The organism is Streptomyces sp. NPDC020884 (assembly GCF_044333935.1).
In the GTDB taxonomy this organism is placed as follows: domain Bacteria; phylum Actinomycetota; class Actinomycetes; order Streptomycetales; family Streptomycetaceae; genus Streptomyces.
The window spans coordinates 1-57,671 of the sequence record NZ_JBIRRY010000002.1 but is presented as its reverse complement, the minus strand read 5'-3'; the positions used below and the strand labels follow the sequence as shown (position 1 = coordinate 57,671).

At 71.5% G+C, this 57,671-nt stretch carries 48 protein-coding genes (1 of these 48 running past the window's edge); 31 read left to right on the top strand and 17 right to left on the bottom strand.

Going from position 1 to position 57,671, the window contains the following annotated elements:
• From ispG to ACH4UK_RS07095, 4 genes are all read left to right on the top strand, one after another.
• A protein-coding gene (gene ispG / locus ACH4UK_RS07110) for a flavodoxin-dependent (E)-4-hydroxy-3-methylbut-2-enyl-diphosphate synthase (protein ID WP_398354995.1) crosses the window boundary here: on the top strand, positions 1 to 10 show its 3' end. The gene continues 1,148 nt to the left of window position 1, outside the view; only the last 10 of its 1,158 coding nucleotides appear in the window; the start codon falls outside the window, past its left edge; its stop codon occupies positions 8 to 10.
• Positions 11 to 161: 151 nt separating this feature from the next.
• Complete coding sequence (locus tag ACH4UK_RS07105; RefSeq protein ID WP_398354994.1) at positions 162 to 1,007, top strand: GNAT family N-acetyltransferase; 846 nt, start codon at positions 162 to 164, stop codon at positions 1,005 to 1,007.
• Between the two features lie 68 nt (positions 1,008 to 1,075).
• Positions 1,076 to 1,654 carry a GNAT family N-acetyltransferase gene (locus tag ACH4UK_RS07100; protein WP_398354993.1) on the top strand — a complete coding sequence of 193 codons (579 nt, stop codon included), beginning with the start codon at positions 1,076 to 1,078 and terminating at the stop codon, positions 1,652 to 1,654.
• Positions 1,655 to 1,723: 69 nt separating this feature from the next.
• A complete protein-coding gene (locus ACH4UK_RS07095) occupies positions 1,724 to 3,427 on the top strand; it encodes a proline--tRNA ligase (protein WP_398354992.1) in 1,704 nt (567 codons plus the stop codon).
• 60 nt (positions 3,428 to 3,487) lie between these two features.
• On the opposite strand, the gene ACH4UK_RS07090 is transcribed toward ACH4UK_RS07095, so the two are convergent.
• From ACH4UK_RS07090 to ACH4UK_RS07080, 3 genes are read right to left on the bottom strand one after another with little or no spacing between them, the layout of a single operon-like run.
• Positions 3,488 to 4,402 (bottom strand): aminoglycoside phosphotransferase family protein, encoded by a 915-nt coding sequence (locus tag ACH4UK_RS07090; protein WP_398354991.1) that lies wholly within the window; start codon positions 4,400 to 4,402, stop codon positions 3,488 to 3,490.
• Positions 4,403 to 4,433: 31 nt separating this feature from the next.
• Positions 4,434 to 4,952: a ferritin-like domain-containing protein gene (locus ACH4UK_RS07085; RefSeq protein WP_398354990.1), complete on the bottom strand. Its 519-nt coding sequence runs from the start codon at positions 4,950 to 4,952 to the stop codon at positions 4,434 to 4,436.
• A complete protein-coding gene (locus ACH4UK_RS07080) occupies positions 4,949 to 5,485 on the bottom strand; it encodes a hypothetical protein (RefSeq protein WP_398354989.1) in 537 nt (178 codons plus the stop codon). The genes ACH4UK_RS07085 and ACH4UK_RS07080 overlap by 4 nt, the downstream gene beginning before the upstream one ends.
• 176 nt (positions 5,486 to 5,661) lie before the next feature.
• On the opposite strand from ACH4UK_RS07080, the gene rimP reads away from it, so the two are divergent.
• From rimP to ACH4UK_RS07030, 10 genes are all read left to right on the top strand, one after another.
• The gene (rimP, locus tag ACH4UK_RS07075) at positions 5,662 to 6,165 is read left to right on the top strand and encodes a ribosome maturation factor RimP (RefSeq protein ID WP_398354987.1); all 504 of its coding nucleotides are present in this window, start codon (positions 5,662 to 5,664) and stop codon (positions 6,163 to 6,165) included.
• 2 nt (positions 6,166 to 6,167) lie between these two features.
• Positions 6,168 to 7,208 (top strand): transcription termination factor NusA, encoded by a 1,041-nt coding sequence (gene nusA / locus ACH4UK_RS07070; protein WP_398354986.1) that lies wholly within the window; start codon positions 6,168 to 6,170, stop codon positions 7,206 to 7,208.
• 113 nt (positions 7,209 to 7,321) lie between these two features.
• Positions 7,322 to 7,609, top strand: a complete 288-nt coding sequence (locus ACH4UK_RS07065) for a YlxR family protein (protein WP_398354985.1) — start codon at positions 7,322 to 7,324, stop codon at positions 7,607 to 7,609.
• Positions 7,610 to 7,749: 140 nt separating this feature from the next.
• The gene (gene infB, locus ACH4UK_RS07060) at positions 7,750 to 10,905 is read left to right on the top strand and encodes a translation initiation factor IF-2 (RefSeq protein ID WP_398354984.1); all 3,156 of its coding nucleotides are present in this window, start codon (positions 7,750 to 7,752) and stop codon (positions 10,903 to 10,905) included.
• Between the two features lie 187 nt (positions 10,906 to 11,092).
• Complete coding sequence (locus ACH4UK_RS07055) at positions 11,093 to 11,386, top strand: DUF503 domain-containing protein (RefSeq protein ID WP_398354982.1); 294 nt, start codon at positions 11,093 to 11,095, stop codon at positions 11,384 to 11,386.
• Between the two features lie 36 nt (positions 11,387 to 11,422).
• The gene (gene rbfA, locus ACH4UK_RS07050) at positions 11,423 to 11,926 is read left to right on the top strand and encodes a 30S ribosome-binding factor RbfA (RefSeq protein WP_398354981.1); all 504 of its coding nucleotides are present in this window, start codon (positions 11,423 to 11,425) and stop codon (positions 11,924 to 11,926) included.
• The gene (gene truB / locus ACH4UK_RS07045; protein ID WP_398354980.1) at positions 11,923 to 12,822 is read left to right on the top strand and encodes a tRNA pseudouridine(55) synthase TruB; all 900 of its coding nucleotides are present in this window, start codon (positions 11,923 to 11,925) and stop codon (positions 12,820 to 12,822) included. Before rbfA ends, truB begins: the two co-directional genes overlap by 4 nt.
• Before the next feature lie 225 nt (positions 12,823 to 13,047).
• Positions 13,048 to 16,599, top strand: a complete 3,552-nt coding sequence (locus ACH4UK_RS07040) for a trypsin-like peptidase domain-containing protein (RefSeq protein WP_398354979.1) — start codon at positions 13,048 to 13,050, stop codon at positions 16,597 to 16,599.
• A gap of 42 nt (positions 16,600 to 16,641) precedes the next feature.
• Positions 16,642 to 17,598 (top strand): bifunctional riboflavin kinase/FAD synthetase, encoded by a 957-nt coding sequence (locus tag ACH4UK_RS07035; protein WP_398354978.1) that lies wholly within the window; start codon positions 16,642 to 16,644, stop codon positions 17,596 to 17,598.
• A 73-nt stretch (positions 17,599 to 17,671) separates the two neighbouring features.
• Positions 17,672 to 18,814, top strand: coding sequence for an XdhC family protein (locus ACH4UK_RS07030; protein ID WP_398354977.1), 1,143 nt, complete (start codon positions 17,672 to 17,674; stop codon positions 18,812 to 18,814).
• Between the two features lie 3 nt (positions 18,815 to 18,817).
• On the opposite strand, the gene ACH4UK_RS07025 is transcribed toward ACH4UK_RS07030, so the two are convergent.
• Together ACH4UK_RS07025 and ACH4UK_RS07020 are read right to left on the bottom strand one after the other, a co-directional pair.
• Positions 18,818 to 20,158: an MFS transporter gene (locus tag ACH4UK_RS07025; RefSeq protein ID WP_398354976.1), complete on the bottom strand. Its 1,341-nt coding sequence runs from the start codon at positions 20,156 to 20,158 to the stop codon at positions 18,818 to 18,820.
• Positions 20,155 to 20,790 carry an ArsR/SmtB family transcription factor gene (locus tag ACH4UK_RS07020; RefSeq protein WP_398354975.1) on the bottom strand — a complete coding sequence of 212 codons (636 nt, stop codon included), beginning with the start codon at positions 20,788 to 20,790 and terminating at the stop codon, positions 20,155 to 20,157. Before ACH4UK_RS07020 ends, ACH4UK_RS07025 begins: the two co-directional genes overlap by 4 nt.
• A gap of 201 nt (positions 20,791 to 20,991) precedes the next feature.
• Between ACH4UK_RS07020 and ACH4UK_RS07015 the strand changes: the two genes are divergently transcribed.
• Positions 20,992 to 21,549: a dihydrofolate reductase family protein gene (locus ACH4UK_RS07015; protein ID WP_398354974.1), complete on the top strand. Its 558-nt coding sequence runs from the start codon at positions 20,992 to 20,994 to the stop codon at positions 21,547 to 21,549.
• Positions 21,550 to 21,561: 12 nt separating this feature from the next.
• Here ACH4UK_RS07015 and ACH4UK_RS07010 read toward each other — a convergent pair whose 3' ends face one another.
• The 9 genes from ACH4UK_RS07010 to eccE all read right to left on the bottom strand — a co-directional run bounded on the left by ACH4UK_RS07010 (position 21,562) and on the right by eccE (position 33,670).
• Positions 21,562 to 22,629 (bottom strand): oligopeptide/dipeptide ABC transporter ATP-binding protein, encoded by a 1,068-nt coding sequence (locus ACH4UK_RS07010; protein ID WP_398354973.1) that lies wholly within the window; start codon positions 22,627 to 22,629, stop codon positions 21,562 to 21,564.
• Positions 22,626 to 23,705: an ABC transporter ATP-binding protein gene (locus tag ACH4UK_RS07005; RefSeq protein WP_398354972.1), complete on the bottom strand. Its 1,080-nt coding sequence runs from the start codon at positions 23,703 to 23,705 to the stop codon at positions 22,626 to 22,628. The genes ACH4UK_RS07010 and ACH4UK_RS07005 overlap by 4 nt, the downstream gene beginning before the upstream one ends.
• Positions 23,702 to 24,676 carry an ABC transporter permease gene (locus ACH4UK_RS07000; protein WP_398354971.1) on the bottom strand — a complete coding sequence of 325 codons (975 nt, stop codon included), beginning with the start codon at positions 24,674 to 24,676 and terminating at the stop codon, positions 23,702 to 23,704. Before ACH4UK_RS07000 ends, ACH4UK_RS07005 begins: the two co-directional genes overlap by 4 nt.
• Positions 24,673 to 25,764 carry an ABC transporter permease gene (locus tag ACH4UK_RS06995; RefSeq protein WP_398354970.1) on the bottom strand — a complete coding sequence of 364 codons (1,092 nt, stop codon included), beginning with the start codon at positions 25,762 to 25,764 and terminating at the stop codon, positions 24,673 to 24,675. Before ACH4UK_RS06995 ends, ACH4UK_RS07000 begins: the two co-directional genes overlap by 4 nt.
• Positions 25,765 to 25,767: 3 nt before the next feature.
• A complete protein-coding gene (locus ACH4UK_RS06990; protein ID WP_398354969.1) occupies positions 25,768 to 27,639 on the bottom strand; it encodes an ABC transporter substrate-binding protein in 1,872 nt (623 codons plus the stop codon).
• 197 nt (positions 27,640 to 27,836) lie between these two features.
• The gene (locus ACH4UK_RS06985; protein WP_398354968.1) at positions 27,837 to 30,926 is read right to left on the bottom strand and encodes an SCO5717 family growth-regulating ATPase; all 3,090 of its coding nucleotides are present in this window, start codon (positions 30,924 to 30,926) and stop codon (positions 27,837 to 27,839) included.
• Between the two features lie 361 nt (positions 30,927 to 31,287).
• Positions 31,288 to 31,521 carry a DUF397 domain-containing protein gene (locus ACH4UK_RS06980; RefSeq protein WP_398354967.1) on the bottom strand — a complete coding sequence of 78 codons (234 nt, stop codon included), beginning with the start codon at positions 31,519 to 31,521 and terminating at the stop codon, positions 31,288 to 31,290.
• 86 nt (positions 31,522 to 31,607) lie between these two features.
• Positions 31,608 to 32,318, bottom strand: coding sequence for a hypothetical protein (locus tag ACH4UK_RS06975; RefSeq protein WP_398354966.1), 711 nt, complete (start codon positions 32,316 to 32,318; stop codon positions 31,608 to 31,610).
• Positions 32,315 to 33,670 carry a type VII secretion protein EccE gene (eccE, locus tag ACH4UK_RS06970; RefSeq protein WP_398354965.1) on the bottom strand — a complete coding sequence of 452 codons (1,356 nt, stop codon included), beginning with the start codon at positions 33,668 to 33,670 and terminating at the stop codon, positions 32,315 to 32,317. Before eccE ends, ACH4UK_RS06975 begins: the two co-directional genes overlap by 4 nt.
• A gap of 184 nt (positions 33,671 to 33,854) precedes the next feature.
• Between eccE and eccB the strand changes: the two genes are divergently transcribed.
• The 7 genes from eccB to ACH4UK_RS06935 all read left to right on the top strand — a co-directional run bounded on the left by eccB (position 33,855) and on the right by ACH4UK_RS06935 (position 40,972).
• Positions 33,855 to 35,390: a type VII secretion protein EccB gene (gene eccB, locus ACH4UK_RS06965; protein WP_398354964.1), complete on the top strand. Its 1,536-nt coding sequence runs from the start codon at positions 33,855 to 33,857 to the stop codon at positions 35,388 to 35,390.
• A gap of 14 nt (positions 35,391 to 35,404) precedes the next feature.
• A complete protein-coding gene (mycP, locus tag ACH4UK_RS06960; protein WP_398354963.1) occupies positions 35,405 to 36,664 on the top strand; it encodes a type VII secretion-associated serine protease mycosin in 1,260 nt (419 codons plus the stop codon).
• 177 nt (positions 36,665 to 36,841) lie between these two features.
• A complete protein-coding gene (locus ACH4UK_RS06955) occupies positions 36,842 to 37,285 on the top strand; it encodes a hypothetical protein (protein ID WP_398354962.1) in 444 nt (147 codons plus the stop codon).
• Entirely contained in the window at positions 37,282 to 38,955 is a 1,674-nt protein-coding gene (locus tag ACH4UK_RS06950; protein WP_398354961.1) for a WXG100 family type VII secretion target, read from the top strand. The genes ACH4UK_RS06955 and ACH4UK_RS06950 overlap by 4 nt, the downstream gene beginning before the upstream one ends.
• A 28-nt stretch (positions 38,956 to 38,983) precedes the next feature.
• Positions 38,984 to 40,213 carry a S8 family serine peptidase gene (locus ACH4UK_RS06945; protein WP_398354960.1) on the top strand — a complete coding sequence of 410 codons (1,230 nt, stop codon included), beginning with the start codon at positions 38,984 to 38,986 and terminating at the stop codon, positions 40,211 to 40,213.
• Positions 40,214 to 40,285: 72 nt separating this feature from the next.
• A complete protein-coding gene (locus tag ACH4UK_RS06940; protein WP_398354959.1) occupies positions 40,286 to 40,639 on the top strand; it encodes a WXG100 family type VII secretion target in 354 nt (117 codons plus the stop codon).
• Between the two features lie 36 nt (positions 40,640 to 40,675).
• A complete protein-coding gene (locus ACH4UK_RS06935; RefSeq protein WP_398354958.1) occupies positions 40,676 to 40,972 on the top strand; it encodes a WXG100 family type VII secretion target in 297 nt (98 codons plus the stop codon).
• A gap of 215 nt (positions 40,973 to 41,187) precedes the next feature.
• On the opposite strand, the gene eccCa is transcribed toward ACH4UK_RS06935, so the two are convergent.
• A complete protein-coding gene (eccCa, locus tag ACH4UK_RS06930; RefSeq protein ID WP_398354957.1) occupies positions 41,188 to 45,162 on the bottom strand; it encodes a type VII secretion protein EccCa in 3,975 nt (1,324 codons plus the stop codon).
• 215 nt (positions 45,163 to 45,377) lie between these two features.
• Between eccCa and eccD the strand changes: the two genes are divergently transcribed.
• The 6 genes from eccD (at position 45,378) to ACH4UK_RS06900 (ending at position 52,613) form a co-directional block, all read left to right on the top strand.
• The gene (gene eccD / locus ACH4UK_RS06925; RefSeq protein ID WP_398354956.1) at positions 45,378 to 46,886 is read left to right on the top strand and encodes a type VII secretion integral membrane protein EccD; all 1,509 of its coding nucleotides are present in this window, start codon (positions 45,378 to 45,380) and stop codon (positions 46,884 to 46,886) included.
• A gap of 250 nt (positions 46,887 to 47,136) precedes the next feature.
• Positions 47,137 to 47,427, top strand: coding sequence for a 30S ribosomal protein S15 (gene rpsO / locus ACH4UK_RS06920; protein ID WP_015611843.1), 291 nt, complete (start codon positions 47,137 to 47,139; stop codon positions 47,425 to 47,427).
• A 344-nt stretch (positions 47,428 to 47,771) separates the two neighbouring features.
• On the top strand, positions 47,772 to 49,985 hold the full coding sequence (locus ACH4UK_RS06915) for a polyribonucleotide nucleotidyltransferase (protein ID WP_398355692.1): 2,214 nt from the start codon (positions 47,772 to 47,774) through the stop codon (positions 49,983 to 49,985).
• Positions 49,982 to 51,361 carry a M16 family metallopeptidase gene (locus tag ACH4UK_RS06910; protein ID WP_398354955.1) on the top strand — a complete coding sequence of 460 codons (1,380 nt, stop codon included), beginning with the start codon at positions 49,982 to 49,984 and terminating at the stop codon, positions 51,359 to 51,361. Before ACH4UK_RS06915 ends, ACH4UK_RS06910 begins: the two co-directional genes overlap by 4 nt.
• Positions 51,362 to 51,378: 17 nt before the next feature.
• Positions 51,379 to 52,131 carry a 4-hydroxy-tetrahydrodipicolinate reductase gene (dapB, locus tag ACH4UK_RS06905; protein ID WP_398354954.1) on the top strand — a complete coding sequence of 251 codons (753 nt, stop codon included), beginning with the start codon at positions 51,379 to 51,381 and terminating at the stop codon, positions 52,129 to 52,131.
• A gap of 11 nt (positions 52,132 to 52,142) precedes the next feature.
• Positions 52,143 to 52,613, top strand: a complete 471-nt coding sequence (locus ACH4UK_RS06900; protein WP_398354953.1) for a hypothetical protein — start codon at positions 52,143 to 52,145, stop codon at positions 52,611 to 52,613.
• A gap of 78 nt (positions 52,614 to 52,691) precedes the next feature.
• On the opposite strand, the gene ACH4UK_RS06895 is transcribed toward ACH4UK_RS06900, so the two are convergent.
• Together ACH4UK_RS06895 and ACH4UK_RS06890 are read right to left on the bottom strand one after the other, a co-directional pair.
• Positions 52,692 to 53,243 carry a hypothetical protein gene (locus tag ACH4UK_RS06895; RefSeq protein WP_398354952.1) on the bottom strand — a complete coding sequence of 184 codons (552 nt, stop codon included), beginning with the start codon at positions 53,241 to 53,243 and terminating at the stop codon, positions 52,692 to 52,694.
• 94 nt (positions 53,244 to 53,337) lie between these two features.
• Positions 53,338 to 53,577 carry a hypothetical protein gene (locus ACH4UK_RS06890; RefSeq protein ID WP_398354951.1) on the bottom strand — a complete coding sequence of 80 codons (240 nt, stop codon included), beginning with the start codon at positions 53,575 to 53,577 and terminating at the stop codon, positions 53,338 to 53,340.
• A 198-nt stretch (positions 53,578 to 53,775) separates the two neighbouring features.
• Between ACH4UK_RS06890 and thyX the strand changes: the two genes are divergently transcribed.
• The 3 genes from thyX (at position 53,776) to ACH4UK_RS06875 (ending at position 57,380) form a co-directional block, all read left to right on the top strand.
• A complete protein-coding gene (gene thyX, locus ACH4UK_RS06885; protein ID WP_398354950.1) occupies positions 53,776 to 54,513 on the top strand; it encodes an FAD-dependent thymidylate synthase in 738 nt (245 codons plus the stop codon).
• 152 nt (positions 54,514 to 54,665) lie between these two features.
• The gene (gene dapA / locus ACH4UK_RS06880; protein WP_398354949.1) at positions 54,666 to 55,565 is read left to right on the top strand and encodes a 4-hydroxy-tetrahydrodipicolinate synthase; all 900 of its coding nucleotides are present in this window, start codon (positions 54,666 to 54,668) and stop codon (positions 55,563 to 55,565) included.
• 129 nt (positions 55,566 to 55,694) lie between these two features.
• Positions 55,695 to 57,380, top strand: a complete 1,686-nt coding sequence (locus ACH4UK_RS06875; RefSeq protein WP_398354948.1) for a ribonuclease J — start codon at positions 55,695 to 55,697, stop codon at positions 57,378 to 57,380.
• Positions 57,381 to 57,671: the final 291 nt, after the last annotated feature.

Below are 57,671 nucleotides of genomic sequence, written 5' to 3'. Positions count from 1 at the left end.
CAGCGGCTGACCCGCTCCCTCCGGACCATCGCCGCCCCGCCGAGCCCCGCGCCCGGCGGGGCGGCGGCGTATCCGGAAGCCGGCTCCCGGACTCGAGCGGCGTTCGAGGGCCTTGTTGGGTACAGTGCGGAAATCAGCAGACCGCATGGTGAGGCCCCCTCGTGTTGACGCAGACCACCACCCGGGTCCTCGAACCCAGCGACCTCGGCGCCGCACTCGCCATCCTCGAGAGCGAGCCGGTGGCCAACGCCTTTGTGACGTCCCGCGTGCAGGTCGCCGGGCTCGACCCCTGGCGCCTCGGCGGCGAGATGTGGGGCTGGTACGCCGACGGCAGGCTCCGCTCCCTGTGCTACTCCGGCGCCAACCTCGTCCCCATCTGCGCCGGACCCGAGGCCGTCCGCGCCTTCGCCGACCGCGCCCGCCGGGCCGGCCGCCGCTGCTCCTCCATCGTCGGGCCCGCCGAACCCACCACCCGGCTCTGGCGGCTCCTCGAACCGACCTGGGGACCCGCCCGCGAGGTCCGCGCCAACCAGCCCCTCATGGTCACCGAGAGCCCGGCCGCCGACGTCACGCCCGACCCGCTCGTCCGCCGCATCCGCAAGGACGAGACCGAGATCCTCATGCCGGCCTGCGTGGCGATGTTCACCGAAGAGGTCGGCATCTCCCCGCTCGCCGGCGACGGCGGACTCCTCTACCAGGCCCGGGTCGCCGAACTCATCGGCACCGGCCGCTCCTTCGCCCGCATCGACGACGGGAAGGTCGTCTTCAAGGCGGAGATCGGCGCCGCCACCCCCCAGGCCTGCCAGATCCAGGGCGTCTGGGTCGCCCCCGAACACCGCGGCAAGGGCCTCTCCGAAACGGGCATGGCCGCCGTCCTGCGCTACGCCCTGGCCGACGTCGCCCCCGTCGTCAGCCTGTACGTGAACGACTACAACACCGCCGCCCGCAAGGCCTACCGCCGCGTCGGCTTCCGCGAGGTCGGCGCGTTCATGAGCGTCCTGTTCTGAGCCCTCGCGCGCACACGCGCCCGGAACTCGCGGTTCTGACCGCCCGCCCCGGCCAGTAGGGTTCCCGCATGGCAGCAGTCCCCGCGCACGGCCCCGCAGCACCCGACGCCGAGATCGGCCCCGTCGACCTGGCCGCCCGCGTCGACGAAGCCCTGCTCGTCCAGGCGGCGGCCTTCGGACTGAGCCAGGACGAGATCGACGTACGCCGCCACATCGTCCTGCGGCACCTGGAACACCCCCACGCCCGCGCGCTGGGCGCCATCACCCCCGACGGCCGGCTCGTCGGCTTCGTCTACGGACTGCCCAACGACCGCGCCCAGTGGTGGTCCACCGTCGTCGAGCCCTATCTGCGGGCCACCGGGTCCGAGGGCTGGCTCGACGACTCCTTCGTCATCACCGAACTCCACGTCCACCCGGACCACCAGCAGCGCGGCATCGGCCGCACCCTGATCACCGCCATCACCGACGCCGTCGACCACCCCCGGTCGATCCTCTCGGCGATCGACCAGGACAGCCCGGCCCGCACGCTGTACCGCTCCCTCGGCTACCGCGACCTGGCCCGCCAGGTCGTCTTCCCGAGCGCCCCGCAGCCGTACGCGGTCATGGGAGCGGCCCTGCCGCTGCTGCGCGGGGCTCCCCGGGACTGAATGGATTTCCGCCTGCCCGCACCGCCCGGCTAACCTCGGGCTCACCACCCTTGCGAGCAGGAGTTCATCATGGCCCAGGTCCAGCGCATGTCCCGATTGATGATCAAGACACTGCGCGACGACCCGGCGGACGCCGAGACGCTCAGCCACAAGCTGCTGGTCCGCGCCGGGTACGTCCGCCGCAACGCGGCCGGCATCTGGTCCTGGCTGCCGCTCGGCAAGAAGGTCCTGGACAACATCTCGGGCGTCGTCCGCGAGGAGATGGACGCCATCGGCGCCCAGGAAGTCCTGCTGCCCGCCCTGTTGCCCAAGGAGCCCTACGAGGCATCCGGCCGCTGGGAGGAGTACGGCGACCTGCTCTTCCGCCTCAAGGACCGCAAGGGCGGCGACTACCTTCTCGGCCCCACCCACGAGGAGATCTTCACCCAGACCGTCAAGGACCAGTGCACGTCCTACAAGGACCTGCCGGTGATGCTCTACCAGATCCAGACCAAGTACCGCGACGAGGCCCGCCCCCGTTCCGGCGTGCTCCGCGGCCGTGAGTTCCAGATGAAGGACTCGTACTCCTTCGACACCACCGACGAGGGCCTCGCGCACTCCTACGCCCTGCACCGGGCCGCGTACATCAAGATCTTCGAGCGCCTCGGCCTGGACCACCGCGTCGTCTCCGCCGTCTCCGGCGCGATGGGCGGCTCCGCCTCCGAGGAGTTCCTCGCCCCCGCCGCCGCCGGTGAGGACACCTTCGCCGACTGCCCGAACTGCGACTACGCCGCCAACACCGAGGCCGTGACCTTCGCTCTCGCCCCGGTCGACGGCTCGGCGCACGGCGCGGTCGAGGAGCTGGACACCCCCGACACCCCGACCATCGAGACGCTCGCCGCGCACCTGGGCGTCCCCGCCTCCGCCACCCTGAAGAACCTGCTGGTCAAGGTGGACGGCGAGATCGTGGCCGTCGGCGTCCCCGGCCACCGCGAGGTCGACCTCGGCAAGCTCGGCGAGCACCTCGCCCCCGCCGTCGTCGAGCTGGTCACCGCCGAAGACTTCGTCGGCCGTGACGACCTCGTACGCGGCTACGTCGGCCCCCAGGGCCTGGAGAAGGTCCGCTACCTCGCCGACCCCCGCGTCGCCCCCGGCACCTCCTGGGTCACCGGCGCCAACCAGGAGGGCAAGCACGCTGCGAACGTCGTCGCAGGCCGCGACTTCGAGGTCGACCAGTACCTCGACGTCGTCGTGGTCCAGGAGGGCGACCCCTGCCCCAACTGCGGCACCGGCCTCACCCTGGACCGCGCCATCGAGATCGGCCACATCTTCCAGCTCGGCCGCAAGTACGCCGACACCTTCCAGCTCGACGTGCTCGGCCAGCAGGGCAAGCCCGTCCGCGTGACGATGGGCTCGTACGGCATCGGCGTCTCCCGCGCCGTCGCCGCCCTCGCCGAGCAGACCGCCGACGACAAGGGCCTGTGCTGGCCCCGCGAGATCGCCCCGGCCGACGTCCACGTCGTCGCCGCGGGCAAGGCCCTCCAGACCGAGCTGGCCCTCGACGTCTCGGAGAAGCTCAGCGCGGCGGGCCTGCGGGTCCTGGTCGACGACCGCCCCGGCGTCTCGCCCGGCGTGAAGTTCACCGACTCCGAGCTGCTCGGCGTGCCCCAGATCCTGGTCGCCGGCCGCCGCTCCGCCGACGGCGTCCTGGAGCTGAAGGACCGCCGCACCGGTGAGCGCGAGGAGCTGACCGTCGACGAGGCGATCGCCCGCCTGACGGCCGACCTGGCCTGAGCACCCACGAGGAAGGCCCCCGCGCAGGGTTGCGCGGGGGCCTTCGCCGTACGGGAAGGGCTACAGCCAGCCCGCGAACTCCAGATTGACCTCGCCCATCTGCCGCCGCCCCTCGGCCAGCGCGCGGACGCCCGACTCGACCGCCCGGAACAGCGTCCAGCCGTGCAGCCGCGCCTGCTCCACCTCCAGGGACTCCGCCAGCTTCTTGACCCGCCGACGCGCCGTCACCGGGCCGCCGGGGGAGGCGATGAGATCCTCCACCCGGTCCCGCACCAGCCGCGCCAGGTCGTAGGCGCGCTCCCCGACCAGCGGCTCCGGACCCACCGTCAGCCACGGCGCCCGCTCGCCGGAGAGCACCTTGCTCTGCCGGAAGTTGCCGTGCAGCAGCAGGAGTTCGGGCGATCCCTCGACCAACTCCGCCCGTGCCGCGAGCGCCGCGTCCACCAGCGGCGCCAGCTCCGGATCGGCCTCGGCGGCCGCCCGCATCCCGGCGCTCTGCCGTTCGGTCCGCTCGGCCACGCTCTCGAAGGAGGACCCGGCAGGCGGCTCCACCCACAGCCGCCGCAGCGTGCCCGCCGCCTCCAGCAGGGCCTTCGCCTCCGGCAGTGAGCGCAGCGACACCTCGTGGTGCAGCCGCTCCAGCAGCAGCGTTCCGGACGCTTCGGGCTCCGGGGCGTCCAGCAGCTTCACCGCACCCCAGCCGTTCCAGTGCTCCAGCGCGGCCCGCTCCAGCTCCGGCCCGGCGACCGGCGGGGCGATCTTCAGCGCGGCCGGGGTCCCGTCGGCCCGCCGCACCAGAACCACCAGGGAGCTGCGTCCGCCGGGGGCGGCCGCCCGCTCCGCGGTGAGGCCGTCCCCGGCGGCGAGCGCCCGATCGGTCAGCGAGGGGAGCCCGTCCAGCCAGTCGGCCGCCGCGGTGTCCCCGTACATCTCACCGAGCGCGCGCACCAGGCGCTGCGGCGGTTCGAAACCCATACGTCGTGTGTTCCCTTTCCGGTCCTTCGGATCAGCGCGTCCCGTCCGCGCCGGCGGCCTCCACCGGGCCCGTCGCGGCCGGATCCGCCCCGGCGGCCCGCTCGGCGAGCCCCGGAAAGGCTACGTTGCCGCCCCGCCAGCGGGCCGACCGCACCGCGGCCTCCCGCAGCGCGCCCGCGGCCTCCTTGCGGCGCGGGCCCTCGGTGGCCCGTACGAGATCGGCGTAGACGCCCGCGATCCGGTCCTCCAGCACCGCGGCCAGCCGCACCGCCGAGGGGGAGTCCGCGACGGCGAACGGCAGAGCGTACGCGGCGTCCGAGGCCACCGGCCGCCCGCCCAGGTCCCGCACCGTGCGTGCCAGCGCGTCCCGGCGCGACCGGTGCCCGGCGTGCGCCGCGCCCGCCTCGGTGCGCGGCTTCCCCTCCAGACGGCCGGCCAGCACGCCGTAGCCGTACACCGCGGCGTGCTCGGCGGCCAGGGCCGCCTGGACGGCGGTCAGTTCGGGGGAGTCGGAGTCCTCATCGGACGGCCGGACGGAACGGGTGCTCATGCGGCGGTCTCCTTGGCCAGTCCGGTCAGCAGATACGCGTGTGCGGCCGCGGCCGCCGCCACCGAGGCAAGCAGCCGGGCCAGCTCCGGCCCGGCGCTCAGCAGGGCCTCGGTGTGCGCGTCGGCCCGGCGGCGCTCGGCGGTCGCCAGCTCCCGCACCGCGGCCTTCGGGTCGGCCGACACCGGGCCGGGGGCGGCGGGCGGGGCCTTCTCGGCGCCCCCCTTCGCGCGCGGCGGCGCCAGTGCCTTCCCGTGCTCCGCCACGGCCGCCCGCAGGGGCGCCAGGCCCGCAGCGGTCGCCGGATGGGCCTCGGCCACCAGGTCGTACCGGGCGAGCAGGAGGGCGCCGTCGCGCACCGCCTTCTCGCGCAGGGTCCTCTCGGCCCGCGCGGTGGCGGCCCGCGCGCCGGAGTGCGCGGGCTTTCCGCGTCCCGCCGCCTCGTCGTCGCCCCCGCAGCCGGTCAGCACCGCACCCAGGGCGAGAGCTCCCGTGGCGGTGAGCGCCCCCCTGCGCGTCGTCCCCGTGCGCCGCACGTTTCTCCTTCGGGCCTGGACCGATCCTGACAGGATCTGTCCTGATGTGATCACCGCAGGCGAGCGTACCCGCGGCTGAGCGGCAGGCGGACGGCAACACCCCTGGCGACCGGATACCCTTTGACCTGACGCACGACGATCCCCACAACAGCACACGCGGCCGAGGAGTCACCCGGATGAGCACCACCCAGAGCGAGAGGCTGCGCGGGTTGCTGGAACCGCTCGTCAGCGCACAGCAGCTGGACCTCGAGGAGATCGAGGTGTCCCGGGCCGGCCGCCGAGGAGTGCTGCGGGTCATCGTCGACTCCGAAGAGGGCGTGGAGCTGGACGCCTGCGCGGAGCTGAGCCGCGCGATCTCCGAGAAGCTGGACGAGACCGACGCGATGGGCGAGGGCGAGTACGTCCTCGAAGTCACCTCCCCCGGCGCCGACCGCCCGCTGACCGAGCACCGCCACTACGTACGCGCCATCGGCCGGCTGGCCCGGTTCCACCTGGCCGCCGACGGTTCCGGCGAACTGGTCGCCCGCATCCTCGCCGTGGACGAGGAAGGGCTCGACCTCGAAGTGCCCGGCGTCAAGGGCCGCAAGCCCACCGCGCGCCGCCTCGCCTTCGACGAGATCGCCAAGGCCCGCGTGGAGATCGAATTCAACCGCAAGGACAAGAAGGAAGAGGAGGCGTAGCCGTGGACATCGATGTGAAGCTTCTGAAGGGCTTGGCGCAGGACAAGGAGATCCCCTTCGACGTGCTCGTCGGGGCGATCGAGTCGGCCCTCCTCATCGCGTACCACCGCACCGACGGCAGCCACCGCCGGGCGCGCGTGAAGCTCGACGAGAACGGCCACGTCACCGTGTGGGCCAAGGAGGACCCGGCCGACCTCGAAGAGGGCCAGGAGCCCAAGGAGTTCGACGACACCCCCTCCGGCTTCGGCCGGATCGCCGCGACCACCGCCAAGCAGGTCATCCTGCAGCGGCTGCGCGACGCCGAGGACGACCGCACCTTCGGGGAGTACGCGGGCCACGAGGGCGATGTCGTCACGGGCGTCGTCCAGCAGGGCAAGGACCCCAAGAACGTCCTGGTCGACATCGGCAAGATGGAGGCCATGCTGCCGGTGCAGGAGCAGGTCCCGGGCGAGGAGTACACCCACGGCCTGCGCCTTCGTACGTATGTCGTACGGGTCGCCAAGGGCGTGCGCGGGCCGTCGGTGACGCTCTCGCGCACCCACCCCAACCTGGTGAAGAAGCTCTTCGCGCTGGAGGTCCCGGAGATCGCGGACGGTTCGGTGGTCATCGAGGCCATCGCACGCGAGGCCGGTCACCGCACCAAGATCGCGGTGCGCTCCACCCGTGCGGGCCTGAACCCCAAGGGCGCCTGCATCGGTCCGATGGGCAGCCGGGTGCGCAATGTCATGGCCGAGCTGCACGGCGAGAAGATCGACATCGTGGACTGGTCCGACGACCCGGCCGAGATGGTCGCCAACGCCCTCTCGCCCGCCCGGGTGAGCGAGGTCGAGGTCGTCGACCTCGGCGCCCGCTCCGCCCGCGTCACCGTGCCGGACTACCAGCTGTCGCTGGCGATCGGCAAGGAGGGCCAGAACGCCCGCCTCGCCGCCCGTCTCACCGGCTGGCGCATCGACATCCGCCCCGACACCGAGACGGACGAGGAGCGCGAGAGCGCCGACCGCGAGCGGGCCGAGCGGGCCCGGGAGCGCTCGGAAAGGCGTTGACCCGGGACGGGTCCAGGGAATAGATCTGGGCGGTACGCCGCTGAGATCACGACAACATCCGTTCGATTCTTGCCCCAAAGAGGTGAGGTCGGTACGGGGAGGTAGACTTAAACGTGTCTGGCCGGACGCAAGCCCGCGCTTGCCCCGAGCGAACCTGTGTGGGATGCCGGGAGCGAGCGGCCAAGAGCGAGCTGCTGCGCATCGTGGTGGACGAGGGCGCTTGCGCCCCTGATCCACGCGGTACGCTGCCCGGCCGGGGTGCTTACGTGCACCCCGCCTCTGTCTGTCTCGACCTGGCGGTTCGCCGCCGGGCGTTCCCCCGGGCCTTCAAGGCCAAGGGGCCGTTCGACACCGCGGCACTCACGCGGTTCGTCGAGCGGGTGACACCGCAAGAAAAGTGAACGGCACGGGTCCCCGTGCGGTCAGGTACCTCGCGAGTTGGAAGTAGGTCGAGATTGCGATGAGCACTCGATGAGTACGCGATGAGTACGCCCATGAAGTAGCGACGGTCCGGCGGTAACCCGGACCTAAAAGGAGCGAAGTGGCTAAGGTCCGGGTATACGAACTCGCCAAGGAGTTCGGCGTCGAGAGCAAGGTCGTCATGGCCAAGCTCCAAGAACTCGGTGAATTCGTCCGTTCGGCGTCCTCGACGATCGAGGCGCCGGTTGTACGTAAGTTGACCGATGCACTGCAGGGGCCCGGCGGCAACGCCGGCAAGTCCGCTGCGAAGCCTGGTGCGCCCCGCAAGGCGGCGCCCGTGAAGCCCGCAGCGCCCTCCCCGGCCGCTGCGGCACGTCCCGCTGCCCCCAAGCCCGGCGTCCCGGCTGCCAAGCCGGCCGAGGCCGAGGCCCCGAGCAGCACCCCGGCAGCGCCCTCCGCGCCGTCGGCGGGCCCCCGTCCGGGCCCGAAGCCCGCGCCGAAGGCGGCCCCGGTGACCCCGGTCCCGGCCGCCGAGTTCTCGGCTCCGGCTCCGGCCCAGCCGGCTGCCCCCCAGCAGCCCCAGGCCCCGCGTCCCGCGGGTGCCACCCCCGGCCCCCGTCCCGCACCCGCCCGTCCGGCTCCGGCCGGCGGTCAGCGTGACGGCGGTCAGCGCGACGGCGGCCGTGACGGTGGCCAGCGCGACGGCGGCCGTGGCGGCGAGCGTGGCGGCGACCGCCCCGCACGTCCCGCGGGCCAGGGCGCCCCGCGCCCCGGCGGCGCCCGTCCGGCCGGTCCCCGTCCGGGCAACAACCCCTTCACCTCCGGCGGTTCCACCGGCATGGCGCGCCCCGGGGCGCCCCGTCCCGGCGGTGCCCCGCGCCCCGGTGGCGGCTCGGAGCGCCCCGGCGCCCCGCGTCCCCAGGGCAGTGGCCCCGGCGGCGCTCCGCGCCCGCAGGGTGGTCAGGGTCAGGGCGGCGCCCGTCCCACTCCGGGCGGCATGCCCCGCCCGCAGGCTCCGCGTCCCGGCGGCGGTCCCGCCGGTAACCGTCCGAACCCGGGCATGATGCCGCAGCGTCCCGCCGCGGGCCCGCGTCCCGGCGGTGGCCCCGGCGGTGGCCGTGGTCCCGGCGGCGGTGGCGGTCGTCCCGGCGGTGCCGGTGGCGGCGGCGGTCGTCCCGGTGGCGGCGGCGGCTTCGCCGGTCGTCCCGGTGGCGGCGGTGGCGGCGGCTTCGCCGGCCGTCCGGCCGGTCCCGGTGGCGGCGGCGGTGCCGGTCGTCCCGGTGGCGGCGGCGGCTTCGGCGGTCGTCCCGGCTTCGGTGGCCGTCCCGGCGGCCCCGGTGCCCGTGGTGGCACACAGGGTGCGTTCGGCCGTCCCGGCGGTCCCGCGCGTCGTGGCCGCAAGTCGAAGCGGCAGAGGCGCCAGGAGTACGAGTCCATGCAGGCCCCGTCGGTGGGCGGCGTCATGCTGCCCCGCGGCAACGGGCAGGCTGTGCGGCTCTCCCGCGGCGCCTCCCTCACGGACTTCGCGGAGAAGATCAACGCGAACCCGGCGTCGCTCGTCGGCGTGATGATGAACCTCGGCGAGATGGTCACTGCGACGCAGTCCGTTCCCGACGAGACGCTGCGGATGCTCGCGGACGAGATGAACTTCGTCCTGGAGATCGTCAGCCCCGAGGAGGAGGACCGCGAGCTGCTCGAGTCCTTCGACATCGAGTTCGGCGAGGACGAGGGCGGCGAAGAGGCCCTGGTCTCCCGTCCGCCGGTCGTCACCGTCATGGGTCACGTCGACCACGGTAAGACCCGACTGCTGGACGCGATCCGCAAGACGAACGTCGTCGCGGGCGAGGCCGGTGGCATCACCCAGCACATCGGTGCCTACCAGGTCGGCGCCGAGGTCAACGGCGAGGACCGCCGCATCACCTTCATCGACACCCCGGGTCACGAGGCGTTCACCGCCATGCGTGCCCGTGGTGCGAAGTCCACCGACATCGCGATCCTCGTGGTGGCGGCGAACGACGGTGTGATGCCCCAGACGATCGAGGCGCTGAACCACGCCAAGGCGGCCGAGGTGCCGATCGTGGTCGCGGTCAACAAGATCGACGTCGAGGGCGCCGACCCGACCAAGGTGCGCGGTCAGCTCACCGAGTTCGGGCTGGTGGCCGAGGAGTACGGCGGCGACACGATGTTCGTCGACATCTCCGCCAAGCAGGGCCTCAACATCGAGGCTCTCCTGGAGGCCGTCGTCCTCACCGCCGACGCCTCGCTCGACCTGCGGGCCAACCCGGAGCAGGACGCGCAGGGCATCGCGATCGAGTCCCACCTCGACCGCGGCCGCGGTGCCGTCTCGACCGTCCTGGTCCAGCGCGGAACGCTGCGCATCGGTGACACGGTGGTCGTCGGCGACGCGTACGGCCGAGTCCGGGCGATGCTCGACGACAACGGTCAGAACGTCCAGGAAGCGGGTCCGTCGACCCCCGTCCTGGTCCTGGGTCTCACCAACGTCCCGGGTGCGGGCGACAACCTCCTGGTGGTCGACGAGGACCGTACGGCCCGTCAGATCGCCGAGAAGCGTGCCGCCCGTGAGCGCAACGCCAACTTCGCCCGCAAGGGCGTCCGGTTCTCCCTGGAGAACCTGGACGAGGCGCTCAAGGCCGGTCTGGTCCAGGAGCTCAACCTCATCATCAAGGGCGACGCGTCCGGTTCGGTGGAGGCTCTCGAGTCCTCGCTGCTCCAGCTCGACGTCGGTGAAGAGGTCGACATCCGGATCCTGCACCGCGGTGTGGGTGCGGTCACCGAGTCGGACATCAACCTGGCGACCGGCTCCGACGCCATCGTGATCGGCTTCAACGTGCGCGCCGCAGGGCGTGCCGAGCAGATGGCCGAGCGCGAGGGTGTGGACGTCCGGTACTACTCGGTCATCTACCAGGCGATCGAAGAGATCGAAGCGGCCCTCAAGGGCATGCTCAAGCCGGAGTACGAAGAGGTCGAGCTCGGCACGGCGGAGATCCGCGAGATCTTCCGCTCGTCCAAGCTGGGCAACATCGCCGGTGTGCTGGTCCGCTCCGGCGAGGTCAAGCGCAACACCAAGGCGCGCCTGCTGCGCGATGGCAAGGTCATCGCGGAGAGCCTCAACATCTCCGGTCTGCGCCGCTTCAAGGACGACGTCACCGAGATCCGCGAAGGATACGAGGGCGGTATCAACCTCGGAAACTTCAACGACATCAAGATCGACGACGTCATCGCGACGTACGAGATGCGCGAGAAGCCGCGAGGCTGATCCACCAGGATCCGCAAGGATTCGGAAGGGGTCCGGGAGTTCGCTCCCGGCCCCCCTCCACCACGGTCGGGGCCGGTCGACGGGTCGTATTTCCGTCGATCGGCTCCGGCCGTTCCGGTACGGTTCTGATGTCCCCGGCAAGCTCTGGCGGGGCACGAACCCGAACCGGCGGGACATCCGGACATACATGTATGTGGGGACCCTGTCCTTCGATCTGCTCCTCGGCGACGTACGGTCGTTGAAGGAGAAGCGTTCCGTCGTCCGCCCGATCGTCGCCGAGCTCCAGCGCAAGTACGCGGTGAGCGTGGCCGAGACAGGCGGACAGAATCTCCACCGCAGGGCCGAGATCGGCCTTGCTGTGGTCTCCGGTGACACCGGACACCTCACGGACGTACTGGACGGCTGCGAGCGGCTGGTCGCAGGACGCCCCGAGGTGGAGCTGCTGTCGGTGAGACGGCGGCTGCACAGTGACGAAGACTGACAGTCGAGCGAAATCAGAAGGAAGAGTGACGGACCGGTGACCGACAACGCGCGGGCCCGCAAGCTGGCCGATCGCATCCAGGTCGTGGTCGCGGAGACCCTGGACCGGCGAATCAAGGATCCGCGGCTGGGATTCGTGACGATCACGGACGCCCGGGTCACCGGCGACCTGCGGGAGGCCACGGTCTTCTACACGGTCTACGGCGACGACGAGGAGCGCGCGGCCTCCGCCGCGGCGCTGGAGAGCGCCAAGGGCGTCCTCCGCACCGAGGTCGGCCGGCAGACCGGGGTCCGGTTCACGCCGAGCCTGGCCTTCGTCCCGGACGCCCTCCCGGACAACGCCCGCACCATCGAGGACCTCCTCGACAAGGCGCGGGCCAAGGACGCGGAGGTGCGCCAGGTGTCCACGGGTGCGAGTTACGCCGGCGACGCCGACCCGTACCGCAAGCCCGAGGACGAGGACGAGGAGACCGGGACCGCCGGACCCCCCGAGAAGACCGACGGACCCTCCGAGAAGAACGAGGGCCCGGCCTCCGCATGACCGAGCAGACCACCACGCCGGACGGCCTTGTCATCGTCGACAAGCCGTCCGGCTTCACTTCGCACGACGTCGTCGCCAAGATGCGCGGCATCGCCCGCACCCGGCGGGTCGGCCACGCCGGCACGCTGGACCCGATGGCGACCGGTGTCCTGGTGCTCGGCGTCCAGCGGGCCACCAAACTGCTGGGCCACCTCGCCCTGACCGAGAAGGAGTATCTCGGCACGATCCGGCTCGGCCAGGACACCGTCACCGACGACGCCGAGGGCGAGATCATCTCGTCCACCGACGCCTCCGCCGTGACCCGCGAGTCCATCGACGCCGGGGTGGCCGCGCTGACCGGCCGGATCATGCAGGTCCCGTCCAAGGTCAGCGCCATCAAGATCGACGGCAAGCGGTCCTACGCACGGGTGCGCGGCGGTGAGGAGTTCGAGATCCCGGCCCGCCCGGTGACCGTCTCCTCCTTCCGCGTCTACGACGTCCGCGAGGCCGTCGCCGAGGACGGCACCCCGGTGATGGACCTGGTCGTCTCCGTCGTCTGCTCCTCGGGGACGTACATCCGGGCCATCGCCCGCGACCTCGGCGCCGGGCTCGGCGTCGGCGGCCATCTGACCGCGCTGCGCCGCACCCGGGTCGGCCCGTACGGACTGGACGCGGCCCGCACGCTCGATCAGCACCAGGAGGAGCTGACCGTGATGCCGGTCGCCGAAGCGGCCGCCTCCGCGTTCCCCCGCTGGGACGTGGACGAGAAGCGGGCGAAGCTGCTCCTGAACGGCGTACGGCTGGACATGCCCGCCCACCCGCCGGGGCCGGTCGCGGTCTTCGGGCCCGACGGCGCCTTCCTGGTGCTCGTCGAGGAGGAGAAGGGCAAGGCCAAGAGCCTCGCCGTCTTCGCCTGAGCCGCACCCCGCACCCCGGGCCGGCCCGAAGGCCATCCGTGGAGCGGGCACCCACCCCCCACCCGGTGCCCGCTCCACGTTCCCCTCCCCGGCACCATTCCTGCTCCCCGGGGGACACGATTATTCACCCCATTGGACGGGCGCTCGGAGTGAATACCGGGGGCGCGGGGGGCGCTTTGCCGCTCCGCGCGCTCCAGGGGATCACCGGCGGCCTAACGTCGGACCATGGGCAGTGGGGACCGGTCGAAGCTGGTAAAAATCTGCGATCAGGCCGGCCGGCCGCGGGGGACGGGATTCGTCGCGGACGACCGCGGCACGGTCGTCACCGCCCACCAGGCCGTCACCTCCCCGGGCCCGCTCCTCCTGCACGGCACCGACGGCCGCACCTGCCCCGTCGCCCCCGACGACATCACCGCGCTGCCCGCCCTCGGCCTCGCCCTCCTGCGCACCGGCGGCCCCGAAGCCCTCGACGCGGAGCCCCTGGTCATCGCCGGACGCGACCGCGCCGAGCCCGGCGGGTACGTGGACATCGCCGCCCACGGGCGGCGCGAGGCCCGGGTGCTCGGCACCACCCCCGCCACCTACACCGCACCGGACGGCACCGCCCATCCGGTCCCCGCCGCCCTGGAGCTGGCCCTCGGCACCGACGGACGCGACGCCCTGCGCTCCGGGGGCGCGGCCATCGGCGGACCCGTCACCGACCCGGCCACCGGTGCGGTCGTCGGCATCCTCTGTACCGCCCTCACCGCCCCGCACCAGGCCGCCGGGCTCGCCCTGCCGATCGCCCGGGGCGCGGACGACGCGCTGGACGCCCTGCTGCGGCGCAACGCCACCGCCGTCCCGGGCTACGGCCCCCACCTCAACCTCGCCGGGGCCCTCCAGCTGACCGCCACCTCCGTCGGCTCGGCGGACGGCCCGAAGGCCCGCACCGCGCCGGTCGAGCGCGACGACGTCCACACCGAGCTGGCCGCCTTCGCCGCCGGCACCGGCCTGGTCCTCGGCCTCGTCGGAGCACCCGGCACCGGCCGCACCACCGAACTGGCGGCCCTCGCCGCCCGCCGCGCCGACGGCGGCGCGCCCGCCCCCACGCTCTGGCTGCGCGGCGCGGACCTGCTGGCCGACGACGTCTCGATCGCGGACGCCGCGATGCGCACGCTCACCCGCTCCGCCCGCATCGTCACGGCGGCCGGGGCCCGCGGCGACATGGGCACGGCGACCCCGGAGCGGGTCGCCCGGCTCGCCGCCGACGCCGGGCATCCGCTGCTGGTGGTCCTCGACGGCCCCGAGGAGATGCCGCCGCTGCTGGCCCACCGGCTCGCCGACTGGACGGCCGGCACCGCCGGCTGGCTGCGGGAGAGGGGCGTCCGGCTCGTCGTCGCCTGTCGCCCCGAGCACTGGGAGACCGCGGGCACCCTCTACCCGCCGGGCGCCCTGCACCGCCCGCACCGCCCCGCCCGCCGGCTGCCGCCCGCCCTGCGCCTGGGCGACCTCACCCCCGAACAGGCCGAGCGCGCCAAGGAGGCGTACGGCATCCCGCCCGCCGCCCTGGCCCCCGGCCACGACCGGCACCCGCTCACCCTGCGGCTCCTCGCCGAGGTCCGCGCCGCGCTGCCGCCCGGCGTGCCGGGCCGACCCGACACCGAGGACGTCTTCGGCGCCCACCTCGACCTGCTGTGCGTGCGCGTCGCGGTCCGGATCGCGGCCGCCGCCGACGAGCAGCCCCGCGGCGCGGCCGTGCGCCGGCTCGCCGCCCGGGTGGCGGGCCAGGTCCACGAGGCGGCCCGCCGCTGCCTGGGCCCGGGACAGGGCGAGCTGGACCGGGCGGCCTTCGAGGAGATCTTCCCCTGGCGCACCGGCTGGGCCTCCGCCGTGCTGACCGAGGGCCTCCTGGTCCCCGCCGGGGCGGGGTACCGCTTCGCCCACGAGGAGCTCGGCGACTGGGTGCAGGGCGCCCACCTCGACCTGGACGCGGCGCTGCGCTCCCTCGTGCACCGCTGGCACCGGGGGAGCGCCGAGCCGGACCGGGTGCCGCGGCCCCGCACCGCCGGCGAACCCCGCAGCCTGCCCGTGCCCCGGCACCGCATCGGTCCGGTGATCCAGGCGATGGTGCTCCTGGGCCGCCGTCAGGGCACCGCCGCGCTCGCGCACCGGATGGCCGACCTCATCGAGGCGCTGGACCGGCTGGGGACCGACGAGGGGCCGCGCGACGACGACGCCGCCTGGTGGGCGGCCCACCTCCTGGGCGGCAGTCTCCTGCGGGTGCCCGACGCCCGCCCGTACCTGGGCGTCCTGCGGGTTCTCGCCGGGCGCATCACCCGCCACTCCGCGGCCCCCGAAGGACCCGGGGATCTCGGGGCGTACGGGGAGTTCGGACCCTGGTTCTGGCGGCGGCTGCGGCTGCCCGAGGAGGACCGGATCGATCTGCTCCGCCGCCTCGTGCCCGCCGACGGGCTGCCCCGCACCGACGGCGACGAACGCTATCTGGACGCGGTCGCCCGCCGGCTCGCCCGCGACGCGCCCGCCGTGCAGCCGCTGCTGTGCCGCTGGTTCACCGACGAGCGGCCGCTGCTCGGGGGCCCCGACGCACCGGACGTCCCGCTGCGCCCCACAGTCGCCGCCGCCGCGCAAGCCTTGCTGTACACCCGCCGCGACCTCGCCCTCGACGACCTGGCCGACGCATTGATCGCCACCCCGCACCGGCGGGCCGGGGAACTGCTCGCCGCCCTCGCGGAGGAGGAGACCACCGCGCTCTGCCGGGCCGTCGAGCGCTGGGCCCGCGACGAGGACCGCCCGGCCCGCCGCTCCGCCGCCGCCCGCTACGCCGGACTCCTCCAGCAGCGGGTCACCGCCGAGGGCGACCGGGCCCTGCTGCGCGCCGCGGCCCTCGTGCTGCTGGACCGCCCCGAGGACGCCGAACTGCATGCCGCGGCCCTCACCCTCCTCGTCCGCGACCCGGGGGCCAGGAACCGTCACCTCCCCGCCGCCCTGCGCGCGTTCGCCGCCGGCGACCACCGGATGCCCGTCGAACTGCTCGCCGAGGTGTTCCCGGCCCACCCGGAGCCGGTCCTCGCCGCCCTGCGCGCCCGCCTGGCCCGCCCCGGGGACGGCGGGGGAGCGGTGCTGCGGGCACTGGCCGGACTCGACACGCCCGCGCTCGCGCTGCACGTCGCCGGGCTCGTACGGGAGTACATCGACGCCCACCCCGAGGACGGCACGCACGCCGCCGAGTACGTCGACCTCCGCCTCGAACACGGACCGGCCGCCCGCGCCCTGCTGCTGCCGCTGGTGACCGGGCTGCTGCGGGACCGCCCGGCACCGCCGCCGGTGCGCGCCGCGCTCGCCCGGGTCCTCGCCGGGGCCGGCAGCGCCGCTTCCCGGCCCCAGCGGGCCGAGCTGCTGGAGGTGCTGCTGGAGTTCGAGCAGGTCACCGGCCGGGATCCGGACGTCCTGGAGGCCCTGCTCCGGGCCGCCGCCGAGGGCTCGGAGCGCCGCCCGGAGATCCGTACGCGCGCTCTGGTCCACCGCACCGGGATGCTGCTGGTCCGCACCCCCGAGGGCGCCGCCCGCTTCGACCGGGGCCTGGTCGAACTCGCCCGCGACGTGCCCGGATTCGCGGCCCTCGTCACCCGCTGGCTGGCCGACGCCCCGCCGGAGTGGGCGGCGGTCGTGGGTCCGAGCGCCCGGCGCACGGTCGAGACGTTGGAGACATCACGTCCCCCGATGCCGATGCCGATGCAGGCGGCGGGACGTGAGCATGGCAGTCTTAGACCTGCGTAACGACATACACACGTACACAGGTTCGGGCGAGGAGCGGTCACAGTGCAGCGCTGGCGTGGCTTGGAGGACATCCCCCAGGACTGGGGACGCAGCGTCGTCACCATCGGCTCCTACGACGGCGTGCACCGCGGACACCAGCTGATCATCGGCCGGGCCGTGGAGCGCGCCCGTGAGCTGGGCGTTCCGTCCGTCGTCGTCACCTTCGACCCGCACCCCAGCGAGGTCGTCCGCCCCGGCAGCCACCCGCCGCTGCTCGCCCCGCACCACCGCCGCGCCGAGCTCATGGCGGGGCTGGGTGTGGACGCCCTGCTGATCCTGCCGTTCACCGCCGAGTTCTCCAAGCTGTCGCCCGCCGACTTCATCGCGAAGGTCCTCGTCGACCGGCTGCACGCGAAGGCGGTCATCGAGGGCCCCAACTTCCGCTTCGGCCACCGGGCCGCCGGAAACGTCGCGCTGCTGACCGAGCTGGGCGCCACCTACGACTACACCGTCGAGGTCATCGACCTGTACGTGACCGGGGAGGCGGGCGGCGGACAGCCGTTCTCCTCCACGCTCACCCGCCGGCTGATCGCCGAGGGCGATGTCGCCGGGGCCGCCGAGATCCTCGGCCGCCCGCACCGGGTCGAGGGCATCGTGGTGCGCGGCGCGCAGCGCGGCCGGGAGCTGGGCTTCCCGACGGCCAACGTCGAGACCCTGCCGCACACCGCGATCCCCGCCGACGGCGTCTACGCCGGCTGGCTGGAGGTGGACGGCGAGTCCATGCCCGCCGCGATCTCCGTGGGGACCAACCCGCAGTTCGACGGCACCGAGCGGACCGTCGAGGCGTACGCCATCGACCGGGTCGACCTGGACCTGTACGGGCTGCACGTGGCCGTCGACTTCCTCACGTACGTCCGCGGCATGCTGAAGTTCGACTCGATCGACGAGCTCCTGGTCGCGATGGCCGCCGACGTGAAGCGCTCCAGCGAGCTGACCGCCGCGTACGAACGCGCCCGCTGACGCACTCACCGGCGCACCCACCGACGCACGCGCCGGCCGTGCGCTCCGCCCGGAGACGGCGGATGCTGACAGGGTGCGCGACATCCTGCCCGACCTCCGCTCCCGCTGCGCCGACGGCATCCCCTTCGCCCTGGCGACCGTCGTCGCCGTGCACGGCAGCGCGCCCCGCGACCCCGGCGCGGTGCTGGCCGTCGACGCGGCGGGGACGGTCGTGGGCAGCGTCTCCGGCGGCTGCGTCGAGGGCGATGTGTACGAGGTCGCCCGCGAGGTGCTCGCCGGGGCGGAGCCGCGCGTGGTGTCGTACGGAATCAGCGACGACGAGGCGTTCGGCGTCGGACTGACCTGCGGCGGCACGATCGAGGTCCTGGTGCGCGCCTGTGCGACCGCCGGCGAGCGCGCGGACCTCGCGGCCGTCCTGGACCTGATCGCCGCCGATCTGCCGGTCGCCGAGGCCACGGTCCTGTCCGGCGCGGCGGGGACCGGGGCTCGTCTCATCGTTCGCCCCGCCGGGCACGGGCCCACAACCGGCACACTCGGCGCCGAGGGGCTCGACGCCGCCGTCACCGACGACGCCCGGGGGCTGCTGGCCCAGGGGCTCACCGGCGTCCAGTGGTACGGGGCGTACGGCCAACGCCGGATGCAGGAGGTCGCCGTCTTCGTCCGGACGTACGCCCCACCGCCCCGCATGCTCGTCTTCGGCGCGATCGACCACGCCGCGGCCACCGCCCGCATCGGCTCGTTCCTCGGCTACCGGGTCACCGTCTGCGACGCCCGCCCGGCCTTCGCCACCCGTGAGCGCTTCCCCACGGCGGACGAGGTGGTCCGTGCCTGGCCGCACACCTACCTGGAGTCCACCGAGGTCGACGCCCGCACGGTGATCTGCGTGCTCACCCACGACCCCCGGTTCGACGTGCCCCTGCTCGCCGCGGCCCTGCGCACGCCCGCCGCGTACATCGGGGTGATGGGCAGCCGCCGCACCCACCGCGACCGGCTGGAGCGGCTGCGGGAGGCCGGGGTGGACGACGCGCGCCTCGCACGCCTCGCGTCACCCGTCGGCCTCGACCTCGGAGCCCGTACGCCGGAGGAGACGGCGGTCTCCATCGCCGCCGAGATCATCCAGCACCGCTGGGGCGGCACGGGCCGCCCGCTCGGCGAACTGACGGGGGCGATCCACCACGGGGGCCGGGGCGCTGAAGGAGGCCCCGGCCGACGGTGAGCGTCAGGGGCCGGCCTTCGTACCGTCCGCCACGTCCTGTTCCCCGGTGCGCGGCGGCGGGACGGCCCGACCCCCGGGACGGTCCATCTCGCGCCATTCCGGCCGCAGCCCGGCCAGACCGGTGGTGAGGAGGTACGCGGCCCCGCAGGCGAGCAGCGCCGGGGTCAGTCCGACGACGGTCACCGCCGCCCCGGCGAGCAGCCCGCCGAGCGGGATGCCGGACCAGGACAGCGAGTCGCCGAGGGCGTTGACCCGGCCCAGCATCCGGCGCGGCACCCGTTCGACGAGGACGGCCGCCAGCACGGGGTTGATGAACCCGGCCCCGAACCCGCTGACGGCGAAGACGGCCATGACCACCCCCAGGGGGGCGTCGACGGCGAGGACCAGGAATCTCGGCGCCCCGGCCAGCAGGAAGCCGACGAGGAACACCGTCCTGCGCGGCAGCCGGTGCGCGGCCATCGCGGCGATGAGGCTCCCGGCGACCGCCGCGGCCCCCATCGCGCTGCCGATCAGGCCGATCGCCGCCGGGCCGTTCGCGGACTCCCTGGCCCAGACGGGCAGCAGCAGGGTGGTCATCGCCGCGTCCAGCAGGTTGGTGATCCCGACCATGACGATGACGGCGAGCAGCAGCGGCTCACCCCGCAGGAAGGTGAAGCCCTCGCCGAAGCGGCGCCAGTAGCCCGGTTCCTCCCCGGCGGCCGGCGGCGAGGCGTCCACGGCCGGACGCCCCATACCGCGAGGCAGCGCGACCGCGACGATCACCGAGCCGAGAGCGAAGCAGGCCGCGTTGAGGACCAGGCCGGTCAAGGGGCCCAGCAGCGCCACCAGGGCGCCGCCCGTCACCGGGCCGACGGTGGCGGCCAGCCGCTCGACCACGCCGGACAGACCGGTGGCCCGCTCCAGCGGGATCCCGGCGCGCTCGGCCGCCTCCGGCACCATGACCTCCTTGGCCAGATCGCCCGGACCGCGAGCCGCGCCGATCACCGCGACCAGGCCCAGCAGCACCGGGAAGGACAGCAGGTCCAGGGCGTGGAGCAGCGGGATCGCCGCGGCGGCTGCCGCGCTGGCCAGGTCCGTGGTCCAGGAGACGACCCGCGAGCCGATCTGGTCCACCAGGGGGCCGGTGAACGCCTTGACCACCACGTAGGGGGTCATCTCGCAGAAGGCGACCAGACCGGTCTGGGTCGCGCTGCCGGTCGTGACGAGCACGAACCAGGGGAGGGCCACCAGGGAGATCCGGGTACCGGTCAGGGACACCGCGATGGCCGCCAGAACCCCGGCCAGCGGCCGTAGGGACCGCTCGGCGGATATTCCGCCGGGATCGCCCGGGGCGTCCGCCGTCACGGTGTCTCCGCTCCCGCCGCGGGGGTGTCCAGCTCGGGCAGGATGTGGGTGATGACGCCGACCCGCTCGGCGCCCTCGGGGGCGTTCGCCGCGGCCTCGGGGGTGTCTCGCCGGTAGCGCGTGATGACCTGCGCCAACTCCTCGTAGAGGGCGGCCGTCTCCTCGGGCGTGAGCCGCAGGGCCCAGTCGCTCATGTCGAAGGTGTTCCGCCAGGCGCGGGGCATCGTCCGGAGCCCGTTCAGGGTCTCCTGTGTGCGCAGGGTGTAGATGGCGGCCACGGACTGCTGGTAGACCAGCGCGGCCTCGGGCTCCTGCTCGGTCAGCTCCGGATCGTTGAACCAGATCGTCCGGTGCACCGAACGCCACCAGCGCTCGCGCGCGTTGCCGCGTTCCGTGTCCTCCTCGACGAAGCCCGCCGCGCCGAGCCGGCGCAGGTGGTAGCTGGCCGTCCCGGAGTTCACGCCCAGCCGCTCCGCCAGGCGCGTGGCGGTCGACGGGCCGTCCTTGCGCAGCAGCCCGACCAACCGCACGCGTACCGGATGCGCCAGGGCGCGCAGCCCCTTGGCGTCCAGAACGACCGATCCCTCTTCGGCTGCCGGGGCGCCCGGCCTGTCCGACGCGTCATCTGTCATGGGGCACACCCTAGACCGCGAAGAGTTCTTCGCAAAGAAGTCTTCGCAAAGAAGTCTTCGCAAAGAAATGTTCGCGAAGAAGTATGTGCGAAGAACCCTTCGTGGTCTGTTCCGGCTGTCCGGCCGATGAGTTCCGGGCCGGGCGGGGGTCATCCCCTGCGGGACCGCCCGCAGGCAAGTGTTCGCACCCCAAGGAGAACCGTGGCCAAGCTCATCTACTCCATGATCACCTCGCTCGACGGCTACGCGGAGGCGGCCGAGGGCGGCCTCGGCACCGGGGCCGAGGACCCGGAGGTGCACGCCTTCGTCGGCGACCTCTTCCGCCCCGTCGGCACCTACCTCTACGGCCGGCGGATGTACGAGACGATGGTCTACTGGGAGACCGCCCACGCCGAGCCCGGCCAGCCGCCGCACATCCTGCAGTACGCCCGCGACTGGCAGTCCGCGGAGAAGGTCGTCTACTCCACGACGCTCGACGGGGTGTCCAGCGCGAAGACCCGGATCGAGCGGACCTTCGACCCGGACGCGGTGCGCAGGCTCAAGGCCGAAGCCGAGGCCGACCTCACCGTCGACGGCCCGAACCTCGCGGCCCAGGCCATCGCGGCCGGGCTGGTGGACGAGTACCACCTGTTCATCACCACGAGCGTGGTGGGCGGCGGCAAGCGGTTCTTCCCCGACGGCGTGCGCCTCGACCTCGAACGGGTCGAGGAGCGCGCCTTCGACAGCGGGCTCATCTACGTGCGCTACCGCACCCGCTGAACCGCACCGGCCTCAGACGGGCGGCTCGGCAGACCCGCCCCGGTCCTGCCCGCCGCCCGCCGCCGCCCAGTGGCAGGCCACCTGGGTGTCCCCGCCCCCGTTCAGCACCGGCAGATCCACTGTGCGGCAGGCCTCCGCCACTCCCGCCCGCTCAGCCTCGCCCGAGGCCAGCACCTGGCAGCGGACGTGGAAGCGGCAGCCGGAGGGCACCTTCGAGGGGTCCGGCGGCTCCCCGGCCAGCACGACCGGTTCGCCCTCCGCCTCCGGAAGCACGGACAGCAGGGCCCGGGTGTACGGGTGCTGAGGGGCGGTGAGCAGCTGCTCGACCGGGCCCGTCTCGACGATCCGGCCCAGATACATCACCGCCACCCGGTCCGCGATGTTCCAGGCGAGCCCCAGGTCATGGGTGACCACCAGCGCCGAGAGGCCCAGCTCGTCCCGCAGACGCAGGAGCAGGGCCAGGATCTCGCCCCGTACCGAAGCGTCCAGCGAGGCCACCGGCTCGTCGGCCACGATCAGCTCCGGCTCCAGCACCAGGGCCCCGGCGATCACGACCCGCTGGCGCTGACCGCCCGACAGCTCGTGGGGGAAGCGCAGGAAGAACCGCTCCGGGGGCCGCAGCCCGGCCCGGGACAGGGCCCCGGAGACGGCCGCCCGCTCGTCCCCGGCGTACCCGTGGATGCGCAGCCCCTCGGCCACCGCGTCGTACACCGTGTGCCGGGGGTTGAGCGAGCCGCTGGGGTCCTGGAGAACCAGCTGCACGCGCTTGCGGTACGCCTTGAGCGCCCGGCCCGTGTAGTCGAGCGGTGCGCCGCCGAAGGTGACCCGGCCCGAGGTGGGCGGGACCAGACCGAGCAGGGACCGGGCGAGCGTCGTCTTGCCGCAGCCGGACTCGCCGACCAGCGCGACGATCTCGCCGGGCCGGATGTCGAGGTCGACCCCGTCGACGGCGCGGGCGGTGGCGGCCCCGCGCCGGCCGGGGAAGGCGACCTTCAGCGTCTCGGCGCTGAGCAGGGGAGCGGCGCCGAGAGAGGGGGCGCCGGCCGGAGGAGCGGCGTCGACCGGAGGGGTGGTGCTCATGTCGTGCTCCTTGCTTCTTCGTCCCCGGGCTGTGCGCGGTCCGCGTCCACCAGCACGCAGGCCGCCCGGCGCTCGCCCCCGGCGTCCCGCAGCTCCTGGTCCTCGGTGGCGCAGGAGTCGAGCGCCACCGGGCACCGCGGATGGAAGGTGCAGCCGCCCGGCAGCGCCGCCGGATCCGGCGGATCGCCCGGCAGACCGCGCGGGGCGTGCCGGGAGGAGAGGTCCCCGATCCTCGGGAAGGCCGCGGAGAGCGCCTTGCCGTACGGGTGCCGGGCGTCCGTGTACACCTGCCGGGCGGGGCCCTCCTCGACGACCCGGCCCGCGTACATCACCGAGAGCCGGTCGCAGGTGTCGGCGAGCACCGCGAGGTCGTGGCTGATCATGATCAGCCCGACGTCCTGGTCCGCGACCAGCGCCTCGATCAGCCGCAGGATCTGCGCCTGGATCATCACGTCGAGGGCGGTGGTCGGCTCGTCCGCGACGATCAGGCGCGGATCGCAGGCCAGCGCCATGGCGATCATCACCCGCTGGCGCTGCCCGCCGGACAGCTCGTGCGGATACGCCTGGGCGCGGGCGGCGGGCAGCCCGACCTGTTCCAGCAGCTCACCGGCGCGTTTACGGGCGGCGGCGGGGGTGGCCCTGCTGTGCAGCAGGATCGGCTCGGCGATCTGGTCCCCGACCCGGTGCACGGCGTTCAGCGAGTGCATCGCGCCCTGGAAGACGATCGACGCGCCCGCCCAGCGGACCGCCCGCAGCCGTCCCCACTTCATGGTCAGGATGTCCTCGCCGTCGAGAAGGATCTCGCCGGACAGCGTGGCCGTCGTGGGCAGCAGCCGCAGCAGCGCGAGGGCCAGCGTCGACTTCCCGCAGCCGGACTCCCCGGCGATGCCGAGCTTCTGCCCGGCCTCGACCCGCAGATCGACCCCCCGTACGGCGGGGACGGCGTCGGCCCCGCTCCCGTAGGTGACGGTCAGATTCCGTACCTCCAGGAGCGGCGGGTCGCCCACGGGCCGCTTCGGGTCGGGCGAGCCGGCCGGGTCCGGGTTCGGCGTGCTGGTCGTGGTGGTGGCGGTCAACGGGACACCCCCAGCTTGGGGTTGAGCACGGACTCGATGGCGCGGCCGCACAGGGTGAAGGCGAGGGCGACCACGGCGATGGCGAGTCCGGGCGGAGCGAGGTACCACCAGTTGCCGGAGCTGACCGCGCCGGCCTCGCGGGCGTCCTGGAGCAGTCCGCCCCAGGAGACGATCGTGGGATCGCTGAGCCCGAGGAAGGCGAGGGTGGCTTCGGTGAGGATGGCGGTGGAGATCACGAGGGTGGTCTGGGCGAGCACCAGCGGCATCACGTTGGGCAGCACATGGCGGGACATGATGTGCCCGTGTCCGCCGCCGAGGGCCCGCGAGCGTTCGATGTACGGGCGGGACTCGACGGACAGCGTCTGGGCCCGGACCAGGCGGGCGGTCGTCGGCCAGGTCGTCACGCCGATGGCCAGGATCGTCGTCCAGACCGACCGGGAGAGGACCGTGGCCAGGGCGATGGCCAGAACGAGGGTCGGCATCACCAGGAACCAGTCGGTGACCCGCATGATGACGGTGGCGTACCAGCCCTTGAAGTGGCCCGCGGTGATCCCGATGAGGGTGCCGATCGCCACCGACAGGAACGCGGCGAGCAGCCCGACGGTGAGCGACACCCGCGTTCCCCAGAGCATCAGAGCGAGCAGACTGCGCCCGAACTGGTCGGTCCCGAGAGGGAATTCACCGCTGGGGGCCTCCATCGGGCCACCCGGGGCGTTGGTCACGCTCTGCGAGTCGGCCCCCACGAGCAGGGGTGCGGTCAGCGCGAGCAGGGCGATCACCGCGAGCACGGCGAGTCCGACGAGACCGGCGCGGTGCGTGCGGTACTGCCGCCAGAAGCGGAGCACGGCCTGTCGCCGCCGGGCCCGGGTCAGGGCGCGCGGGCTCGGCGGCGGCACGGCCTTCCCCGGCTGCCCGGACGGCTTCTCGGCCTCCGGCTTCCGCGGGTCGGGCTTCTCCATCGACGTCGTCATCGGCCCACCCGGGGATCGAGCAGCGGATAGATCACATCGGCCAGCGTGTTCATCAGGATCACCGCGGCGGCGAACACGAAGAACAGCGCCTGCACCAACGGCAGGTCGGGCACGCTCAGCGCCTGGTAGAACAGGCCGCCGAGCCCCGGCCACGAGAACACGGTCTCCACCAGGATCGCCCCGGCGACCGTCGTGCCGAGGTTCACGAAGAGCAGCGTCACGGTCGGCAGCATCGCGTTCGGCACGGCGTGCTTGCGGCGCACGAGGTCGTCGCGCAGCCCCTTGGCGCGGGCGGTCGTCAGATAGTCGCTGCCCATCTCGTCCAGCAGCGAGGAGCGCATCACCAGCAGGGTGCGCGCGTACTCCACGGCGACGAGCGTGACGACGGGCAGCACCATGTGGTGGGCGATGTCCAGCACCCGGTCGAAGCCGGCGGTGGAGCCGGACTCCATGCCCCCGGTCGGGAAGAGCCCGGGGATCGGGCCGATGCCCACCGACAGGGTGATGATGAGGAGCAGACCGAGCCAGAACGAGGGCACCGAGTACAGCGTCAGCGCGAACGCGGTGTTGGCGCGGTCCCCGGCGCTGCCGTTGCGCCACGCGGAGCGGGCGCCCAGCCAGATGCCGAGCAGGGTGTAGATCACGAAGGCGGTGCCGGTCAGCAGCAGGGTGGCGGGCAGCGCCTCGGCGATCTTGTCGACGACCGGGGCGCGGAACTGGTACGACGTACCGAAGTCGCCGGTCAGCGCCTTGCCGCAGTACTGGGTGAACTGCTGCCACAGGGGCAGGTCGAGGCCGAACTCACGGCGCATCGCCGCGATCTGTTCGGTCGACACCTGCCGGCCGCCGGTCATCTGCTTGACCGGGTCGCCGGGGATCAGCCGGAAGAGGAAGAAGCTGGTGACGAGGACGGCGAAGAGGGAGACGGCCGCCCCGGCCACCTTGCCCGCCGCGTAGCGGGCATAGGCGGCCGCGGAGCGGGAGCGTGGGGAGCGGGCCGACGGCCCGGCCGGAGCCGGGCCGCCGGACGAGGTGCTCTCCACGCCCGCCGCGCCCTTCAGCAGGGCGGGAGTGCTTTCTGAGCTCATGGACTATTCACGGTCTTCCGCGGTGGAGCGGCGACGCATGGCGAACAGGAGTCCGCCACCGGCGAGGACGACGACGGCGATCCCGACCCCGATGAGCACCCCGGTGGAGCTGCCACCGGAGTCGGAGGAACCGGACGAGGAGGCCCCGGCGGCCGGGACCGCCGACCACCAGCTCCAGTAGCCGTCCTGGCCGTAGATGTTGCCCGCGGCCGACGGCATGGTGGTGATGGACTTGATGTGGTCGGTGCGGTAGGCCTCGACGGCATTCGGGTACGCCATGACGTTCATGTACCCGGTGTCGTACAGCCGCGACTCCAGTTGCTTGACCAGATCCGCCCGCTTGGCGGGGTCGTACTCCGCCAGTTGCTTCTTGTAGAGCTCGTCGTACTGCTTGTCGCAGATGAAGTTGTCGGTCGCGGCCGACTCCTTCGCCTTGGACGGCAGGGCGGCGCAGGTGTGGATGGAGAGGACGAAGTCGGGGTCGGGGTTGACGGACCAGCCGTCGAAGGCGAGGTCGTACTCACCGGCGTACCAGGGGTCGGAGACGTTGTCGAGGCAGTCGACCTTCAGTCCGATGCCCTGCTCGCCCCACCACTCCTGGAGGTACTTGCCGATCGCCTTGTCGTTGGGGTCCGTGGCGTGGCAGAGGATGCGGAAGTCGAGCGGCTTGCCGTCCTTGCCGACGCGCTTGCCCGCGCCGTTCTTCTTGTACCCGGCCTCGTCCAGCAGGTCCGCGGCCTTCGCCGGGTCGTAGGCGAGCTTCTGGTCGGCCGACGGCTTCCAGAAGTAGTCGGCGAAGCGCGGCGGGATGTAGCCCTCGCCCTCGACGGCGTGGCCCTGGAAGACCTTGTCGATGATGGTCTTGCGGTCGACCGCCATGAACAGCGCCTGGCGCACCTTCTGGTCCAGCAGCGCCGGGTGGCCGTCGCCGAACTTCGTCCCGTCCTTGGTACGGGCTCCGGGGTTGACGGCGAGCGCGAAGAAGCGGCGGCCCGGAGCGTCGTTCACCTTGATGTCCGGGGCGCTCTCCAGCGAGGCGGACTGGGCCGGCGTCAGGCTGGGGCTGCCCGCGACGAAGGAGACCTCGCCCTTGCGCAGGGCGGCCACGGCCGCGTCCTGGTCCTTGTAGTAGCGGAAGACCAGCTCGTCGAACTTGGGCGACCCGCGCCAGAAGTCCTTGTTGGCCTTCAGCTTCACAAAACTGTCGACCTTGTAGTCCGTCAGGATGAACGGACCGTTCCCCACGATGGGGAAGTCCTTGTCGTTGTTGAACTTCGAGAAGTCGCCGACCTTGTCCCAGAGATGCTTCGGGACGATCGGGACGTCGAGCGCGGCCATCGTGGCCTGCGGCTCCTTGAGCTTGATGACCAGCTTGTCCTTGCCGGTCGCGGTCACCTTCTCGAAGTTGCCCACGAAGCTGCCGTTGGAGGTCGCGGCCCCCTCGTCGGTCATCATCTTGTTGAACGTCCAGGCCGCGTCCTCGGCGGTGGCCTGCTGCCCGTCGGACCACTTCGAATCCGACCGGATCGTGTACGTCCAGGTCAGCTTGTCCGCCGAGGCCTCCCAGGCGGTGGCGAGACCCGGGATCGCCTTGTTGTCCTTGGCGTCGTAGTTGGTCAGGTAGTCATACATCAGCCGGTGGATGCTCGTGCTGACCAGGCGCTGGGCGAGGAACGGGCTGAGGGAGTCGACGCTCTGCGCGACGGCGACCGTGAGGGTCGTCTTCCCGTCGTCGGCGCGCGCCTCGGAGGGCGCGAGCGGGCTTCCCGGGACGACGGATCCGGCGGCGAGCGCCAGGGCGGCCACGCCGGAGGCCAGCAGGAGGCGCAGGCGCCGGCGTGGCCGGGGGGAGCGGGCGGGAACTCTTGTGACCATGGACGGGACCTCGCGTCATCACTCGCTGAAAGAAGGCGGGGCGGATCTCTGGTTCGCCAGTTGGTGAAGCGAAGGTTTATCAGCGGTGGTCGAGCCTCGTCAACGGTGAGTCAAACCGCGTGTGGGCTGCGGGAATACGGAAGGGCTCGCACCGCGTGAGCGGTGCGAGCCCTCATTGGTCTAAACCTCTTCCCGTCCTACTGCTGAGGCGCGGGCGGCGGCTGCGGAGGCGTCTGCTGCCAGCCGGCCGGAGGCACCGGACCGTGCAGATCGGGCTGGCCTGCCGGGTTGGCCGGTCCGCCCTGCTGCTCCGGCTGTCCCTGCTGCGGCGCGCCGGCCCCGGGCGTGCCCGGCCCGGCCTGCGGGGACGGCGGCTGCTGCCACCCGTTCTGCGGTCCGCCCGGCAGGGCCTGCGGGGGGTAGGGGGACTGCGGCGCCCCCGGCTGACCGGCCGCCTGATGTCCCCCGTACGGCGGCTGTCCCGCGTACGGCGGCTGTCCGCCCTGGGGCTGCCGGCCGTACGGCTGCTGCTGCCCGGGGTGCTGCGACGGATAGGGCTGACCGGGGCCGGGCTGCTGCGGTGCGTACGGCTGCTGACCGGGCATCTGCTGCCCGGGGCCGCCCTGCTGACCCGGCATCGGCTGGCCCGGCATGGGCTGGCCCGGTACCTGCTGGCCCGGTGCCGGGTAGCCCTGCTGGCCGGGCATCGGCGGAGCGTACTGCGGCGGCGGGTTCTGGCCGTCCGCCGTCCACAGCCCCTGCTGCTGCTGGGCCCGCGCGAAGTCCTCGGCCACCAGTGCCGAGAGGTGGAAGTACGCCTCACGGGTCTTCGGGCGCATCATGTCGAGGTCGACCTCGGCGCCCGCCGCCAGGTGCTCGTCGAACGGCACGACGACGACCCCGCGGCAGCGCGTCTCGAAGTGCTGGACGATGTCGTCGACCTTGATCATCTTTCCGGTCTCGCGGACGCCGGAGATGACGGTGAGCGAACGCTGCACCAGATCGGCGTAGCCGTGCGCCGAGAGCCAGTCCAGCGTCGTGGAGGCGCTGGACGCGCCGTCGACCGAGGGCGTCGAGATGATGATCAGCTGGTCGGCGAGGTCCAGCACCCCGCGCATCGCGCTGTAGAGCAGCCCGGTGCCCGAGTCGGTGAGGATGATCGGGTACTGCTTGCCGAGGACCTCGATCGCGCGCCGGTAGTCCTCGTCGTTGAAGGTCGTGGAGACCGCCGGGTCCACGTCGTTGGCGATGATCTCCAGACCGGAGGACGCCTGCGAGGTGAACCGCCGGATGTCCATGTACGAGTTGAGATACGGGATCGCCTGGACCAGGTCGCGGATGGTCGCCCCGGTCTCGCGGCGCACCCGGCGGCCCAGCGTGCCGGCGTCCGGGTTGGCGTCGATGGCGAGGATCTTGTCCTGCCGCTCGGTGGCCAGCGTCGAACCCAGCGCGGTCGTCGTGGTGGTCTTGCCGACACCGCCCTTGAGGCTGATGACGGCGATCCGGTAGCAGGAGAGCACCGGGGTGCGGATCAGCTCCAGCTTGCGCAGCCGCTCGGCCTCCTCCTTCTTGCCGCCCAGCTTGAACCGGGAGGCGGCGGAGGGGTTACGGCTGCTCTTGGCCTTCTGCTTGCCCCGCACGAGCCGGTCGGAGGAGAGCTCGACGGCCGCGGTGTACCCGAGCGGCGCGCCCGGCACCGACCGCTCCCGCTGGTCGTGCGCGACCGGGGTGGGCCAGGCCCCGCCCGTACGCGGGTCGACGGGCGGCTGCGCAGGCGCGCCGGGACCGTGCTGCTGGGGTGCGCCGTGCTGCTGGGCCGGGAGGTGGGGCGGCTGGGGCTGGGCGGCGGGGGGCTGCTGACCGTACGCCTGCGGCTGCTGCGGCTGCTGCGGCTGCGGGGCGATGGGCGCGGGGAGGTTCGGCGTGCCCTGGGCCGGGAAGGGCTGCTGCGGCTGCGGGGCGTTGGGGTGCGGGGCGTTGGGGTGCGGGGCGTTCGGCGTCGGACCCGGCTGGTGGGGGTCCTGCCCCGGCTGCCCCGGCCGGCCGGTCTGCGGGAAGCCGTAACCGCCCTGCGGCGGGAAGCCGTAACCGCCCGCGTCCTGGGGGGCCTGGGGGTGGGCCTGCGGCGGCAGCGGTGCGCCGGGGCCGGGCTGACCGGGGAACTGCTGCTGGTGCGGAGCCTGCGGGGGCTGAAGTGCCTGCGGGGCCTGGGGCGCCTGCGGGGCCTGGGGGAAGCCGTAGCCGCCGGGCGCCTCGTTCCCCGGGGCGGAACCGGGCCACTGCGCCGCGGGCTGCGGTGCGGAGGGCCCGGGAGCGGCCGGCTGGAAGGCGGGCGGCAGCGGCGGCAGCGCGCCGCCCTGCGCGGGAGGCGACCACGGCACCGGTGCGGCGGCGGCCTGCGGGGCGTCGGAGGCGGGCGGTGCCCCATCCTGGGGCGCGGCGTCCTGGGGACCCGCGTCCTGCGGCACGACATCCTGCGGGACCGCGTCGGGCGCGGGGGCGTCATCGGCGTCCGGAGCCTCGTCCGTGCTCGCCCCGGCCGCGCCGCCGTCCTCGGAGTCCGCCGGGCCCGCGTCCGTACGGGAGAGGGCTGCGGAGTCCGGGCCCGTGAGGGAGTCGGGGGAGGGGACGGAGGAAGCGGGGAGGTCGACGGGCGCAGCAGAGGTGAGGGACGCGTCCTCGGAGTCGTTATCCGTGTCCGCGCCCGTGTCCGTGTCCGTGCCGGAGACGGGGGCGTCGGCCCTCGCGTCGTCCTCGGCCCCGGGGGCCGACGCGCCTTCCGCGGAGGATCCGGCGGCTTTCGCGGCTTCCGCCTCCCGCTCCGCGATCTCCTGCTTGAGCGCGGCCGGAGAGAACCGCATCGTCGCGCCGCTCTCCACGTCGCCGCCCCCGAACGGACCGGCATCCCCGGTCTCGGCGGCCGGAGGAGCCGGTGGAGTCTGAGCGGCCGGAGCCTGCGGGTGCGGCGACTCCGGTACGGCGGGGGAGACCGGGGCCTGCGGAACCGCAGGCTCGGCGGGCGCCGGCGGGGCGGGCGACCAGTTGGGGTCGAAGCCGCCGGGAGCCGACAGGCCGGGCGCGGACACGGGCGTCCCGTGCGGCGGCGGAGGGGGCGCCAGGTGCGAGCCCGCTCCCCCCGACGAGTCCCCCGCCGCATTCTGCGTGTACCAGGCGGGAGGGGTGTAGTCGATGGTGAACTCACCCGTCAGCTCGGCGGGATCCGCGTCGGACGACTCGTCGACGGGCAGGTCCCATCCGCCGCGGATCTCGTCCCGATCGCCGTTCACTTTGCCTCCTGGTGTGGTCGAGCACCCTTGTGCCGTGGTGGGTGGGGGCGACCGTTCCCGATGTGCCGGTCCGCCCGGCTCTCCCCCTTGCGACGCGCATTACCTGCTCGCAGGTTTCTTCTGCCGCGCCCCACCCACCCTAATCGCCATCCGGTGAACTCAGGCAGGGCGTAGGGGACGGTGAACCCCGCCCCACGGGCCAGGTGTCACAGCCCGGTGAACCACGTGTGAGGGAAAGGGCACGGAGAGGCGGTCAATCCAGGTCATACACGTACAGGGAGGAAGGGTGGAAGCCCGTTCCGGCCGCCACCCTTCGCTGCGCTCCGCGCCCAGGCAAGGCCGAAGCCGTGTGAGGTCGGACCTACGTGAGGTCGAACTCACCGTCGCGAGCGCCCAGGACGAACGCCGTCCACTCCGCCTCGGTGTACCGCAGGACGGTGCCCGGGTCCAGCGAGGAGCGCATGGCGACCGCGCCGCCCGGCAGATGCGCGATCTCGACCCGCTCCTCGGCGTCCTCGGTGCCGGGGGCGCCGAGCCAGGTCACATCCGAGATGTCGAGAGCGTAGAGCTCGTCCTTTTCCTGCTGGGTGCCCATGACGGCGTCCCTTCGATCGAACGGATTCGGTGCGTGGTCCATGTTCCCCGGCGGGAGGGACGTTCGGGGGCCGAACGGGACAGGAATCAGTCCATCCGGCGAGCTGTGCCCAGCAGACCGGTCTCCGCGTCCGTCGCGTTCGTCATCACCCAATGGTGTTCCCGCCCCGCCACCCAGAGCGTGACCCCGTCCGCCAGCGTGGGCAGCGCCTCGTACTCGGCGCGCGCCAGCCCCAGGATCCGGCCGATCTGCTCGGCCTCGCCGGGCGAGACCCGCTGGACGCCCACCAGGGCCGACGACCGCATCAACCGCGGTGCGACGGGGCTCAGATAGGGAAGCAGCGTCAGCACGGACTGCCACGGCGACGACACCACCCGGCCGCGCGGCGGCCGCATGCCGCAGTCCCGCACCACGACCACGGGGCTGCCCACGGTCGCTCCCGTCGGCGGAACGCGGCCCACGTCGTACAGGGACACGCACTCCAGCCCGGCGCCCGCCGCCTGGGCGAGCGTGGTCCAGGCCTGGACGCGGCCGGTCTCGACCGCCACCCGGGCGCCGGTGCCCGCCGCCCGCAGCGCCAGGACCTGTGCCGTCCACAGGCCGCCGATCAGGGTGACGTCGTAGGGCACGGGGCGGTGGAAGCCGATCAGCTGCGGCCGGTTGTTCGCGTCGTTGCCGATGATCACGCCGTCGTCGCCGACCGGCAGGGACAGCGCGCCGAGGTGGTCCGCGGCCACGGTGTGGCCCGCGTGACGGGGGCCGCGCAGCCCGCGTCGGGGCTCGGTCCGGTTGCTCACTGTGCGCCTCCCAGCGGCAGCGTGGCCAGGACGCCCGGCAGCTGTTCACGGTCCAGCCGCACCAGCCCCACCTTGGCGTGCCGGGCCGCCTGCTCCAACGTCCTTCGCACACCGATCAGTTCGGTGTCCGAACCACCGGTGACCCGCACATGGCCGGCCACACTCGACGATCCCTGGCGCACCCCGCGGCGCACCGTCAGGCTGAACGTCGTCGCGTACGCGGGCACCGACGTCAGCAGCGCGACCAACTGCGGCAGCGGCGTCGCGCCCCGGCCCAGCTCGGGCCAGCGGTCCACCGCGTACGTGGTGTGCCAGCGGTCGTCGCACCGCCAGACCCGTGACGTCTCCATCGTGCGCCGCTGCGCCGCGGCGTCCGGCCGGCCCGCCCGCCCCGACAGAATGGGATTGGCGCACGCGGAGGTGGCCACCGCGGAGTTCAACTCGTCCTGATCGAGCACCACGGCCTGGAAACCGGCGCCCGTGATCCGGCTCGCCACATGGTCCGCGACCCGCACCAGGCAGCGCTGCGCACCGTCCATCCCGCCGCCGCGCGCCTCGATGGCCTCACGGCACAGTTCCGGATCCAGCTTCACCGCCACCCAGGTCATCCGCAGGGCGGGCGCACCGGTCTGGTCCTGCAACGGCGCGTACGAGAGCCGGGCCACCGACTGCTGCGGCAGATGCGGGGCGGGCGCGCACCGCACCTGCTGCACCAACTGCGCCGACTCCAGAACGATGTCGTCCACCTGGAGGGCGTCCCCGAGCAGTGACAGGGGGAGCGACCGGGCGCCGAAGGCGGGTCGCAGCGACTCGCCGCTCGCCTCCACCCGCACCACGGCGGTCAGGAACGTGCCGTCGCCGAGCATGCCCACCGTGCGGTGGGCCCGGTCCACATAGACCTGCGGGCCGAAGCCCGGCACGTTCTCGGCGACCGGGGCCAGCATCGGCTCCGCGTCCGCGGGCGGCGTCGCGGCAGCCCGGCGCCGGGCCCGGAGCCCGAGAGCGCTCGACACCCAGTCCTGGAGCGCGTGCCCCCGTCGGCGTACCACGGCGAGAGCGACCAGCAGACAGAGCAGCACCAGCGAGGGGATCATCCAGGCGCCGCCCAGCGCCGCGCCCACGGCGGCGATCACGAGGGCCACCTCGATGATCACCATCTGCCGCAGCACCGGGCGCACCCGGTCGGTCCGTGAGATGGAGCGCAGCGTCGTCGCGGCGGGCGCGTTCTGCCCGGGGGCGCCGGAGGGCTGGGCGGGGGATGACGCGGGCGACCCGTTGCTGCGTTGCCTCCGGGAAGTCCCCGAGGTCCGACGGCCCGCCCGCCCGGTACGCTCGCGCGTAGCTGCACCCATCGCCGCGTTGCCCCCTCGTGTCCGTATTCACCGCTTTTTACACGGGTGTTGATCGGGTCGTCACCCTACCTGAGCACAGCGAGCGGAACCCCAGCAGGCATAGTAGGTGCGCGGTACGGCAGCGGGGGCCGACGGTGCGTGTGGGACCCTGTTTCGATCACTGGGGAGAAGGGTCAGCGGACACATGGCATCACGGCGGGATGAGCTGAACGCCTATACCTTTGCGAAGCGGAGGTTGATCGCACAGTTCCTGCAACCCAACCCCACCGGTTCCGAGGAAGGCGCCCCCCGACCGCTCCGCGCGGTGCTCCCCGGGGCCATCATCGCCGTCGTGGTTCTCGCCATTTTCGGCGCCTGGGGCATGTTCAAGCCGGTGGCGCCCCAGAAGTGGGACGCCCCCAAGGAACACGTCATCATCGCCAGCAAATCCACCACCCGGTACGTGGTGCTGGAGACCGACGGCAAGAAGCAACTGCACCCCGTTCTGAACATGGCCTCCGCCAAGCTCCTGCTCGCCCCGGACAAGGGCACCGTCGTCAACGTCGACGAGTCCGTCCTGGACAGCGGCAAGATCCCGCACGGCGCCACCCTCGGCATTCCCTACGCCCCCGATCGGCTGCCCGACTCCAAGGAAGCGGGCGCGGCCAAGCGCTGGGCGGTCTGCGAACGCCCCGGCGAGGGCGGCCGGGCCATCCAGAAAGCGACCTTCATCTTCGCCGAGCGCGAGGAGAAGAAGACCGAGGGCAAGAACGCCTTGCGCGGCGGCGAGCTGATGTACGTCGAGGGCCCGGACCTGACCCGCTACATCGTCGACGCGGCTGGCAAGGCCTACCCCGTCCAGAAGGACGAACTGCTCCTGCGCACCCTGGTCGACCAGAACTCCAAGCCCCAGCGGGTCTCGGCCGCCTGGCTGGCCACGCTCCACACCGGGGACCCGATCACCTTCCCGACCGTGGACGGCGTCCCCGGAGCCCCCGCGGGCGCGCCCGGCACCCTGGACGCCCAGACCAACAAGGTCGGCATGGTCCTGGCCGCGACGGCGGGAACCAAGACCCAGCAGTACGTCGTCCTGCCGGGCAGGGTCGCCCCGATCTCCGACTTCACCGCCAAGCTCCTGCTCAGCAGCCGGCAGCTCGTGCCCCTCAAGCAGGCGGGCAACGCCACGCCGGTGAGCGCCGCCGAACTCGAACCGGGCGCCCCGTTCGGCCAGGAGAGGGACTGGCCGGTCAGCAAGCCCGAGCCGGTCAACTCCCCCGACGTCAAGAAGGGCAGCCGCAACACCGTGTGCAACGTTCTGCGCGGCGTCGACGGGGACGGTGGTGCCACCACGCTGAGCACGTGGGTGGGCACGAGCTTCCCCGCGACGCTCCCCACCGGCTCCAGCAGCGCCTACGTCACGCCCGGATCGGGTGAGTTCTTCCGCCAGTTCAAGGGCTCCACGACCAACGCCGGCTTCCTGTTCCTGGTCACCGACACCGGGCTGCGCTACGCGATGCAGTCCAACAGCGACAGCGGCCAGGGCGACTCCGGCATCGGCCAGTCCGGCTCGGCGAAGGAGAAGGAGCGGGCGAAGTCCCAGCAGGAGGAGGCGCAGCAGGCGCAGAACCGGCTCGGCTACAAGGACGTCGACCCGAACCCCGTACCGGCGGTCTGGTCCGCGCTCCTGCCGACCGGACCCCGGCTCTCGACCGGCTCCGCCAGCCAGCCGCAGGGTTCGTGAGAGGGGTTACGGACATGGCGACGACCCACGACCACCGCCCGGCCCGCCGCCTGCTGACGGCCGCGGCCGCCGCGGCCGTCCTCCTCGTCACCCTGCCGGCGCTCCCGGCGGCTGCTGACGACTCCACCCAGTGCACCTTCGGCGGCAAGAAGTACCCGGGCCGCCCCTGGGCGTTGCAACGCGTCCTGCTGGACGAACTGTGGAAGCAGTCCACCGGCAAGGGCGTACGCGTCGCGGTCATCGACACCGGAGTCGACGTCAAGAACGAACAGCTCAAGCCCGCCGTCGACACCAGGGCGGGCCGCAACTTCCTGCCGAAGAACCTCAAGGCCGACGACGGAACGAAGATCGAACGCGGCAAGGAGAACGGCACCACGGACACCGTGGGCCACGGCACCAAGGTCGCCGGCATCATCGCCGCGCGCGAGGTGAAGGGCACGGGCTTCAGCGGCCTGGCCCCCGACGCCACGATCATCCCGCTCCAGCAGAACGACGCCGAGGGCCACGGCACGACCGAGACCCTCGCCCAGGCGATTCAGTACGCCGTCGAGAAGGCGGACGCGGACGTCATCAACATCTCCCAGGACACCGCGAACGCGGTGAAGCCGTCCGCGGCCCTGAGACAGGCCGTGAACAACGCCCTCGCCCGGAACATCGTGGTCGTCGCCTCGGCGGGCAACGACGGGCTCGGCGGCAACGTGAAGGAGACCTACCCGGCGTCCTTCAAGGGCGTCCTGGCCGTCGCCTCCTCGGACCGGAACAACGAACGGGCGCCCTTCTCCCAGTCCGGCGAGTTCGTCGGCATCGCCGCCCCCGGGGTGGACATGGTCTCCACGGTCCCCGGCGGCGGACACTGCGCCGACAACGGAACCAGCTTCTCCGCCCCGTACGTCGCCGGGGTCGCCGCCCTGATCAAGGCGAAGCACCCCCGCTGGACGCAGGCGCAGATCGTCGCGCAGATCCAGCAGACGGCGGAGCGCTCGGTCGGGGGCCACGACATCCTGGTCGGCTGGGGCGTCGTCGACCCGGTGCGCGCCCTCACGGAGGACGACAAGCCGATCGACCGCCCGGTCGCGAGCGAGGGGATGAGCAAGGGCAAAGCTCCAACCCCCGCCGAACTCCACCTGGGCGAAACGGCCGACGAGCGAAACGCGCGCCTGGCGACGTACGTCATGGTCGGCGGCGGCGTCCTGGTGGCCGCCATCGCGGGCACCGCCGTGGCGGTACGGGACAAGCGGCGACGCACGGGGCGCCGCTCGCCGAGCGAGGCGTAGCGATGAGGAAGAGGGGGCGGCGCGGTTATGAGACAAATCATGTGGCCACCAAGTCGATTGGCGCTGTCGTATGCAGTGGCTAGAGTTGCAGGGATGAGATCGGATCGGACCGCGTCAGTGCGATAGCAACGCAGGACGATCCGAGCAAACGGGGATGCAGAACGGGGGGACGGCATTGTGACCGATCCAGGTGGCGGTGGCGGTACGGGCGACCTCAGGCGCGGAGTCGGCGCGCTGGAGACGTTCAAGAAGCGCGTCGACGCGCTGTTGGCAGATTTCGAGGGCTCGGCGGCCAACAAGTCGAAGGTCGCCGACCAGAAGATCTCGCGGGCCTCACTGAGCGGCCCGAACGCGCGCTTCGCCGAGGCGGACGGCCTCTACACCCAGTACAACCGCGTCCATACCTCCCTCGTCCAGCTCTCCAAATCCCTCGGCGACCAGATCGAGTACCTGAGCCTGGGCGTGCACGCGGCGGCCGTCGGCTTCGACAACGTCGATGACGACATCAGGCGACGCTTCTACGAGATCCAGACCCGACTCAACCGGGAACGCGAGAAGCACGCGCAGCCTGAACAGGACAACAAGAACGAGCAGTCGGACTCCGGGTGGGCAGCGGAATGAGCGAAGACAAGCAGCAGAACCTGACGCCCGCCGAGCAGCTCAAGCAGGACGAGGGACGGGTCCAGGGCCAACTGGTCGTCACGGACATGTCCGAGACGGCCGGCCGGATCATGGAATCCTTCGGCTTCGGCAACCCCCGCACCGGCGGCCGCACCTCCTTCGAGGGACACGAGCTCAACGCCATGATCGACATGGTGGAGAACTCCAACCCGGAACACCTGGAGAGCGCGGGCGAGGCGCTCTGGAAGGCCCGGGACGCCATGCGACGGGCGGCGAAGGAGCTGAAGGACCACCTGAAGGGTGTCGACTGGCAGGGCGAGTCCGGCACGGCCTTCCGGGCCTTCGGCACGGGCCTGGTCGCCCACGCCGAAAAGCTGGGCGACTTCGCGGACGCGGCCGGCACCCAGATCACGGTCGCGGGCACCGGCCTGGCATCGGTGAAGAGCGCCATGCCCCCGCGCGACCGCCGGATGATCCAGACGGACGTGGACGACGTCCTGTTCCCGGCCCGGACCGAGACGAATCCGCAGTATGCGGCTGCCCTCGAGGTGGAGAAGAACCGCCAAGAGGCGATCAACCAGATCAACCGGTTGGCTTCGTACTACTCGGTTTCCGAGGAGGTGCTGGCGGGGCAGGAGCCGCCGCGGTTCGATAAGGACCTGGGTATCAAGATGCCGAAGCCATTTGGTGGCGGCCCGGACCCTCTTCCCGTCTCCCGCTCCTCTACGACGAGCCCCGAGGCTCTCGGTAACAGCGCTGTATCGGGCTCTTCGGACCGTCCGATCGTTGACGGCTCCGCCAAGGCTGCCGCCGTCAGTCGGCCGCAGGCTGAAGCTCTCGGCGATGCACCCCCGCTGGGCAAGAGCACGGCTACGGAGATCAACAGCGCCGCGCCTCCACAGCCTCCGACGACGATTACCGGCACACCACCGCTGACGTCTCCCACGCCCACGACGGGGCCGACCGCAGCGCCGCCGTCGTTCGTGCCGCCCAATTTCTTGAACACCACTCAGGGGGGCTCGCCGCGTTCGACTGGGCCTGCCGTGCCGAGGCCCGTCAATCAGACCGGCCTCGGCATGGGCAAGGCACAGCCCACAGGGGGAGGCCCCGTAGCCAAGGGCCAGGGGGGTGGCACCCCAGTCGGCCGCCCCAGCCCGATGGGGGGCACAGGATCGTCCACTGGCCGTCCGCCGATGGGTCAGCAATCCCCGACTGCCGGCCGCCCGGGTGTGACGGGCGGGCGACCGATCGCCGGTCAGGGCGGCACGTCCGCAGCTGGTGGTCCTCGCGGTGGAGGCAGAAACGGCATCGTCGGTGGGACCCCTCAGCAGGCGTCGCAGGGCAGAGCCGCTGCCGGAGGCTCCGGCCAACGGGGAGTGATCGGGGGGCGCGGAGCCGCTGCTGCCGCCTCTCGCTCCGGCGGACGAGCCACCTCCGCTTCGGGTGCCAACGGAGTCGTGGGCGCCCCCCGCAAGGCTGCGGGAGCCGGCTCGAACGCCAAGGGCTTCACTGCCGGTGGGGCAGGGCTCGTCCGTGGTCCTGCTGGTCGGCGGAATTCCGGCCGTGAGGAAGAGGACGACAACGGGTCGACCCGTCCCGACTACCTGACGGAAGACGAAGAGACGTGGAATGCCGGACGGCGCGGAGCCGTGCCGCCGGTGGTCGAGTAGCAGTCCCAGGGAAGGTTCGGAAGCCGGGATGACAGCAGGAATGGGCCGAGCTCAGAGGCGCGTGCTCGGCGGGCTGGCTGTGGCCGCTTCGTGGAGTGTGGTGTTCGTCGGTGCGGCGCAGCCGGCCGCAGCCGACACGCAGTCGAAGCAGTGGTACCTCAGCGCGATGCAGGCTGAGGACATGTGGAAGGTCACGACCGGCGAAGGCATGAAAGTCGCTGTCATCGACACGGGTGTGAATTCGGCCACGCCGTCGCTGCGGGGACAGGTCCTTAAGGGAGTTGACGTCACCGGGGCTCCCGGCGACGAAACCGACGACTATCGCGGTCACGGTACGACGATGGCCGAGTTGATCGCCGGGACAGGTAAGGGAGACGGCCTGAAGGGACTTGCCCCAGGGGCCCAGATCATTCCTGTGCGCATGAGCGACGTCGGCTTCATGACGAAGCGCAACACCGTCATCGGCGACGTGAAGAAGGCCATCCGAGCCGCAGCCGACAGCGATGCACGCATCATCAGCGTGTCTATCGGTGATGATTTCTCCTCGCGCGAAGAGCATGAAGCCATCAAATACGCTGAAAGCAAGGGAAAGCTGGTCATCGCCGGCGTCGGCAATGAGGGGAACAAGGAGAACCGGAAGCAGTATCCGGCCTCGTACCCTGAGGTGGTGGGTGTTGCCTCGGCAGACCGTCAGGGAAAGGTCTCGTACTACTCGCAGCACTCGGGTTCGGTAGACGTTGCTTCTCCCGGGAGCGATATCCCGTTCTGGTGCGATAACTCCTTCAAGAGCTACTGCGACGGCGACGGCGGCACCAGCGCCGCGACCGCCATCGCGTCTGCCTCCGCCGCCCTCGTCTGGTCCCTCCACCCTGACTGGACCGCCAACCAAGTACTCAACGTCCTCTTCGATACGGCTGGCCGTGACTGGAAGAAGGGCGATACCAGCGAGTACCTCGGCCACGGCCTCATCCGCCCTTCCATGAACGTCCTGAAGGGCAAGGGCGACCCCGGTGCCCCGGACATCAGCCCGCTCACCAAGAAGAAGACGGCCGGCCCCGCCGCATCCTCCAAGCCCGACGCCTCAGCCTCGCCGCAGCCCGCCAAGAACGGCAGCGAGGGCGACAAGCCCGTGGCGGCAGAAGAAACCAAGTCCTCGGGGGACGACAGCCAGTTGGGCCTGATCCTCGGAGTGGCCGCAGTTGTGGTCGTGCTCGGGGGAGTGTCCTACGCCGTGGTACGCAGGCGTAAGGCCGCTTGACCGCACGTTCCGCATGTACCGGCCGGCGACCCATGCCGGCCTTGCAGAACCAACCGAAAGGGAAAGAGAACCATGGCAGATCAGAAGGTCTCAGATGCCGCACTCCTGAAGCTGGAGGGTGACCTCACCATCAAGTTCGACTCGGTGAAGGGGCAGCTCCGGAAGCTTCACGCGACGATCGACAGCCTCGAAGGCAAGTGGCAGGGCATCGGCGCCAACCACTTCAACGCGAAGCAGGAGCAGATCAACAACCGCATGGTCAGCCTGGCCAAGCAGCTTCTCCACTTCCAGGAGTCCATCAAGGCCGCCCGTACCATCTCGGGCAACAACGAGGATGAGATCCTCCAGGCGCTCAAGGGCGTGGACGTCGTCGAGGGCCACTCCAGCGCGGCGACGAACCGGGCTTCCAGCCTGAACGACTTCTGACCCTCGTCTCGTAACTCGAATTCAGCGGAGGACCACATGGGGAACAACGAAGGCACGACGGTCGTCACTTACGCGAGCCTGGACCTCGCGGCCGCCGAGATCAAGCGGCAGGGCAAGCAGCTCGCCGAGGACCTCGAGTCGATCAGGACCATGATCGCGGGGGTTTCGGAGCTGTGGGAGGGTGAGGCGAAGAAGGCCTACACCGACGCCCAGGAGAAGTGGCGGACGGACGCCAGCGCCATCCGCGACAACCTCAATGACATCGCTCAGAAGGTCAGCGAGGCGTCGCCCATCTACCGCAGCGGTGACAAGCGCGCGGCAGCGAACTTCTAACAGAGTTCGAGCACAGCACCACAGAGCAGAACAGCACAGCACGACACAGCACAGGGTGGACACACGCGGGAGGTGTCCACCCTGAGCTGTGCCCGGAAGCCCGGAAGCCCGGAAGCCCGGAAGCCCGGAGCCCCAGAGAAAGCCGCAGGGGCGGAACGCACCACCATCCGTGCGCCCCGCCCCCGCCACGCCCCCGCTTAGCCGTACCGGGCGGCCTACCCCTCCGCGTCCATCAGCCCCGTCTGCACCAGCGGGTTCCCCCGGCGGCGGGTGACGAAGATGCCCCGGCCCGCGGGCATCGGGCGCGGTCGTACGTTGCCGAGGACATCGCCCTCGTTCGGGTCGCCCGACAGGACCACGCCCTGGGCGCCCAGCTCGATCATGCGCTGCAGGAAGGGTTCGTACAGGGCCCGGCTCGCCCCCGCCGTGTTGCGGGCGATGATGAAGCGGACGCCCACGTCGCGGGCGAACGGCAGCATCTCCGTGATCGGCGACAGCGGGTTCCCGCTCGACGTCGAGACCAGGTCGAAGTCGTCGATGACGACGTACACCTTGGGGCCCTGCCACCAGCTCTGGTCGCGCAGCTCCTGAGCCGTGACGTCGGCGGACGGTGTGCGGCGCTTCATCAGGTCGTGCAGCGCCGCCATGTGGTGCTCCATGTTGTTGGACATCGGGATGTACTCCGCCAGGTGCGAGCGCGGAGTCACGTCCAGCAGCGAACGCCGGTTGTCGATGACGAAGAGCTTGCAGGAGTCTCCGTCGTAGCGCTCGGTCAGCTGCTTGATGATCAACCGGAGCAGGTTGGACTTCCCGGACTCGCTCTCGCCGAACGCCAGGAAGAACGGGTCCTGCTCGAAGTTCAGGAACACCGGTTCCAGGTTGTTCTCGTCGATGCCGAAGGCGATACCGCGCTCCGGTACCGCATGGCCGGCCGGAAGCTCGACCACCGGAAGCGAACGCGGCAGCAGACGCACGGCCGGCGCGGGGGCGGCCGTCCAGTGACGGGCGACCTCCTGGTTCATCGCCGCCGTGGCCTCGGAGAGGTCGCTGTCGGAGTTGATGCCGTCGATCCGTGGCACCGCCGCCATGAAGTGCAGCTTCTCCGGGGTCAGGCCGCGACCCGGCACCCCCGCGGGCACGTTGGCGGCCACCTTGCGGTCCAGCTCGGAGTCCATCACGTCGCCGAGCCGCAGCTCCAGGCGGTTCATGAGGTGGTCCTTGAGGCTGGCCCGCACCTCCATGGAACGCGACGCCGTGACGATCAGGTGGATCCCGTAGCCCAGCCCGCGCGCCGCGATGTCCGTGGCCGCCGACTCCAGACCCTCGTAATCCGTCCGGAAGGAGCCCCACCCGTCGATGACCAGGAAGACGTCACCCCACGGCTGGTCGGTCACCGAGATGTCGCCGCGCGCCCGCAGCCTGCGGAAGGTGGCGATGGAGTCGATGCCCGCACTGCGGAAGTACTCCTCGCGCCGCGCCATGATCCCGTAGACCTCGGCGACCGCACGGCGCACCCGCTCGGGGTCGAGCCGGGACGCGATGCCGCCGACATGCGGCAGCCCCGCGATCGAGGACATGCCGCCGCCACCGAAGTCGAGCCCGTAGAACTGGACCTCCTCCGGTGTGTGGGTGAGCGCGAAGCCGGCGATGAGCGTCCGCAGCAGCGTCGACTTCCCCGACTGCGGTCCGCCGGTGATCTGCATGTGACCGGCAGCGCCGGAGAAGTCCCGGTAGAGGGTGTCCCGCCGCTGCTCGAAGGGCTTGTCGATGACGCCCAGGGGGACGACCAGCCGGCCGGAGCCCTCGAAACCGGGCTGCGTCAGCCCCCGGCCCTGCACCGGGGAGAGCCCCGGCAGCAGCTCGTCCAGCGACGGCGGATTGTCCAGCGGCGGCAGCCACACCTGGTGGGCGGAGGCGCCGCGGCCCTCCAGCCGGCGCACGATCACATCGAGCACGGTGTCCGCCAGCGCGTCGTCCTCCGCCGCACGCTGATCCGGTACGCCCGCGGACTGCGCCGTCTGCTGAACGTACTGCACCGCGACCGGGGCGGCCGTGAACGGAACCGGCCTGCGGTCCACCGGAAGCGGAGCGCCCGGCGCCGCCGCCCGGTGCGCGCTCGAGCGGTACACCCCGGAGACGTACGCGGCCTTGAACCGGACCATCTCCTCCGTACCGAACTTCAGCAGCCCGGAACCGGGAACGTTGGGCAGGTGGTACGCGTCGGGCACCCCGATCGCGGCCCGTGACTCCGCCGCCGAGAAGGTCCGCAGACCCACCCGGTACGACAGATACGTTTCCAGACCGCGCAGCCGCCCCTCCTCCAGCCGCTGCGACGCCAGCAGCAGGTGCACGCCCAGCGAACGGCCGATACGACCGATCTGAACGAACATGTCGATGAAGTCGGGTTTGGCGGTGAGAAGTTCGCTGAACTCGTCGATGACCAGGACGAGCGAGGGGATGGGCTGGAGCGGGGCGCCGGCCGCGCGGGCCTTCTCGTAGTCGTGGATGTTGGCGTAGTTGCCCGCGTCGCGCAGCATCTCCTGCCGGCGGTTGAGCTCACCGCTGATGGAGTCACCCATGCGGTCGACCAGCGTCAGGTCGTCCGCGAGGTTGGTGATCACGGCCGCGACGTGGGGCATCTGCGCCATACCGGCGAAGGTCGCACCGCCCTTGAAGTCGGCGAGGACGAAGTTGAGCGTCTCCGAGGTGTGGGTGACGGCGAGACCGAGCACCAGCGTGCGCAGCAGCTCGGACTTGCCGGAACCGGTGGCGCCCACGCACAGGCCGTGCGGGCCCATGCCCTCCTGCGCCGCCTCCTTCAGGTCCAGCATCACGGGCGCGCCGTCCTCGCCCACGCCGATCGGCACCCGCAGCCGCTCGGCCTGGGACCGCGGACGCCAGGTACGGCTGACCTCGATTGAGGCGGCGTCCCCCAGGTTTAGCAGATCGGTGAACTCCAGGTTGGCCAGCAGCGGTTCGTCGTCGTCCCCGCCCGTCGCCATGTGCAGCGGGGCCAGCTGGCGGGCCAGTGCCTCGGCCGCCTCGTAGCTCAGCAGGTCCGGATCCCCGTCGTAGACGAGCCCCTGGCCCGATTCCAGCTGCAACGACTTCGGCTGCACCACGATGGACAGGCCCCCGCGGGCACCCGTGACCTCGCCCGGTACGACCTCGATGACCGTCACACCCTGCAGGCCCTCCGCCGAGGCGAGCACCGACATGGGGGGCACCGACTCGCCGTCCAGGACCACGACGACGTGCGGCTGCTCCACGAGCGGCTGGCCGCCGGGCTGGAAGCGGGGCCTGCCCTCCAGGCGGCCGGCCAGCAGCTCCTCCAGGGCCAGGGCGCTGGTGGTGATCAGACGCCGGCTGCCGGCCCCGTCCGCGGGCCCGGAGGCCTGCGCGTGCGGCAGCCACTTCGCCCACTCCCACTGCGGCGCCGCCTCCGCACCGGTCGCGACCGCGATCACCAGGTCCTCGGGCGAGTGCAGGGAGACCAGGCCGCCGACCATGGCCCGCGCCGCGGAGCGCGCGGACTCCGGGTGGCCGCTGATCGTCAGGTGGTAGAACGCCCGCAACGAGATGGCCATGGGCAGACCGTCCAGCGTGGAGTGCGTCGCCAGGAACTGCTGCATCGCCCCGGCGGCCAGTGGCTCCAGCTCGTCCAGGGGCGCCGTCTCGGGGGCGATGAGCGGGGTGGCCAGCTCCTGGCTGCCCAGCCCGATGCGCACCTGCGCGAAGTCCGCGTCACCCGCGCGCCGCTCCCACACCCGGCTGCCCTCGGCGACGAGCGCCCACAACTGCTCGGGAGAGGGGTGGAGGTAGAACTGCGCGTCGCGCTGCTTGCGCGCCGTCTTCAGCACCGCGCGCCGGGTCTGCGTCAGGTACTTCAGGTAGTCGCGGCGCAGATCCGCGAGCTCTCCCTGGGTGCCCCGCCGGTACCGCACGAGCATGGCGATGGCCATGGCCAGCGTGGAGGCAATCATGATCATGCCCATGATGCGCATGATCGGGTTCGGTGTCATGAAGAAGAAGACGACGGAACCACCCATGCCCAGCATCGGCAGGAGCTGCATCAGCGCCCCCTCCTGCTGGCCTCGGGGGAGCTCCGGAGGAGGTTGCAACTGCACCTGCTCGACCGGCACTTCGGTGGGCAGGGCCCGCGGTGGGCGCTTGACGACGATCTGGCTCACAGCTCACCAATTCCCTTGCCGGACGGAAGTGTTCCTATCGGCGCCCCCGTGGCGACGGGCTCCATCCGCGGGAAGGATCCTACTGGCGTGGCGGCGGACCCATGGCGGTAGGGTGTCGCGACGCGTGTACGCATCCGCTAACAAGCAACAGAAGTAACAGAACAAGCAGTAAAAGAAGCGCAGAACAAGGCAGAACAGGCTAGGGGGAGCACCAGGTGACCACGACGGCCCAAGCGGCAGCCACCGGATCCGGACGGCAGAGCCACGGGACCCCGTCCGGCAGCGGAACCGGGTTCTGCCGGGTCACGGTCGTCGCGCCCGACGGCCGTGTCGACGTGGCCCTGCCCGAGGACATCCCCGTCGCCGATCTGTATCCCGAGATCCTCCGGCTGTCCGGCCAGAGTCCCACCCCCGGCGCACCGGTCGGCTACCACCTGGTGCGCCGTGACGGCACCGTCCTGGACAGCGCCCGTACGCTCGCCGGCCACCGGATTCTCGACGGCGAGCTGCTGTCGATGCGGCCCTTCTCCGAATCACTGCCTCCGGCCGTGTTCGACGACGTCTCGGACGCGGTCGCCACCGCCGTCGCCAAGGACCGCACGCTCTGGGGCGACGCGCTCATGCGCGGAGCCGGCCTGTTCGGCGGCTCCGTCCTGCTGGCCCTGCTCGGCTTCGTGCTGTGGACGGCCGACCCGCTCCACGACATGCACGGCCTGCCGGGGATCCTGGCGGCCGTCGTCGCCCTGCTCCTGCTCGCCTTCGCCTGCGTGCGCGCCCGGGTGTACGAGGACCGGGCCTCCTCGATCGCGCTCGGCACGGGCGCCCTGGCGAACGCGGCGGTGGCCGGCTCCGGCCTGCTGCCCCTGAGCGCCGGGCAGGGAGTCGGACGGCTCCAGTTCCTGCTCGCCTGTGCGGCGGTTCTGGTGGTCGCGGTCATTCTGATGATCGTCGCGCCCGGCGGTGACGGCCCGTTCGTCGCGTTCGTCTTCGCGAGCGCCGTCGGCCTCCTGGTGACCTTCGTCGCGACCCTGAGCGACATGAAGCCGATCGAGGCCGCCGCGGTGTGCTCCCCGCTCGCCGTGGGAGCCCTCGCCTTCCTGCCGGGGCTCTCCACCCGCTTCGCCCGGCTCCCCATCGGATTCGAACCGCCCCGCACCACGGTCGGCGACTACGGGACCTCCGACCCCGCGCCCACCGGCGCGGTGGACGCCGTGCGCTTGGCTGCCCAGGCGCGGCGCGGCCACGAACTGCTCCTCGGCCTGGTCGGCGGCTGCGCCCTGGTCGCCGTGGCGGCCGCCGCGGTGCTGGGGTTCTCGGACAACGTCTGGGGTCAGCTGCTCGCCCTGGCCACCGGGGTCGCCATGCTGATGCGCGCCCACCTGTTCCGCTACACGGCCCAGGTCGGCTGCACGCTCGCCGCGGGCCTCGGCTCCCTCGTCCTGCTGGGCCTGGGGCTCTCCCTCAACCCGCCGGTCGCCATGGTCCGCGACGCCCTGCGGGGGGACGGCGCCGCACTCGACATCCGTACGGTGTGGCTGGCCGCCGCGGTCGCGGGCGTCGCCGTCCTGATCACCGCCATCGGCCTGATCGTGCCGCGCAAGGGCGTGACCCCGTTCTGGGGACGCTTCCTGGAGATCGCCGAAACGGTCGTCCTGCTGACCCTGCTCCCGCTCTGCCTCGCCGTCTTCGACGTCTACCACTCGATCCGGGCCCTCACCAGCTGATCACCGAACAGCACCGATGGATCACCGGCGGGCATCGACTGACCGCCGGTGGGCATCGGTGGGCATCGGCTGGTCAGCGGCGGGGCGTGACCCGAACGGCTGGTACTCTGTCCAGTGGCCGTTTGTGTACGCGTCCTCGGATCATCCTGGGGGCTGCGCTCATCGGACCTTCGCCTCCGAGTCACGGAAGCTCTCCTGAGATCAAGACCAGGGGCACTCGTGGGCGCTTCGAACATCAAGAGGAGTACGCGTGCCGCTCGACGCCGCTACGAAGAAGCAGATCATGTCCGACTTCGCGCAGAAGGAGGGTGACACCGGATCCCCCGAGGTCCAGGTCGCCATGCTCTCCCGCCGGATCTCGGACCTGACGGAGCACCTCAAGACGCACAAGCACGACCACCACTCCCGTCGTGGTCTGCTGATCCTGGTCGGCCAGCGTCGCCGCCTCCTGCAGTACCTGGCCAAGAAGGACATCCAGCGCTTCCGTGCGCTCGTCGACCGCCTCGGCATCCGCCGCGGTGCGGCCGGCGGCGCCAAGTAAGGACGCTGTGGAAAGGGAGCGGTTCCCGCGTTTGAGGGGACCGCTCCCTTTGCCGTACGTGCACGACCGGTGTCAAGCTCAGTAACCTGGGTGCAGCGACACCCGCACGAGCGGGAACGCACCGCGCAAGACGCACCACCAGCAGGACGCACCACCAGCAGGACGCATCACAAGAACGAGGGAGAGGCGCGACGACGCCGCCGCCGGTCCTCGGTAGTGGCCCCCGGGAACATGCCCGGGAGCTTCGATCGAAGACCGGCCCGCATCCACAGTGCGCCTCTCCCGCACCGTCCCCCGCCACACGGGCGTGCGGACGAAAGACGACGAGTATGGAGAAATCACTAGTGGAGAACGAGACCCACTACGCCGAGGCCGTTATCGACAACGGAACCTTCGGCACCCGCACCATCCGCTTCGAGACGGGCCGCCTGGCCAAGCAGGCCGCCGGCTCCGCCGTCGCGTATCTGGACGACGACACCATGGTGCTGTCGGCCACCACCGCTTCCAAGCGGCCCAAGGACAACCTCGACTTCTTCCCCCTCACGGTGGACGTCGAGGAGCGGCAGTACGCGGCCGGCAAGATCCCCGGCTCCTTCTTCCGCCGTGAGGGCCGGCCCTCCGAGGACGCGATCCTCACCTGCCGCCTGATCGACCGCCCGCTGCGCCCCTCCTTCAAGAAGGGCCTGCGCAACGAGATCCAGATCGTCGAGACGATCATGGCGCTCAACCCCGACCACCTGTACGACGTGGTCGCGATCAACGCCGCCTCCTGCTCCACGATCCTGGCGGGCCTGCCCTTCTCCGGCCCGATCGGCGCCACCCGCGTCGCCCTGATCAAGGGCCAGTGGGTCGCGTTCCCGACGCACACCGAGCTCGAGGACGCCGTCTTCGACATGGTCGTCGCCGGTCGCGTCCTGGAGGACGGCGACGTCGCGATCATGATGGTCGAGGCCGAGGCCACCGAGAAGACCATCCAGCTCGTCAAGGACGGCGCCGAGGCTCCCACCGAGGAGATCGTCGCCGCCGGTCTGGACGCCGCGAAGCCCTTCATCAAGGCGCTCTGCAAGGCCCAGTCGGACCTGGCCTCCAAGGCCGCCAAGCCGGTCGGCGAGTTCCCGGTCTTCCTGGACTACCAGGACGACGTCTTCGAGGCGCTCTCCAAGGCCGTCACCTCCCAGCTGACGCAGGCGCTCACCATCGCGGGCAAGCAGGACCGCGAGGCCGAGCTCGACCGCGTCAAGGAGATCGCCGCAGAGAAGCTGCTCCCGGCCTTCGAGGGCCGCGAGAAGGAGATCTCCGCCGCGTACCGCGCGCTGACCAAGAAGCTGGTCCGCGAGCGCGTCATCAAGGACAAGGTCCGCATCGACGGCCGCGGCGTCACGGACATCCGTACGCTCGCCGCCGAGGTCGAGGCCATCCCGCGCGTGCACGGCTCGGCGCTGTTCGAGCGTGGCGAGACCCAGATCCTGGGCGTCACCACCCTCAACATGCTCCGGATGGAGCAGCAGCTGGACACCCTCTCCCCGGTGACCCGCAAGCGCTACATGCACAACTACAACTTCCCGCCGTACTCCGTCGGCGAGACCGGCCGCGTGGGCTCGCCCAAGCGCCGCGAGATCGGCCACGGAGCGCTCGCCGAGCGCGCCATCGTGCCGGTGCTCCCCTCGCGCGAGGAGTTCCCCTACGCGATCCGCCAGGTCTCCGAGGCGCTGGGCTCCAACGGCTCGACGTCCATGGGCTCGGTCTGCGCCTCCACCATGTCGCTGCTGAACGCCGGTGTGCCCCTCAAGGCCGCCGTCGCCGGTATCGCCATGGGCCTGATCTCGCAGGAGATCGACGGCAAGACCCACTACGTCGCCCTCACCGACATCCTCGGTGCGGAGGACGCCTTCGGCGACATGGACTTCAAGGTCGCCGGCACCAAGCAGTTCGTGACCGCGCTCCAGCTCGACACCAAGCTCGACGGCATCCCCGCCTCGGTCCTGGCCGCCGCGCTGAAGCAGGCCCGTGACGCACGTCTGCACATCCTGGACGTCATGAACGAGGCCATCGACGTCCCGGACGAGATGTCCCCGAACGCCCCGCGGATCATCACCGTCAAGATCCCCGTGGACAAGATCGGTGAGGTCATCGGCCCCAAGGGCAAGATGATCAACCAGATCCAGGAGGACACCGGCGCCGACATCACGATCGAGGACGACGGCACCATCTACATCGGTGCCCAGCAGGGTTCGCAGGCCGAGGCCGCCCGCGCCACGATCAACGCGATCGCCAACCCGACCATGCCGGAGGTCGGCGAGCGCTACCTGGGCACGGTCGTCAAGACCACCACCTTCGGTGCGTTCGTCTCGCTCATGCCGGGCAAGGACGGTCTGCTGCACATCTCGCAGATCCGCAAGCTCGCCGGTGGCAAGCGCGTGGAGAACGTCGAGGACGTGCTCGGCGTCGGCGCCAAGGTCCAGGTCGAGATCGCCGAGATCGACTCCCGCGGCAAGCTCTCCCTGATCCCGGTCGTCGAGGGTGAAGAGGACGAGAAGAAGGACGACACCGACAAGTGACGTCCCGTAGTTCCGCGACGACGGCCCGCACCTCCTCGGAGGCGCGGGCCGTCGCCCGTACCCAAACGCTTCTCAAGGGCAGCAACGGCATCGGAACGGTCCGCCGGACCGTCCTCCCCGGCGGTCTGCGGATCGTCACCGAGACCCTGCCCTCCGTCCGGTCCGCCACCTTCGGCATCTGGGCCAACGTCGGTTCCCGCGACGAGACGCCCACGCTGAACGGCGCGACCCACTACCTCGAACACCTCCTCTTCAAGGGCACCGCCAAGCGCACCGCCCTCGACATCTCCTCCGCGATCGACGCGGTCGGCGGAGAGATGAACGCCTTCACGGCGAAGGAGTACACCTGCTACTACGCGCGGGTCCTGGACACCGACCTGCCGCTGGCCATCGACGTCGTCTGCGACATGCTGACCGGCTCGCTGATCGCCCCCGAGGACGTCGACGCCGAGCGCGGCGTCATCCTCGAGGAGATCGCGATGACCGAGGACGACCCGGGCGACTGTGTGCACGACCTGTTCGCGCACACCATGCTCGGCGACACCCCGCTCGGCCGACCGGTCCTCGGCACCGTCGACACGATCAACGCGCTGAACCGCGGCCAGATCGCCCGCTTCTACAAGAAGCACTACGACCCCACGCACCTCGTCGTCGCCGCCGCCGGCAACGTCGACCACGCCACGGTCGTACGTCAGGTCCGCAAGGCCTTCGAGCGCGCCGGAGCACTCTCCCGCACGGACGCCGTCCCCCTGGCGCCCCGCGAGGGCTCCCGCACCCTGCGCACCGCCGGCAAGGTCGAGCTGCTGAACCGCAAGACCGAGCAGGCCCACGTGGTCCTCGGCATGCCCGGCCTCGCCCGCACCGACGAACGCCGCTGGGCGCTCGGCGTGCTCAACACCGCGCTCGGCGGCGGCATGAGCTCCCGCCTCTTCCAGGAGGTACGGGAGAAGCGCGGCCTGGCCTACAGCGTGTACTCGTACACCTCGGGCTTCGCCGACTGCGGCCTCTTCGGCGTGTACGCGGGCTGCCGGCCCAGCCAGGTCCACGATGTCCTGAAGATCTGCCGCGACGAGCTGGACCGGGTCGCCACCCACGGCCTGGACGACGACGAGATCACCCGCGCCATCGGCCAGCTCTCCGGCTCCACCGTCCTCGGCCTGGAGGACACCGGTGCGCTGATGAACCGTATCGGCAAGAGCGAGCTGTGCTGGGGCGAGCAGATGTCGGTCGACGACATGCTGGCCCGCATCGCGGAGGTCACCCCCGACGACGTACGGGAGGTGGCGGGCGAGCTGCTCACCCACCGCCCCTCGCTCTCGGTCATCGGCCCGCTCAAGGACAAGCAGGCGGACCGCCTCCACGAAGCGGTCTCCTAATCCCCTAAGGAAACAAGATGAGCAAGCTGCGCGTAGCCGTTCTCGGTGCTCAGGGCCGGATCGGGTCCGAGGCCGTACGGGCCGTCGAGGCTGCCGAGGACCTGGAGCTGGTGGCGGCCCTGGGACGGGGCGACAAGCTGGAGACCCTCGCCGACACCGGCGCCCAGGCCGTCGTCGAGCTCACCACACCCGCGTCGGTGATGGGCAACCTCGACTTCTGCGTCCGGCACGGCATCCACGCCGTCGTCGGTACGACGGGCTGGACCGACGAACGGCTCGCGCAGCTGACCGCCTGGCTGGCGGGCTCCCCGGGGACCGGCGTCCTCATCGCCCCGAACTTCTCCATCGGCGCGGTCCTGACCATGAAGTTCGCGGAGCAGGCCGCCCGCTACTTCGAGTCCGTCGAGGTCGTCGAACTGCACCACCCGAACAAGGTCGACGCCCCCTCCGGCACGGCCACCCGCACCGCCCAGCTCATCGCGGCGGCCCGCGCCGCGGCGGGCAGCGCGCCCCAGCCGGACGCCACCGCCACCGCCCTGGACGGCGCGCGCGGCGCGGACGTCGACGGCGTCCCGGTCCACGCGATCCGGCTCCGCGGCCTGCTGGCCCACCAGGAAGTGCTGCTCGGCGGCGAGGGCGAGACCCTCACCATCCGCCACGACTCCCTCCACCACAGCAGCTTCATGCCGGGCATCCTGCTCGGCGTCCGCCGTGTGGTGACCACTCCCGGCCTCACGTTCGGCCTGGAACACTTCCTCGACCTGAACTGACTGAGCCCACCATGCGCGCAAAGATCACCTACATCGTCACGGCCGCCGTCCTGGTCTTCTACTTCGTCCTGGTCGGCAGCCGCGGCCTCCTGCTCATCCGGCACGGCACGCTGATCACGGTCACGTTCGGCGTCGCCGTGCTGATCCTCCCGGTGATCGGCGTCTGGTTCCTCTGGAAGAACACCCAGTTCGTCCGGCGTGCCAACGAGCTGGCCGCCGAGCTGGACGCCGAGGGCGGCCTGCCGGTCGACGAACTGGTCCGTACCCCCTCCGGCCGCATCGACCGGGACTCCGCCGACGCGGTCTTCGCCGGGCGCCGTGAGGAGACCGAGGACGCCCCGAACGACTGGCGGACCTGGTTCAGGCTGGCGGTCGCCTACCAGGACGCGAGGGACACCCCACGCGCCCGCAAGGCGATGCAGCGGGCCATCGCGCTGCACCGCTCCCGCCCGGCGGCACCTTCCAGCCCGTCCGGCGTCTGAGGACATCCTTCCTGCCTGTACGCAGGTGAGCCCGGGACCGACAAACGGTCCCGGGCTCACCTGCGTACAGCTGACGGCTCACACCGGCCGGTACTCGTCCGCCCAGGCCTCAACCGCGTCCGTGGCCCGCTCGAAGGCCTCCTCGCGCCCGAGGAAGTCCGCGTTGTGGTCGGTGGTCAGCGGCGGCAGCGTCTCACCGCTGCGCCGGACCACGACGAGCGCCTGGCCCTGGACCGTACGGGGCAGGCCCATCCACTTCACGGGCTGCTGGACCGTGCGGACCGCCGACGTGCCGTTCCAGGCCACCGTGGTGGTCCGGAAGAAGCCGACGCGCCGCACACCGTTACGGCTGACCCACGCGCCGACCCGCAGCAGTCGCAGCGCGGCGGCGATCACCGCACCGGCCAGAACCAGACACACGGTGGCGCCCGAAGGCGCTCCGGCGACACCGATGATCATGGCCGCGAGCAGAACGAACGAGGCCAGCAACAACAGGGTGGCCGCCGCCGCGACCCGCCACGGGCCGGGGCGGTAGGGCCGCCGCCAGCTGTCGTGGTCGTCGAACGGCAGCGCAACGTCCTCCGCGCTCGCGTCGAATGCGCGGTCGGCCGTCAGAAAGGGCAGGGGCACGACTCATCCTCACTCACAAGCACGCTCGATTGCTGTGCCCGGTGAGGCTACCGAGGGTGCCACCGGCCCGACCACCCCAGGGGGTCCGTACGAGTCAGCGGCCCTGCGACGCCTCGGACTGCTTGCCGTGCGCGGGGGACTGCCCGGAGTCGAGCGCCGGGAGCCCCAGCAGCAGCGAGCCCACGAGACCGGCGATCACGGTCAGCCCGACGAGGGACCGTCCCAGCAGTTCGGGAACGGTGGCGCGGACGGTGGGAGGGGGAGTGACGTTACTGCGGAATCGGTCGGACTCGGCGACGAACGAGAACGGGACGGCTTCACGCCGGCGGAACATGAGGAAACTCTCCTTGATCTGAATGACGGGTGCTGCTATTGAGTCAGACGTACGACGGGCCGAATCGGTGCCCGAATCGCCGTACTTGTTGGGGGAACTGCACGAACGGCTGCCCGACCCCGCCATGTGCATGCATGCGGGCACGCGGCCCGTAAAGTGGTCGCCGCCCGAGCGATGCCATTGGAAGGACCCCTGTCGGTGACCGACACCCCCGAACCCGCAAAGCCCCGTTTCCGCAACGACATCACCGTCGAGCTGGTGAAGAGCGACGCGCGCGACGCGGACGTGCTCTTCGCCGCGCGGGTCTCCACCGCCGGCGAGCAGTCGCTGGAGGAGGTCACCAAGGACCCCGAGCGCTCCAAGGGGCTCATCAACTACCTCATGCGGGACCGGCACGGCAGCCCGTTCGAGCACAACTCGATGACGTTCTTCGTCAGCGCCCCGATCTTCGTCTTCCGCGAGTTCATGCGGCACCGCGTCGGCTGGTCGTACAACGAGGAATCGGGCCGCTACAGGGAGCTGGAGCCGGTCTTCTACGTCCCCGGAACCTCCCGCAAGCTGGTCCAGCAGGGCCGCCCCGGCAAGTACGTGTTCGTCCAGGGCACCGAGGAGCAGTACGACGTGACCACCCGCGCCATGGAGGAGTCCTACCGGGCCTCCTACGCGGCGTACCAGGAGATGCTGGCGGAGGGCGTGGCCCGCGAGGTCGCCCGCGCCGTCCTGCCCGTCGGCCTCTTCTCCTCGATGTACGCCACCTGCAACGCGCGCTCCCTGATGCACTTCCTGGGGCTGCGGACGCAGCACGAGCTGGCGAAGGTCCCGTCCTTCCCGCAGCGCGAGATCGAAATGGTCGGCGAGGAGATGGAAGCCCGCTGGGCGGAGCTCATGCCGCTCACTCATGCGGCCTTCAACAAAAATGGACGGGTAGCCCCATAGGCGGTGTCCGTATTGCGGCGTTTCGAGAAGTTCATCTAGGCTGATCAAACGGACCCGGCACTGCTTGAACCCCCGAGCAGGCAGTGCCGGGCTCCTCTTCCTCGTCCCCCCGAGGGGACCCCGCGCGCTGAGCAGCGAGTAGCGTGTTACCCATGGCTCCGATCTCCACTCCGCAGACCCCCTTCGGGCGGGTCCTCACCGCTATGGTCACGCCCTTCACGGCGGACGGCGCTCTCGACCTCGATGGCGCCCAGCGGCTCGCCGCCCACTTGGTGGACGCAGGCAATGACGGCCTGATCGTCAACGGCACCACCGGTGAGTCCCCGACCACCAGTGACACGGAGAAGGACCAGCTCGTACGGGCGGTGCTCGAAGCGGTCGGCGACCGGGCGCATGTCGTGGCCGGCATCGGCACCAACGACACCCGCCACAGCGTCGAGCTCGCCCGGACGGCCGAGCGCACCGGCGTCCACGGGCTGCTCGCCGTGACGCCGTACTACAACAAGCCGCCGCAGGAAGGCCTGCTGCGGCACTTCACGGCCATCGCCGACTCCACCGGCCTGCCCGTGATGCTGTACGACATCCCCGGCCGCAGCGGTGTGCCGATCGACACCGAGACCCTCGTCCGACTGGCCGAGCACCCGCGGATCGTCGCGAACAAGGACGCCAAGGGCGACCTGGGCCGCGCCAGCTGGGCCATCGCCGAATCCGGGCTCGCCTGGTATTCCGGCGACGACATGCTCAACCTGCCGCTCCTCTCGGTCGGCGCGGTCGGCTTCGTCTCTGTGGTCGGCCATATGGTCACCCCGGACCTGCGGGCCCTGATCGAGGCGCACCTGAGCGGCGACGTCCAGAAGGCCACCGAGATCCACCAGAAGCTGCTCCCGGTCTTCACGGGCATGTTCCGCACACAGGGCGTGATCACCGCGAAGGCCGCTCTGACCCTCCAGGGTCTGCCGGCCGGACCGCTGCGCCTGCCGCTCGTGGAGCTGAGCGCCCAGGAGACGGCACAGCTCAAGATCGATCTCGCCGCCGGCGGGGTACAGCTCTGATCACAGACTTCACAACTGAACACGCGAGGCGACTCGCATGAGCACCAACCCAAGACAACAGCAAGTGCACGAATGACATGCGCGCCACGTGCCTCAGCGGTACGTGGCGTGCGTGGTAAGGAGAGTCTTTTGAGTCATCCGCATCCTGAACTCGGTACCCCGCCGAAGCTCCCGAAGGGCGCCCTGCGGGTCACCCCGCTCGGCGGTCTCGGCGAGATCGGCCGCAACATGACGGTCTTCGAGTACGGCGGCCGCCTGCTCATCGTCGACTGCGGCGTCCTCTTCCCCGAGGAGGAGCAGCCGGGGATCGACCTGATCCTGCCGGACTTCACCACGATCCGGGACCGCCTGGACGACATCGAGGGCATCGTCCTCACGCACGGCCACGAGGACCACATCGGTGGTGTCCCGTACCTGCTGCGCCTGAAGCCGGACATCCCCCTCATCGGCTCGAAGCTGACCCTCGCGCTCATCGAGGCGAAGCTCCAGGAGCACCGGATCCGTCCGTACACCCTGGAGGTCACCGAGGGCCAGCGCGAGCGCATCGGCCTCTTCGACTGCGAGTTCATCGCGGTCAACCACTCGATCCCGGACGCCCTCGCCGTCGCCATCCGCACCCCCGCGGGCATGGCCGTGGCCACCGGTGACTTCAAGATGGACCAGCTTCCGCTGGACGGCCGTCTCACCGACCTGCACGCGTTCGCGCGGCTGAGCGAGGAGGGCATCGACCTCCTCCTCTCCGACTCCACGAACGCCGAGGTCCCGGGCTTCGTACCGCCGGAGCGGGACATCTCCAACGTCCTGCGCACGGTCTTCGCCAATGCCCAGAAGCGCATCATCGTGGCGAGCTTCGCCAGCCACGTGCACCGCATCCAGCAGATTCTGGACGCCGCCCACGAATACGGCCGCAGGGTCGCCTTCGTCGGCCGCTCGATGGTCCGCAACATGGGCATCGCCCGCGATCTGGGCTATCTGAAGGTTCCCGCCGGACTGGTCGTCGACGTCAAGACCCTCGACGACCTCCCGGACGACGAGGTCGTGCTGGTCTGCACGGGTTCGCAGGGCGAGCCGATGGCGGCCCTCTCCCGGATGGCCAACCGCGACCACCAGATCCGGATCGTCCCCGGCGACACGGTGATCCTCGCGTCGTCCCTGATCCCGGGCAACGAGAACGCGGTCTACCGCGTGATCAACGGCCTGACCCGCTGGGGCGCCAACGTCGTCCACAAGGGCAACGCCAAGGTCCACGTCTCGGGCCACGCCTCGGCCGGCGAGCTGCTGTACTTCTACAACATCTGCAAGCCGAAGAACCTGATGCCGGTCCACGGGGAATGGCGCCACCTCCGGGCCAACGCCGAACTGGGCGCGCTCACCGGCGTGCCGAAGGACCACATCGTCATCGCCGAGGACGGCGTGGTCGTCGATCTCATCGACGGCAAGGCCAAGATCGTCGGCAAGGTCCAGGCGGGTTACGTCTACGTCGACGGCCTCTCCGTCGGCGATGTCACCGAGACCTCCCTCAAGGACCGCCGGATCCTCGGCGACGAGGGCATCATCTCGGTCTTCATCGTGGTCGACAGCTCCTCCGGCAAGATCGTGGGCGGCCCCCACATCCAGGCCCGGGGCTCCGGCATCGACGACGGAGCCTTCGTGGCCGTCACGCCGAAGATCCAGGAAGCCCTGGACAAGTCGGCACAGGACGGCGTGATGGAGCCCCACCAGCTCCAGCAGATGGTCCGCCGGGTCGTCGGCAAGTGGGTGTCCGACACCTACCGCCGGCGCCCGATGATCCTTCCGGTCGTCGTCGAGGTCTGACCTCTCCCGACCGTCTGACCTGGAGCGGGGCCCCCGATTTGCATCGGGGAGCCCCGCTCCAGTACGTTTACGTCTCCGCCTGAACGGGAAGCACCGCGCGCAGTCATGCGCCCGGAGAACCCCGAACGGGGCGGGAATTCCGACTCAGAATCTCTGATAAAGTCGGACTCGCCGGAAAGGGAAAACGCGAAAGCGGAGAACCTGGAAAGCGAAAACTGCTTGACCCGCTTCGGCCGGGAATCGGACGCGAAAGAGTCTGATAGAGTCGGAAACGCAAGAACGAAGGGAAGC

Excerpts from the sequence above, each read along its gene's own strand:
- ACH4UK_RS07100 (WP_398354993.1), top strand. The coding sequence starts at position 1,076 with ATGGCAGCAGTCCCCGCGCACGGCCCCGCAGCACCCGACGCCGAGATC.
- ACH4UK_RS07095 (WP_398354992.1), top strand. The coding sequence starts at position 1,724 with ATGGCCCAGGTCCAGCGCATGTCCCGATTGATGATCAAGACACTGCGC.
- ACH4UK_RS07090 (WP_398354991.1), bottom strand. The coding sequence starts at position 4,402 with ATGGGTTTCGAACCGCCGCAGCGCCTGGTGCGCGCGCTCGGTGAGATG.
- ACH4UK_RS07085 (WP_398354990.1), bottom strand. The coding sequence starts at position 4,952 with ATGAGCACCCGTTCCGTCCGGCCGTCCGATGAGGACTCCGACTCCCCC.
- rimP (WP_398354987.1), top strand. The coding sequence starts at position 5,662 with ATGAGCACCACCCAGAGCGAGAGGCTGCGCGGGTTGCTGGAACCGCTC.
- ACH4UK_RS07055 (WP_398354982.1), top strand. The coding sequence starts at position 11,093 with ATGTATGTGGGGACCCTGTCCTTCGATCTGCTCCTCGGCGACGTACGG.
- truB (WP_398354980.1), top strand. The coding sequence starts at position 11,923 with ATGACCGAGCAGACCACCACGCCGGACGGCCTTGTCATCGTCGACAAG.
- ACH4UK_RS07040 (WP_398354979.1), top strand. The coding sequence starts at position 13,048 with ATGGGCAGTGGGGACCGGTCGAAGCTGGTAAAAATCTGCGATCAGGCC.
- ACH4UK_RS07020 (WP_398354975.1), bottom strand. The coding sequence starts at position 20,790 with ATGACAGATGACGCGTCGGACAGGCCGGGCGCCCCGGCAGCCGAAGAG.
- ACH4UK_RS07010 (WP_398354973.1), bottom strand. The coding sequence starts at position 22,629 with ATGAGCACCACCCCTCCGGTCGACGCCGCTCCTCCGGCCGGCGCCCCC.
- ACH4UK_RS07000 (WP_398354971.1), bottom strand. The coding sequence starts at position 24,676 with ATGACGACGTCGATGGAGAAGCCCGACCCGCGGAAGCCGGAGGCCGAG.
- ACH4UK_RS06995 (WP_398354970.1), bottom strand. The coding sequence starts at position 25,764 with ATGAGCTCAGAAAGCACTCCCGCCCTGCTGAAGGGCGCGGCGGGCGTG.
- ACH4UK_RS06990 (WP_398354969.1), bottom strand. The coding sequence starts at position 27,639 with ATGGTCACAAGAGTTCCCGCCCGCTCCCCCCGGCCACGCCGGCGCCTG.
- ACH4UK_RS06980 (WP_398354967.1), bottom strand. The coding sequence starts at position 31,521 with ATGGGCACCCAGCAGGAAAAGGACGAGCTCTACGCTCTCGACATCTCG.
- eccE (WP_398354965.1), bottom strand. The coding sequence starts at position 33,670 with ATGGGTGCAGCTACGCGCGAGCGTACCGGGCGGGCGGGCCGTCGGACC.
- eccB (WP_398354964.1), top strand. The coding sequence starts at position 33,855 with ATGGCATCACGGCGGGATGAGCTGAACGCCTATACCTTTGCGAAGCGG.
- mycP (WP_398354963.1), top strand. The coding sequence starts at position 35,405 with ATGGCGACGACCCACGACCACCGCCCGGCCCGCCGCCTGCTGACGGCC.
- ACH4UK_RS06950 (WP_398354961.1), top strand. The coding sequence starts at position 37,282 with ATGAGCGAAGACAAGCAGCAGAACCTGACGCCCGCCGAGCAGCTCAAG.
- ACH4UK_RS06945 (WP_398354960.1), top strand. The coding sequence starts at position 38,984 with ATGACAGCAGGAATGGGCCGAGCTCAGAGGCGCGTGCTCGGCGGGCTG.
- ACH4UK_RS06940 (WP_398354959.1), top strand. The coding sequence starts at position 40,286 with ATGGCAGATCAGAAGGTCTCAGATGCCGCACTCCTGAAGCTGGAGGGT.
- ACH4UK_RS06935 (WP_398354958.1), top strand. The coding sequence starts at position 40,676 with ATGGGGAACAACGAAGGCACGACGGTCGTCACTTACGCGAGCCTGGAC.
- dapB (WP_398354954.1), top strand. The coding sequence starts at position 51,379 with ATGAGCAAGCTGCGCGTAGCCGTTCTCGGTGCTCAGGGCCGGATCGGG.
- ACH4UK_RS06900 (WP_398354953.1), top strand. The coding sequence starts at position 52,143 with ATGCGCGCAAAGATCACCTACATCGTCACGGCCGCCGTCCTGGTCTTC.
- ACH4UK_RS06890 (WP_398354951.1), bottom strand. The coding sequence starts at position 53,577 with ATGTTCCGCCGGCGTGAAGCCGTCCCGTTCTCGTTCGTCGCCGAGTCC.
- dapA (WP_398354949.1), top strand. The coding sequence starts at position 54,666 with ATGGCTCCGATCTCCACTCCGCAGACCCCCTTCGGGCGGGTCCTCACC.